Source organism: Methanosarcina sp. (assembly GCF_035390745.1).
Classification (GTDB): domain Archaea; phylum Halobacteriota; class Methanosarcinia; order Methanosarcinales; family Methanosarcinaceae; genus Methanosarcina.
The window spans coordinates 1-42,760 of sequence record NZ_DAOOUJ010000022.1 but is presented as its reverse complement, the minus strand read 5'-3'; the positions used below and the strand labels follow the sequence as shown (position 1 = coordinate 42,760).

At 41.9% G+C, this 42,760-nt stretch carries 36 protein-coding genes and 1 tRNA gene; 12 read left to right on the top strand and 25 right to left on the bottom strand.

Annotation, left to right across the window (positions count from 1 at the left end; all coding sequences use genetic code 11):
- The 3 genes from PLL47_RS07255 to PLL47_RS07245 form a co-directional block, all read right to left on the bottom strand.
- Positions 1–1,355, bottom strand: a 1,355-nt coding sequence (locus PLL47_RS07255) for an oligosaccharyl transferase, archaeosortase A system-associated (RefSeq protein ID WP_324445519.1), incomplete at its 3' end; no start/stop codon positions are given.
- 465 nt (positions 1,356–1,820) lie between these two features.
- Positions 1,821–4,346: an oligosaccharyl transferase, archaeosortase A system-associated gene (locus PLL47_RS07250; RefSeq protein WP_324445518.1), complete on the bottom strand. Its 2,526-nt coding sequence runs from the start codon at positions 4,344–4,346 to the stop codon at positions 1,821–1,823.
- 71 nt (positions 4,347–4,417) lie between these two features.
- Positions 4,418–5,572 (bottom strand): glycosyltransferase, encoded by a 1,155-nt coding sequence (locus tag PLL47_RS07245; RefSeq protein ID WP_324445517.1) that lies wholly within the window; start codon positions 5,570–5,572, stop codon positions 4,418–4,420.
- Between the two features lie 67 nt (positions 5,573–5,639).
- Here PLL47_RS07245 and PLL47_RS07240 point away from each other — a divergent pair, with 67 nt between their 5' ends.
- On the top strand, positions 5,640–6,713 hold the full coding sequence (locus PLL47_RS07240) for a glycosyltransferase family 4 protein (RefSeq protein WP_324445516.1): 1,074 nt from the start codon (positions 5,640–5,642) through the stop codon (positions 6,711–6,713).
- A gap of 87 nt (positions 6,714–6,800) precedes the next feature.
- Here PLL47_RS07240 and PLL47_RS07235 read toward each other — a convergent pair whose 3' ends face one another.
- From PLL47_RS07235 to PLL47_RS07185, 11 genes are all read right to left on the bottom strand, one after another.
- On the bottom strand, positions 6,801–7,685 hold the full coding sequence (locus PLL47_RS07235; RefSeq protein ID WP_324445515.1) for a glycosyltransferase family 2 protein: 885 nt from the start codon (positions 7,683–7,685) through the stop codon (positions 6,801–6,803).
- A gap of 36 nt (positions 7,686–7,721) precedes the next feature.
- Positions 7,722–8,621, bottom strand: a complete 900-nt coding sequence (locus PLL47_RS07230) for a glycosyltransferase family 2 protein (RefSeq protein ID WP_324445514.1) — start codon at positions 8,619–8,621, stop codon at positions 7,722–7,724.
- 2 nt (positions 8,622–8,623) lie between these two features.
- Entirely contained in the window at positions 8,624–9,739 is a 1,116-nt protein-coding gene (locus PLL47_RS07225) for a glycosyltransferase family 4 protein (RefSeq protein ID WP_324445513.1), read from the bottom strand.
- Between the two features lie 66 nt (positions 9,740–9,805).
- The gene (locus PLL47_RS07220; RefSeq protein ID WP_324445512.1) at positions 9,806–10,807 is read right to left on the bottom strand and encodes a glycosyltransferase family 2 protein; all 1,002 of its coding nucleotides are present in this window, start codon (positions 10,805–10,807) and stop codon (positions 9,806–9,808) included.
- 113 nt (positions 10,808–10,920) lie between these two features.
- Positions 10,921–12,348 carry a flippase gene (locus tag PLL47_RS07215; protein WP_324445511.1) on the bottom strand — a complete coding sequence of 476 codons (1,428 nt, stop codon included), beginning with the start codon at positions 12,346–12,348 and terminating at the stop codon, positions 10,921–10,923.
- A gap of 6 nt (positions 12,349–12,354) precedes the next feature.
- A complete protein-coding gene (locus PLL47_RS07210) occupies positions 12,355–13,077 on the bottom strand; it encodes a sugar phosphate nucleotidyltransferase (RefSeq protein ID WP_324445510.1) in 723 nt (240 codons plus the stop codon).
- On the bottom strand, positions 13,074–13,877 hold the full coding sequence (gene rfbD / locus PLL47_RS07205) for a dTDP-4-dehydrorhamnose reductase (RefSeq protein ID WP_324445509.1): 804 nt from the start codon (positions 13,875–13,877) through the stop codon (positions 13,074–13,076). The genes PLL47_RS07210 and rfbD overlap by 4 nt, the downstream gene beginning before the upstream one ends.
- Complete coding sequence (gene rfbB / locus PLL47_RS07200) at positions 13,856–14,812, bottom strand: dTDP-glucose 4,6-dehydratase (RefSeq protein ID WP_324445508.1); 957 nt, start codon at positions 14,810–14,812, stop codon at positions 13,856–13,858. The genes rfbD and rfbB overlap by 22 nt, the downstream gene beginning before the upstream one ends.
- Positions 14,813–14,881: 69 nt before the next feature.
- Positions 14,882–15,433 carry a dTDP-4-dehydrorhamnose 3,5-epimerase gene (gene rfbC / locus PLL47_RS07195; protein ID WP_324445507.1) on the bottom strand — a complete coding sequence of 184 codons (552 nt, stop codon included), beginning with the start codon at positions 15,431–15,433 and terminating at the stop codon, positions 14,882–14,884.
- A gap of 9 nt (positions 15,434–15,442) precedes the next feature.
- Positions 15,443–16,810, bottom strand: a complete 1,368-nt coding sequence (locus PLL47_RS07190) for a mannose-1-phosphate guanylyltransferase/mannose-6-phosphate isomerase (protein ID WP_324445523.1) — start codon at positions 16,808–16,810, stop codon at positions 15,443–15,445.
- A gap of 383 nt (positions 16,811–17,193) precedes the next feature.
- Complete coding sequence (locus tag PLL47_RS07185; protein WP_324445506.1) at positions 17,194–17,367, bottom strand: hypothetical protein; 174 nt, start codon at positions 17,365–17,367, stop codon at positions 17,194–17,196.
- Positions 17,368–17,994: 627 nt separating this feature from the next.
- Here PLL47_RS07185 and PLL47_RS07180 point away from each other — a divergent pair.
- Positions 17,995–18,840, top strand: a complete 846-nt coding sequence (locus PLL47_RS07180) for a sulfide/dihydroorotate dehydrogenase-like FAD/NAD-binding protein (RefSeq protein WP_324445505.1) — start codon at positions 17,995–17,997, stop codon at positions 18,838–18,840.
- A 17-nt stretch (positions 18,841–18,857) separates the two neighbouring features.
- Positions 18,858–20,267, top strand: coding sequence for an NADPH-dependent glutamate synthase (gene gltA / locus PLL47_RS07175; RefSeq protein ID WP_324445504.1), 1,410 nt, complete (start codon positions 18,858–18,860; stop codon positions 20,265–20,267).
- A 108-nt stretch (positions 20,268–20,375) separates the two neighbouring features.
- Here the strand turns inward: gltA and PLL47_RS07170 are convergent, their stop codons facing one another.
- The 7 genes from PLL47_RS07170 to PLL47_RS07140 form a co-directional block, all read right to left on the bottom strand.
- On the bottom strand, positions 20,376–21,242 hold the full coding sequence (locus tag PLL47_RS07170; RefSeq protein WP_324445503.1) for a hypothetical protein: 867 nt from the start codon (positions 21,240–21,242) through the stop codon (positions 20,376–20,378).
- A 613-nt stretch (positions 21,243–21,855) separates the two neighbouring features.
- A tRNA-Arg gene (locus PLL47_RS07165) sits at positions 21,856–21,927 on the bottom strand.
- A gap of 652 nt (positions 21,928–22,579) precedes the next feature.
- Positions 22,580–23,122 carry a nitroreductase family protein gene (locus PLL47_RS07160; RefSeq protein WP_324445502.1) on the bottom strand — a complete coding sequence of 181 codons (543 nt, stop codon included), beginning with the start codon at positions 23,120–23,122 and terminating at the stop codon, positions 22,580–22,582.
- Between the two features lie 257 nt (positions 23,123–23,379).
- Positions 23,380–24,387, bottom strand: a complete 1,008-nt coding sequence (ilvC, locus tag PLL47_RS07155) for a ketol-acid reductoisomerase (protein ID WP_324445501.1) — start codon at positions 24,385–24,387, stop codon at positions 23,380–23,382.
- Between the two features lie 347 nt (positions 24,388–24,734).
- The gene (gene ilvN / locus PLL47_RS07150) at positions 24,735–25,220 is read right to left on the bottom strand and encodes an acetolactate synthase small subunit (protein WP_324445500.1); all 486 of its coding nucleotides are present in this window, start codon (positions 25,218–25,220) and stop codon (positions 24,735–24,737) included.
- The gene (locus tag PLL47_RS07145; protein ID WP_324445499.1) at positions 25,220–26,911 is read right to left on the bottom strand and encodes an acetolactate synthase large subunit; all 1,692 of its coding nucleotides are present in this window, start codon (positions 26,909–26,911) and stop codon (positions 25,220–25,222) included. The genes ilvN and PLL47_RS07145 overlap by 1 nt, the downstream gene beginning before the upstream one ends.
- Before the next feature lie 306 nt (positions 26,912–27,217).
- Positions 27,218–28,690: a (R)-citramalate synthase gene (locus tag PLL47_RS07140; protein ID WP_502883682.1), complete on the bottom strand. Its 1,473-nt coding sequence runs from the start codon at positions 28,688–28,690 to the stop codon at positions 27,218–27,220.
- A gap of 336 nt (positions 28,691–29,026) precedes the next feature.
- On the opposite strand from PLL47_RS07140, the gene PLL47_RS07135 reads away from it, so the two are divergent.
- Entirely contained in the window at positions 29,027–29,179 is a 153-nt protein-coding gene (locus PLL47_RS07135) for a hypothetical protein (protein WP_324445498.1), read from the top strand.
- A gap of 11 nt (positions 29,180–29,190) precedes the next feature.
- On the opposite strand, the gene PLL47_RS07130 is transcribed toward PLL47_RS07135, so the two are convergent.
- Positions 29,191–30,285, bottom strand: a complete 1,095-nt coding sequence (locus PLL47_RS07130) for a M42 family metallopeptidase (RefSeq protein ID WP_324445497.1) — start codon at positions 30,283–30,285, stop codon at positions 29,191–29,193.
- A 432-nt stretch (positions 30,286–30,717) separates the two neighbouring features.
- On the opposite strand from PLL47_RS07130, the gene PLL47_RS07125 reads away from it, so the two are divergent.
- From PLL47_RS07125 to PLL47_RS07100, 6 genes are all read left to right on the top strand, one after another.
- Positions 30,718–31,071 (top strand): prefoldin subunit beta, encoded by a 354-nt coding sequence (locus PLL47_RS07125; RefSeq protein ID WP_324445521.1) that lies wholly within the window; start codon positions 30,718–30,720, stop codon positions 31,069–31,071.
- 115 nt (positions 31,072–31,186) lie between these two features.
- Complete coding sequence (locus tag PLL47_RS07120) at positions 31,187–32,194, top strand: DHH family phosphoesterase (protein ID WP_324445496.1); 1,008 nt, start codon at positions 31,187–31,189, stop codon at positions 32,192–32,194.
- Positions 32,195–32,586: 392 nt separating this feature from the next.
- Positions 32,587–33,891 (top strand): phenylacetate--CoA ligase family protein, encoded by a 1,305-nt coding sequence (locus PLL47_RS07115; RefSeq protein ID WP_324445495.1) that lies wholly within the window; start codon positions 32,587–32,589, stop codon positions 33,889–33,891.
- A gap of 349 nt (positions 33,892–34,240) precedes the next feature.
- The gene (locus PLL47_RS07110; RefSeq protein WP_324445520.1) at positions 34,241–34,678 is read left to right on the top strand and encodes an ACT domain-containing protein; all 438 of its coding nucleotides are present in this window, start codon (positions 34,241–34,243) and stop codon (positions 34,676–34,678) included.
- 303 nt (positions 34,679–34,981) lie between these two features.
- Positions 34,982–35,335 carry a DUF2103 domain-containing protein gene (locus tag PLL47_RS07105; protein ID WP_324445494.1) on the top strand — a complete coding sequence of 118 codons (354 nt, stop codon included), beginning with the start codon at positions 34,982–34,984 and terminating at the stop codon, positions 35,333–35,335.
- Between the two features lie 20 nt (positions 35,336–35,355).
- Positions 35,356–36,333 (top strand): methanogenesis marker 12 protein, encoded by a 978-nt coding sequence (locus PLL47_RS07100; protein ID WP_324445493.1) that lies wholly within the window; start codon positions 35,356–35,358, stop codon positions 36,331–36,333.
- A gap of 42 nt (positions 36,334–36,375) precedes the next feature.
- Here the strand turns inward: PLL47_RS07100 and PLL47_RS07095 are convergent, their stop codons facing one another.
- The 3 genes from PLL47_RS07095 to PLL47_RS07085 form a co-directional block, all read right to left on the bottom strand.
- Positions 36,376–36,954 (bottom strand): TIGR00288 family NYN domain-containing protein, encoded by a 579-nt coding sequence (locus PLL47_RS07095; RefSeq protein WP_324445492.1) that lies wholly within the window; start codon positions 36,952–36,954, stop codon positions 36,376–36,378.
- Positions 36,955–37,405: 451 nt separating this feature from the next.
- On the bottom strand, positions 37,406–37,837 hold the full coding sequence (locus tag PLL47_RS07090) for a hypothetical protein (protein WP_324445491.1): 432 nt from the start codon (positions 37,835–37,837) through the stop codon (positions 37,406–37,408).
- Complete coding sequence (locus PLL47_RS07085; RefSeq protein WP_324445490.1) at positions 37,831–38,514, bottom strand: rhomboid family intramembrane serine protease; 684 nt, start codon at positions 38,512–38,514, stop codon at positions 37,831–37,833. The genes PLL47_RS07090 and PLL47_RS07085 overlap by 7 nt, the downstream gene beginning before the upstream one ends.
- A gap of 1,270 nt (positions 38,515–39,784) precedes the next feature.
- On the opposite strand from PLL47_RS07085, the gene cdhA reads away from it, so the two are divergent.
- Both cdhA and cdhB read left to right on the top strand, forming a co-directional pair.
- Positions 39,785–42,196, top strand: a complete 2,412-nt coding sequence (cdhA, locus tag PLL47_RS07080; RefSeq protein WP_324445489.1) for a CO dehydrogenase/acetyl-CoA synthase complex subunit alpha — start codon at positions 39,785–39,787, stop codon at positions 42,194–42,196.
- Positions 42,197–42,198: 2 nt separating this feature from the next.
- Positions 42,199–42,711, top strand: a complete 513-nt coding sequence (gene cdhB / locus PLL47_RS07075; RefSeq protein ID WP_324445488.1) for a CO dehydrogenase/acetyl-CoA synthase complex subunit epsilon — start codon at positions 42,199–42,201, stop codon at positions 42,709–42,711.
- Positions 42,712–42,760 lie beyond the last annotated feature (49 nt).

The window sequence follows — 42,760 nt, the reverse complement described above, 5'->3', positions numbered from 1 at the left end:
GAAACATTTATAGAATAATAGTATGCAAAGCGGTTCTGGCCGTAAATTGCAAAAAGCATTAAAAGACTCCAGATAAGAACCAGCACTTCTGCGGGTTTTGCTTTCCGGAATATGCCCACCAGGAGAATAATCATTCCAAGAATTGAAGCAAAAAATCCGGAGGATGTGAAGCTTCCGGTCGCCCGCAATAGAGTGAAACTACCATCATAATAAAACATAGAGGAAACTTCACCAATTGTGGCTGCTCCGCCCGTCAGGACTCCAAAAACAGAATTAGGAGCGTTTATAATAAGGGAAAAAATGGATGGAGACACAATTTTTGTTGCAAGCAGTGCCAGTATTCCAAGCCCGAGTATTGTCACTGGATAGTAGTAATTTTTTAAATTTCTTTTTTTAAACTCCCTTTGAACAAAACTTAAAGCCGCAAATCCCGCCATTGCTCCGATAGCTGCGGCAACATGGAACCATGTATAATAATACATTGAAAAACCCATGTCAGGATGGATGAAAGGAAGTATGAGAATTGCACTTACAAGGAATGTGATTATACCCGTAAACCCGAGGTAATCACCTGACTCGCCATGGAAGTTATCAAGAACATACTGCACCACAGCATAAACCATAGCAACCAGTAAGAACAGGGGAGCTCCTGGCCATGAAAGCTGATACGCAGAATACATGACACCGGCAATAATGGAATAGATAAGCGGCTCTTTAATGACAGTGAAGTTTTTAGCGGCAACATGATTAAAATTCAGTCCTTTTTCTTTTGCAGTAATTATTGCCAGCATGAAAAACATTATGAAGAGAGTGCTGAACAAAGATTCTGCTACATGGTGATCAGTAAAACCAAGCAGCGAACGCTGCAAAAAATGACCCGGAGCAAAAGCGATCAGAATCGCAGCAAGTATACCGGTTTTATGCCCTCCCAGATACTTACCAATATAGTAAACAGGGATGACAGTAAGAGCTCCCAGCACTGCAGGGAAATAAGCTCCCACAGTATTAACAAGATCCTGACTCGGGCTGCCCAGTCCTAAAATAAGAGATGTTATGGCCATCATCTGATCAAAAAGAGGGCCAAAATGGATGTAACTGCCATTGGGATAGTTGGTCATAGGGTTGAAAAACATCCTGTGAGGATAGTTTTCAAGAAGAACATTTAACGTCCGCATATGGTACCAGGCGTCATTGGTTAAAAACCTTACAAACCCATTGGATAAGAAAACAGAATCATAAGTACGCATTCTTATCCAGAGGGATACAAAACCTATTATCGCAACTGCCAGAGTATAAGGCAAGCTGGACTTGATTTTAGATTTTAACGTTGTTGCAGGATGATCCTGAGAAATCATAATAATCCCCTTCAGGAGGTGTACATTTTCCGATAATATATACGTTGTATGAGAAGAGAACCAGCGAAAATTCAAACGTAATGTATGGTTTAACTTTTGACATAATTTCAATGTTCTCGCCGTAAGACTGATTCAGATGGCTTCTTGGATGGATTCACTGATATTACAGGAACAAAAAGGGTTCCTTTATGGTGGATTATAGTGGTCATCATTTTTTAAGCCGCCTTCTCAAAGACAGTAACATTTTTTCTAAAAGATACACAGCATGCACAGCTACACTTTGAGAAACCCTAGACCTCTAAAGTAACTTTTTTAATAGTATATCAAAGTAGCGGACAAGCAAAAGAGGCAGACGAATATTTTATAAAATGGAGACGGAACTCTTTAAAAAACTCCTGAGTAAAAAAATATAAAAAGAAAATATAAAAAGCTCAATAGATCATTAATTATGGTCTTTAGACTGTTTCAGACCTTTACTTCTTCTCCGTTCAGTACTGCTTCTTCACTGACTCTTACTTCTTTAGTCGTATCTCCGTAGCTTATAACATAAGCACCTGCCGGGGCAGTATCAAACTGGGTTTCTCCTGAGATAGGACCATCAGTTGAGTAAGGCACAGTAAACTCATACCTCCCTTCAGAGTCCGAAGTTGTGGACTGAGAATAATCAAAGGTTCTTCCCTGACCTGTTAAAATAGTCGTGTTTATGTTGACAGCTTCATCAGGAGATGCAGTTCCTGTGATTTTTGCACCTTTAACGTACTCAAAAATCTTGATATAGCCAGTATCAACTTCAGGGATATTGCTCCCGTAAAGCAAATTATAGATCTGTTTGTACAGCACTTCTCCCTGAGTCTGATATGCCCAGGTCTCATGGACAAGACGGTATTGTTTCAAACCATTTCCATCCAGAAGATGCAGCCTGATCATCATTGAGTTAAAGTAACGTGTTGAAGGAAGGGACTGGTAACCGCTACCTGTCCAGTAAGGCTGATAATATCCTTCAGTATCAAGAGTCCATTCGGGTATTGCCGAGAACTTATTTACAGCCATCAATTCATCAGTAATAACATAACGGGCTCCGGCTTTATCCGGATCTGGATCGATAGCTTCAAGAACTGATGTTGCTTCTTCTTCGGATTGGGCTGTGAGAAAGGGTGCAGCACCGGGCATGTTTGTTTCGTTAATACTACTTCCACGCCCTCCGATTCCAGCCTGGAAAGGATTGGCGTTTGGCATACGGTGACCGAGGGTTTCTATATAATGACCGTAATCCCACCGGGACATAACGCCGTATGCAGAATCGGGGTAATCGAAAGACTCTCCGTCTTCAGGAGCTTCATAAATGGCATTGTAATCCATGCCAGGGTCAGGGGTATAGGATTTGAGCCACAGGCAGGCTTCTATCCAGGGCTCGTTCGGGTCACCTGAAGCAGTTGACTGCTCCAGTGCAGCTCCAAATGCAGGGTAGACAAGAACAGCTGCTATAGCCAGGACTGCAAGAACCTGCTCTATTCTGACAAATTTCAAGAAACCAGGAAGGTCTGCAGGAGACTTTACAGTTTCTTTAAACTTTTCATCAAGCTGGCTCCATTTTACTTTCTCAAGAAGCAGGCCTCCAAGATAAGCACTGAGAACTGAAACATTTATAGAATAATAGTATGCAAAGCGGTTCTGGCCGTAAATTGCAAAAAGCATTAAAAGACTCCAGATAAGAACCAGAACTTTTTCGGGTTTTGCTTTCCGGAATATACCTGCCAGAAGGACAATCATTCCAAGAATTGAAGCAAAAAATCCGGAAGATGTGAAGTATCCAGTAGCTCTCGATAGAGTGAAACTACCATCATAATAAAACATAGAGGAAGCTTCACCAATTGTGGCTGCTCCGCCCTTCAGAACTCCAAACACAGAATTGGGAGCGTTTATAATAAGGGAATAAATAGATGGAGAAACAATTTTTGTTGCAAGGAGCCCAAGAATTCCGATTCCAATTATTGTCAGAGGATAATAGTAAGCTTTTAGATTTCTTTTTTTGAACTCCCCTTGAATAAAGCTCATAATTCCAAAACCTGCCATTGCTACAATAGCGGTTACAACATGGAACCATGTATAGTAATACATTGAAAAACCCATGTCAGGATGAATAAAAGGAAGTATGAGAATTACACTTACCAGGAATGTGGTTATACCCGTAAACCCGAGGTAATCGCCTGACTCGCCATGGAAGTTATCAAGGACATACTGCACCACAGAATAAACCATAGCAACCAGTAAGAACAGGGGAGCTCCCGGCCACGAAAGCTGATACGCAGAATACATGACACCGGCAATAATGGAATAGATAAGCGGCTCTTTAATGACAGTGAAGTTTTTAGCGGTAACATGATTAAAATTCAGTCCTTTTTGTTTTGCAGTAATTATTGCCAGCATGAAAAACATCATGAAGAAAGTGCTGAAAAGGGACTCAGCAACGTGATGATCTGTAACACCAAGCAGTGAGCGATGTAAAAACTGCCCCGGAGCAAAAGAGATTAAGATTGCAGCCAGTATTCCGGTTTTATGCCCTCCCAGATATTTTCCTATATAGTAAACAGGAATGACAGTAAGAGCTCCCAGCACTGCAGGGAAATAAGCTCCCACAGTATTAACAAGATCCTGACTCGGGCTACCCAGTCCTAAAATAAGAGATGTTATAGCCATCATCTGGTCATAAAGAGGACCAAAATGGATGTAACTGCCATTGGGATAGTTAGTCATAGGGTTGAAAAACATCCTGTTAGGGTAGTTTTCAAGAAGAACATTTAACGTACGCATGTGGTACCAGGCGTCATTGCTTGCGAACTTTACAAACCCATTGGATAAAAAAACAGAATCATAAGGGCGCATTCGTATCCAGAGGGACACAAAACATATTATCGCAACTGCCAGAGTATAAGGCAAGCTGGACTTGATTTTAGACTTTAAAGTTGATAAAGGACGGACCTGAGAATTCATAATAATCCCTTCAGGAAATACATGAATTAATGTAGAACTACAGAAGAAATGTAGAACCACAGAAAAAGAAATTAAATAGATTGTATTAATTCGATGTAACGGTTTATAATTTTATCCCACTTTTGATCCGGAGCCTCATAATACCTCCTCGTTCCGAGAAAGCTCAGGATCGCTTCTCTGATGGATTCAATATCTCCTGGAGGAACAAAAAAAGTACCTTCGTATCCAGCCATTGATTCTTTTAAACCGCCTACCTCGGAGACTACAACAGGTTTTCCAAAAGACATGGCAATATGGGCAATCCCACTCTGCGAAGCCCTCAGGTAGGGCAGGACCACCACGTCTGCAGCGCTGAAATAAAGACTTACCCTGTCGTCAGGAACGTACTCATCTATAAGCGTAATTTTATCATGTGCTGGAGAAGCATTAATCTGGTCGAGCAGTTCTTTTCGGTCTTCCCAGATTTCCCCAACAATCAGCAGCCTGCTTTTTTCAAGAATCTCTGAAGGGAGCTGTTCAAAAGCCCTGATTAGATAGGGAATCCCTTTGTATTTCCTGATTAAACCAAAAGAGAGAATAACAAATTCATCATTTATCGAGAGATTCTTTCTTGCTTCTTTTATGTCAAGCAATTTTCCATACTGGTCATAAAGCCCGTGCGGGATTACATGGATTTTATCAGGGGAAATTGCATATCTTTCTGCAACAAGTTGTTTATCGGATTCGGAATGGGTAATGTATGCATCAAGATTTTTGCGAAGCAGCTTGCCCATTATTTTTGAATATAAACGGATAGGAAGTATGGATTCTTCAAAAGGGTCCACGACTTCATGAAATTCTATTATAATTTTGGGTTTATGCAACAGACCTGAAAATATCTTCAGCAGGAGCTGCATATGGGCAATCGAGGATGTCCACCACTGTAAAATTACAACATCAGGCTTCTGTTTTTTAATAAAACTGTATGCTCTAACCCATGTGAGAGGGTTGTTATAGTCCATTCCATCAAAAACAGGGACTTCAGACGAAAAGTTAAGGTCTGAGATGTCTTTTCCGACATGGGATTTTCCGGGGAAAAGAAAGGTTGGCAAGAGCTGTCTAAAGCAAATCACCGAAACGTTTTTTTCCACAGCCATGGCATTTGCCAGACGGATAGTATAATAACTGATCCCACTTAAAAAACGCTTGGAAGGTCCGGCTATGCAAATACTTCTACGGGATGCCATCTATCCTAACTATCACATTATCTTTATATTAAGCTAATGCATTACTTCATAAAGAGAGGTTTCCCGATTGAAGATCGCACAGGTTTGCCCCAGGTATTACCCAGATATTGGGGGAGTTGAAACCGATGTCAAAGAAATTAGCGAAAGACTGGTTTCAAAAGGCCATGATGTAGAAGTAATAACTACGGACCCCAGCGGTAAACTGAAAAAAGAGGACTTAGTAAACGGGGTGAAGGTTACAAGATTCAAATCATTTGCCCCTGGAAGTGCGTATTATTTTGCTCCTCAAATATACAGCTATCTGAAGAGTCATAAATATGATGTAATCCATGCTCATAGTTATCATGCGCTTCCGGCTCTTTTTGCAGCCCTGAGCGAACGCAAAAAAAAGTTTGTGTTTTCTCCTTATTACCATCGTGGGGGACATACTCCATTCAGAAATCTGCTCCATAAGCCCTATAAATTCTTAGGAAAAATGATATTTTCCCGTGCAGATACTGTTATATGTATATCCGAATATGAAAAAAGGCTGGTAGAGTCTGATTTCAATGTTGCTGGAAAGATTATAAAAATTCCTAACGGGCTTAATCTCTCAGAATTTAAAAGCCTGAAACGCCGCAAAAATGAAAATAAAGAAAAGATGCTTCTCTATGTAGGGCGTTTGGAAGAATATAAAGGAGTTCAATACATTATTCAAAGTTTGCCTGAACTTCAGGATTTTAAGCTGAGGATTGTAGGGAAAGGGCCTTATGAAAACGAACTTCACAATATAACAGAGAAACTTGGAGTGGGAGACAGAATAGAGTGGCTGAAGAACCTCTCAAGAGAAGAACTCCTTGATTGTTACGCAGACGCGGACATATTTTTAATGCTTTCTTCCCACGAATCATATGGAATTACAGCTGCAGAAGCACTGGCTTCAGGGACTCCCTGTGTGGTTGCGAAGGGGAGCGCACTTGATGAGTTTGTTGATGGGATCCAGTGCCTGGGAATTGATGAGCCAATTACTAAAGAAAAGGTAATTAAGTCAGTAATTAAGCTAAAAGACATGAAACAAAATAATGGATTTGATAAGAAAAATCTTACCGTTTTTGACTGGGATTACGTAACGGGAAAAATTGAAAATGAGTACAATAAATAGTTTTAGTAAAAGTTGGAGTAATTAGCACAACTTTCGTCTTTTACTTAACATATTTTTTTACTTAACATTTATTCGTCTTATCTCTATTTATCGTAAAAACCGTTTTTCTGGCTTATATCTTAGTCCATCAATCATTGCAAACCAGTACCCCTTGGCAGAGTCAAAATTTCCCCGTGCAATTGAGTCAAAAATCCTTAAACCGGCTCCAGAAAGAATAATAAATATGAGATAAAGGTATTCAAGACCGCTTGTATTTTTATTAATAATAAACAGTTTATTCCGATATCCATAATAAATTTGAAACGACTTTTTAAAACTTTCAGATGTCGTTTTAGAACCAATATGCCAGAGTTCAGCATGTGGAGTGTAAATAAGATTAAATCCGGCTTTTCCAGCCCTTATGCACCAGTCAACATCTTCGTTATACATAAAAAAATCCTTATCCAGAAGGCCTACTTTTTCGAGTGCTTTTTTGTTGATCATCAGAGCACATCCGGTTATCCACTCGACCTGCTTATAATGTCCGTTCTCACCTGAAAAGTCGTCTACAAAATTATAATATTTTGTGATTTTTCCCCCATTATACCAAACTTTAGAAGGGACATCATAATAATAAATTTTAGGGCCTATGGCCGCAGCATCAGAATTATCCACTGCAGCCTCAGCCATTTTCAGAATAAAATCTTCTTTGAATACAGTATCGTTATTCAATAATAATATCCATTCTCCCCTAGCTACACGTATCCCTGCATTGTTTCCCTCAGCAAAACCAAGATTTTCTTTATTATTTACGAAACGCAGATTGTACTTACCTGTAAATTCTTCAAGTTTTGCGACAGAATCATCTTTAGAACCATTATCGACGACAATAATCTCAAAGTCTTCATAGTTAGTTTTGTTTTTCAGGAGATACTCTATGCAGTCAATCGTCATATCCGGCTGATTGTAATTTAAAAGGATCACGGATAACATAATTACCTACTAAGCTTCAGGTTTTTTTACCGCTTTTTATAAGCTAATCTTCAAAAATGATCTGGCCACAATAACAAGCTTTGCAGAACATACAATGGGGTGCCACAGCCATGCAAGATCCCTATCCTTTATGATGCCATAGAGAGATAAGAAAACAGGATATATGAACGCGTTTGATAAAAAAAACGGAATTGCACCTCTTCCTCCTCCACCATTACCGCAACTTTCCCTATTACTGTCGTTTTTTTCATTCAAACTTTCGTTTATGTCCCTCTCATATTTCTTCATATAACCGCGAAAAGTAGTTGCATGCAAGTGATATACTTCACAGTTTTGAACATGAACAAATGTGTAGCCGGCTTTTACTATCCTGCAGGTCATGTCAACGTCCTCTTTAGATTTGAGGTCAGGAAAACCTCCTGCCTTAAGAATTGCACTTCGTTTCAGAAGTGTATGACCGGTGCCAATTTCAATGTAATTATCAGCATTAACAAATTCAGGAATTTTTTTAAAGCGATATGGATGTTGCAGTATCGAATAACGGGCTATACCTGGATACTCCTTTTTATAGGTACCAAGAGTCCATGTCCCGCCTACCTTTTCAGATTTGAGAAAGGGCTCGACCATTTTTGAAGTCCAGTGACAGTCAGGGAGTTCACAGTCGGAATCTATAAATGCACAGATCTCCCCGGCAGAGATATCAACCCCTATCTGTCTCGATTTTCCAATGCCAGATCCCGGGTATTCGTGCAGGTGCACGTTTAAATTATTGTATTCATTAACAATTTCCTGTGTCCCGTCATTTGACCCGCCATCAATAACAAGAACCTCAAAAGAAGGATATTTTTGCGAAATAATCGACTCAATACAATTTCTAATAGTTTTGCGGTTATTTAAAGTTAAAATGACAAAAGAAACGCAGGGAAAATCAGTCATTGTTATTCACCCATGGCTTTTTCTATGGTCTTCAGATATGCTTCGGACACTTTTAAGACATCATATTTTTTAATTATTTGACTTACATTTATATTTATTTTGTCAAGAACCGCCTGATCTTTTAAACTTTCTAACTTAGACAGGAAATCTTCCATAGAACCGTCATAAACAAGCCCGCCGTTCGCAACAACCTCCGGCATTGAAGTCCTGTCAGGGACAACAGCCAGTTTACCGCTTGCAAGAGACTCGACAATTGGTACGCAAAAACCTTCGTGTAAACTGGCCGTAACAAATGCATTTGAAGAAGCGTAATATTTTGGCAGGTCCTCATCCGAGACTCTTCCGGCAAAAATTACCCGGTCCCTGACATTTAAAGAAACTGCCAGGTTTTCCAGGTTTTCTTTTTCTATTCCGCCCCCCACAATAACCAATATAAAATCTTCACTGAGGCTGGGCAGGGCTTTAATCAGGAAATCAACCTGCTTTGAAGGAACCAGGCGGCCTACATATAATAAAACAAAACGACCGTACAGGTTATGCTTTTTTCTGATTTCTTCGGCATCTATATTTTTAAAACGATCAAGATGTATTCCTAATGGGGTCACCTGTATATCAGGGCTTTTCCTCCCTTTTATATAGGGCTTGATTTCGTTTTTCACAGATTCGCTTCTGACCAGAATAAGATCACTTGTTTTCATTGATTTGAGGCTTACAAAACGTCTGGCAAAGGTCAATACCTTATCTTTAAAGTACATATAACGTACTGGAGTTATACCCTGAAAATCCCATATCAGTTTCAAATCGGGATTAAAAAATCTGGCGAGGTGAGCGCTGAACAAAACAGGTATATCGGGGCTGTATAAAATCAATAAGTCATATTTTCCTAACTTTTGAGCCAGTGGATAAATTTTTGTCATGGCAAGAAGGACAGATTTAATGTTGTGATCTTTTATGTGAGTATAATTGTATTGGCCAACTTTAGAAGGTATTTCTGTTTGAGTTATAAAAGTATAGAGATCAACATGATGCCTTTCCGAAAGCCTTTCAAGCATATCAATGGCATAATTGCTTATTGCATCATGTTTTGTTATTCTTATAGTAAGAAAAGCAATTTTCATAGACTTTTTCACCAGTTAATTAAATAATTGTTTGTTAACTCCAATAGAGTTTCTCACACTGCACATTTACCTAGCTTTCGTATTACTGCGAAGTAAATCCCCAACGGCACTAGAAATACCATTAGAATAGCAGTGATAATTCATATTAAATAATTCTTTTATAATAATTGGAATTCGTTTTGCTTTATTAACAGGGAAATTAGAACGTATACAAAAATGAGTTGCTCGAGACTTAAGAAGCTGGAGTTTGTCTTTTTTTATTGAGAATGAATGAGAATTAACTAAATGTTCATAAGCTAACATATACCTGGTACAGTCAGATTTAAAACCATAATAGTTGGTATCCAAGTTTACCAATTGATCTATTTTTTTAGATACCTTTTCACGTAAATTTAAAGGCTCATCACCAGCTCCTACCTGCTGCATACTGTGCTGACGATATTTAATGAGAGGCTTGGAGATAAGGTACAAATCTGAAGTAAAAGCAATTAATAGTGCTATCCACCCATCATGAACCCAAATATCAGGAATAGGAAAAAATAGTTCTTTAAATTCCGAACGAAACGCCATTGTTGAACCAGTTATAAAATTACGTTTAAGCAATACTTCTATGAATTTACCTTGAATAAAGTGGTTTTGCTTTTTTTCATTAAATCCAATGGATTGCCACAGTCTATATCCTAATGGTTTTAAGTTTTCATCAACTACTTCTGCATCTGTAAAAACTGCACCTACATTAGAAGAAGTTGAAAACACTTTTTCTATATACTCCAATTTTAATGGCTCCCATACATCATCTTGGTCAGATAAAAAAATAATATCGCCACTACATAACCCAATAGCTTTTTCAAAATTTTTTGTAGAACCAAGATTTTTTTCATTAAGACTTACAAGTACCGGAAACGGAGCTTTTGAGGAAAAATTGCTAATGATTTCGAAGGTATTATCCTGAGATCGATCATCACAAATAACAAGTTCATCTGGAAGACGCGTTTGATTAGCAATGCTATCAAGCTGTTCCTGTAAATATTGAGCACCATTATATGTGCATAAAGCTATAGAAATCAACAAATTTATTCTCCATATACAGCTATTTTTACCCTATATCCTTGATAAGAATTAAAGATAGTACTCCACTCAATTTCAAACAGAATAAAAAATGAAAAAGTGGATGAATCTTTTTACCGTCTCAATATCTGCATAAATAAATGTATATCATCTTCATCAAAACCATTTACAATATACAGAGAAATGAAGTATACAATTGCCGCAAAAAAAATTAGCAGTATCAAGGTATAATTATAGAAAAACAACAAAAATACTGCCATAATAGCACCCGCTACTAAAGATTTAAAAATAACATCCGTTAATAAAGAGGACAATTTTTCTATCTTGTGTATATTGGAGACCATCAGCAAGCCCACAACAAGCTCTGTAGAGACTGTTGCAACAGCCGCTCCACTGTAGCTGAATCGAGAAATAAGGATAACGTTTAGTATAATATTAAGAATCGCCCCTACAAAAGTAAACATCATAAGAGTCCTTTGTCTATTTACAGAATTAAAATAAGTTGCAGGTGTATAATTAATGAAACTCAATACGCTTGCCCAGATTAAAATTTGCAAAGCAATAACTGAATGAGAATATTCTACACCATATATAAGCAGAATGATTCTTTCTGCCAGAATTGTAGTGCCTATTCCAATTGGAATTGAAATTATTGTCAAAAGCTTAAGTGACTTTTTGAAAGCAAATTCCAGAGAATCTCTGGAACTAACATAAAATTTGGAAAATACAGGATACATAGTACTCATAAGGACTGCAGGTAATAAAGCAAGAGCGTCTATCAACCTGTAAGATGCCGCATACCATCCAACTACACTATCTCCCTTCATTAAAGAAAGCATTACCATATCTACTTTGAAATAAATTAGAACAAACACCGAATTTAACCAGAATGGAGCTGATTCTGAGATTATTTGCTTCCAGAAAATCCAATCGATTCTTAAAACCGGAACTGTAAATTTCCCTAAACAAATAAAAAAACTATACACGAGAATAATTACATTAACAACAAGATAAATGAATGCAAAATAAACTAAATCAAGTTTCTGTTCGACTGCAAAAAAAATACCCACTATCATAAGTGTACTATTCAGGATAATCCCTAAAGATTGAAACTCAAATCTCTCAAAAGCTTGAAAAATGGAGTAAAATACGTAAGTGAAATTTGTCGCAATACTGTATAATGTAATAATATATACTACTCTTATCGTTGGTTCGGAATAACCAAGAATATTTATAGCAACTGCAGCAGCTCCAAAGTTAACTATTGATAATAATATCTTTATAAGAAGTATACTTCCAAGATACTTAGGCGCCTGTGCCAGACTGCGCGAGACTTCTCTTATCATTAACGAACTTAATCCAAAGTCTCCTATAAGTCCAAGAATTGAGGCAAAAGAAATTGCAAAACTCAATATTCCTAAATCTTCAGCCCCAAGATATCGAGCCATATAAACAAAATAAAAAAAGCCAAAAACTATACTTACTACTTGACCGAAAAGTAAGAATAAACTGTTTCTGGCTATCTTTTTAACTGTAGTCAATGAGTTTTACTCCAGATTTTTGTTTTTACTATGTTTCTGGATCAGTACACCCGCTCTCAATAAGCTTTCAAAGGTTCCTGCATCACTCCAGAAACCATCAAGAATACGGTACTCCATAGTTCCATTGTTAACAAAATAATTGTTGACATCAGTAATTTCAAGTTCTCCTCGCGCAGAGGGTTTGAGAGTTTTAATGATCTTAAATACATTATTGCTATAGATATAAAGACCTGTAACTGCAAAACTGCTTTTAGGCTCCCTCGGTTTTTCTTCGATTCCGATCACTTTATCACCATTCAGCTCCGCAACTCCGAACCTGTGGGCATCCGGGACTTTTTTCAAGAAAATTTTGGCACCGCCTTTAAAGTTTTCGACATCCGCTTTAATATTATCCTGAAAAATATTGTCCCCAAGAATTACAGCCACATCCTCATCATCAGCAAAATTTTCAGCAAGCCCCAGTGCCTGTGCAATTCCCCCAGCTTCTTCCTGAATCTCATAAGTAAACTTAACTCCAAGATCTGCACCCGACCCCAGGAGCTCGAGAAAATGCCCTGCATGTCCTCTGCCGGATACGATCATGATCTCTTTAATCCCTGCATCGACAAGAGTCTGGATGGGATAGAATATCATCGGCTTATCATAAACTGGCAAAAGATGTTTATTTGTAACCTTGGTCAGGGGATAGAGTCTGCTGCCCGTTCCGCCTGCGAGTATTACGCCTTTCATTTGTTTCTCTCCTTCATATAAGCTTTTAGTGCTTCTTTCCAGTGTCTCATGGGCTCAGTTTTAGTGTTTACAAGGACTGAGTATTTTGGGCGTTTTGCTTTCCGTGGAAATTCCTCACTTGTACATGGAACAGCGTTATCTATAACAGCAGATGCAAACTCATACCAGGAGCATACACCATCATTTGTTAAATGATATATTCCTGTTTCAAGTTCAATAATATCCTTAATCTTATTTGCAAGGTCCACTGTATAGGTGGGTTTCCCAAACTGGTCGTTTACTACCTTAACTTTATCCATCTGAGAAGATAATTTCAACATTGTCTCCACGAAATTTCTTCCGTGGATGCCAAAAAGCCAGGAAATCCTGATGATCCTGTAGTCCGCAGTATTCTCTGCAATCTTCTGTTCTCCAAGAAGTTTCGACTTGCCATATACGTTAATAGGATCTGGAGTATCAGACTCAATGTACTCATTTCTTGACCCGTCGAATACGTAATCGGTACTGAAGTGAACAAGTGTTGCCCCTATTTTACTGCAGGCTTCGGCAATATATCCGGGACCGTACCCGTTAACCTGAAATGCCAGATCCCGGTTGTCTTCACATCCATCCACATCGGTATAAGCAGCTGCATTAATCACAATATCTGGTTTTATCCTTTGAATAGACTCCAGAACCTGTTCTCTATTTGTTATATCAAGCTCTCTGTGAGCCAGTTTAACAGCATCAGGAAACACTTTGCAGAGGTCAGTCCCGAGCATCCCGCCAGAACCGATAATCAGTGTTTTAATGGCTCCCACCACCACCGGTTTTCAACATACCATTTAACTGTCTGCTCAAGAGCGGTGTCAAAATCATACTTCGGTTTCCAGCCCATCTTCTCCAGTTTGCTGCCGTCAAGGGAATAGCGGAAGTCATGACCTTTTCTGTCCTGAACGTACTCGATTGAGGATTCGTCTTTGCCAAGCATTTTCAGGAGCCGATGAGTAATCTCGAGGTTTGTAAGCTCGTTACCTCCATCGATATTATAGATTTCTCCATTAATTCCGTTGTGAAGGACAAAATCTACTGCAGAGCAGTGGTCTTCAACATAGATCCAGTCCCGGATGTTCAGGCCTGTGCCGTATACTGGAACTTTCTTTCCTTCCATTAACCTGCTGATGAAAAAAGGAATCAGTTTTTCAGGATACTGGTAAGGACCAAAGTTATTAGTACATCTCGTAATGCAGACAGGCAGTCCGTAGGTTGTGTAATAAGACATTGCAAGGAGATCCGAACCTGCCTTGCTTGAAGAATAAGGGCTTGAAGGATTCAGTTTATCGTTTTCAGTAAAAGATCCCTCTTTTATACTGCCGTATACCTCATCAGTTGAAACATGAATGAATTTCTTGATGTTGTTTGCAAGAGCACTCTGGAGAAGAGTGTTTGTACCGAGCACATTTGTCCTTACAAAAACCGACCCGTCTTCAATTGAGCGGTCAACATGGCTCTCGGCTGCGAAATGAACTACATGATCCACTTTTTTCATTACTTCATTTACGATGACAGGATCACAGATGTCGCCTTTGACAAAAGAGTAGTTCGGGTTATTCTCTATATCTTTGAGGTTTGCTGGATTCCCGGCGTAAGTCAGTTTGTCAAGATTTATAATCTTATAATGCGGGTATTTTTCCAGCATATAACGGATGAAATTGCTGCCTATGAATCCGCAGCCTCCTGTTACCAGCAGTTTCAAATAAGTCACCTCTGCAAAAAATACATTACGATAATACATAAACTGTATTAAAACATAAAGATTTGTGCATTAAAAATTCATCCTTGCATTTTCAAATTTTGGGAGCAGCAGATCTTTAGAAGACACTTTTATGTCGGCATCCTTTACTTTCCAGTTGATATTCAATGAAGGATCATTGTAAATAATTCCTGCTTCAGCTTCAGGATGGTAGTATTCATCACACTTGTATGCAAAAACTGCTGTTTCACTCAGTACAGAGAAACCGTGGGCAAAACCTTTCGGAATAAGAAACTGCCTCTTGTTTTCGCCTGAAAGTTCAACCCCGACCCATTTGCCAAAAGTAGGGGAACTTTTCCTTAAATCCACGGCAACGTCATATACCTTTCCCTGGAGGACCCTGACAAGTTTCGTCTGACTGAAAGGAGCCAGCTGATAGTGCAGCCCGCGGATAACTCCATAAGAGGACTTTGACTCATTGTCCTGGACAAAAGTGTATTCACTTCCGATAAGAGGATCCAGTTTCATTTTATTGTAGCTCTCAAAAAAGTAGCCCCTCTCGTCTCCAAAGACATCAGGTTCGATAATGAAGAGGTCGTTTATTTCAGTATTTATTATTTTCATCCTTTTTCCTCATTTTCTGCCATATACATCATCAAACCTGACAATGTCCTCTTCATCCACAAGCTCTCCTAACTGCACCTCAATAATCTCAAGAGGGACTTTTCCGGGATTAGACAGCCTGTGTTTTTGTCCGGCTCTGATGAACGTGCTTTCTCCTGGCCTGAGGAAGAACTGCCTTCCGTCAACCTCCACGCATGCCATGCCTTTTACAACAACCCAGTGCTCACTCCTGTGGTAATGTAATTGAAGGCTCAGCTTATGGTCCGAGAGTACAGTGATATTCTTAATTTTGTGCCCTGGAGATGCGTCAAGCAGAGTATATGAACCCCAGGGCCTGTAGACTGTTTGCCCGACAAAAGCCCGTTCATCTTTTCTGCCTTTCAGCTCGGTGACTATTTCTTTTACTTTCTGGCTGCTGGATTTGGGACAGATTAACAGGGCATCGCTGGTGTCAACGACAACCATGTCCTTAACATCAATCAGGGAAACAATTTTACCGCATTTAGAATATACCAGATTCCCATCTGAGTTAAGAAGCACAGGGTCACATTCATGGATTACATTTCCTACAGAATCTTTTTCCAGTTCGTCATAAATTGCAGCAAAGTTTCCAAGGTCACTCCATTTCTGGTCGAGCCTTACAACCGCAACTTTATCGGATTTCTCCATTATGCCGTAGTCAATGGAGACGTTATCCACACAATCATAAATTTCGTTAATATCTCTACCTTTCTCAAAGCAGTCATAAACCGAAGGAGCATGTTTTTTTACTTCTTCAAAAAAGAGCCGGGTCTCAAAGAGGAACATTCCGCTGTTCCAGAGGCAGCCCTCTTCCATGTATTTCTGTGCGGTTTCAAAATCAGGCTTTTCTCTGAATTCCGATACCCTGTAACCAGGCCCGCAGGCTTCTGCGGCTTTAATATAGCCGTATCCCGTGTGAGGGAACGTAGGGACTACACCGAAGGTGACCAGATAATCCGAAGCCAGCTTTTCAGCTGAAGAAATCGTTTCCATTGCAGTTTTATCAAGTACATGGTCTGAGGAGAACACTCCTACAACAGAATTCCCGAATTTTTTTTCAATTTCTTTCATCCCAAAGAAAATTGCAGGAAGGGTGTTCTTGCCTTCAGGCTCAATCAGAACATTTTCAGGAGGGAGGGAGTATCCAATCTCTTTGATCTGCCCTATCACGAAAAATTTCTGGGCTTCGTTTGTTACAACAAAAATCTCTGAAATACCTGAAATCTCAAGACATCGAAGCACCGTCTCCTGAAAAAGTGAAGTGGCACCGAATTTTAAAAATTGTTTGGGATACATTTCCCGGCTGAGAGGCCAGAGTCTTGTTCCCGAGCCGCCGGCAAGAATTATCGACTTAATCCTGTCATCTCCTTTAAGTATTGATAAAATCCATCTAACGTATGTATACGCCACTCTCTATTAATAAATAGATTTTTCTGAAGTAGCAAAGTTTTTGAGATAATTTCTGGACCAAACATAATAAATCAGATACTGGAACCTTAAAACATGATTTTCAAGCAATATATAAAGAAGCCGTTAAATAAGCTTTTCCCGATGCTTATGAAATAAAAAGCATATGTTAAAAAGCATATGTTAAAAAACGCTCATGATATTCTTCGAATAACATGCTCAAAAAACGCACCTCATATTCTTCGAATAACATGCCCAAAGAATGAAAGTACTTTAGAGCACTTTCATGCCAAAGGAAAAAACAAAAAAATTAAAAAGTAAGAAACAACTGTTTACTTGCACGTGTCAAGAAGACCTTTCTTTTTTCCCCCTCTCTGTTCAGAGGGGTGTATTGGCTCAACTTTAGCTTCTTCAACGCTTTTCACTTCTTCCTTAAGAAGCTCCTTTTTCTCTTCCTCATCATACTTATCGCAACTTACAAGAGGCTTTTTCTTGTGTTCTGGCATATCTTCAACTCCCCTAATCAGCTTAACTTCAAAAAATATTATGCATATACATCAGGTTTTAATCCAACATTCCAGGATCCGGTTAACCTTTGAAGGACTCCCAATTTTCAGGCCTTGCAGGATTATATTTTCAACAATCCTTAATTTATGGGATTTTAAGACAGATTATCAGATCCCTTCACGGCGAGCAAACAGTCTCTTGAGTAGAATATCTTGATTTGCCTTTGAACCGTATGGTTCTATTTCATGCCCCTGCGTTCTCTTTTCTTTCATCCCTCCTTTCTACTATTCCCGGCTAAAAAGGATATGGGAAATTTGCCCCTAATTTTATTATACCCACCAGATTTATTAAATTTTTGTAGAAAGGACAGGAAATCAGAAAAAATCCTGCTCGTTTTCGGACATAAAGTCAAAAAAGCAGGCATTTTTAAGTTAACCAGAAAGATAATGCAATACAGGCAGAATAATTGAAACCATCTGGGAGAATATATATCCCATTAATCAGTATAAGGAGAACGTCCACGCGGAAAGGTAAAGGGACAAAAATTTTCACAAAGCTCAGTTACATTTAAATTTACCCTATCATTTGTTCAGAAGATATGCTTTTACTCAGGAAAATGTGATCTTATGGCATATAGAATACTGGAAAAGGAAGAAATTGCTCCATCGGTGCATAAAATGGTAATAGTTGCTCCTGATGTGGCAAAGGCTGCAAAAGCCGGACAGTTCATAATCCTCAGGATTGATGAAAGGGGGGAAAGAGTTCCTCTTACAATTGCTGATTTTGAGAGAGAGACAGGCACGGTTACTGTAATTTTTCAAGAAATGGGCAAAACCACAAAGCAGCTTGCAAAGCTTTCTGCAGGCGATTCCCTTGAAGATTTTGTCGGACCCCTGGGAACTCCTGCTGATGTTAGAAAGCTCGGTACTGTGATTCTTGTAGGAGGAGGAGTAGGTGTTGCCCCTATTTACCCTCAGGCAAAGGCTTATGTAAATGCGGGCAACAGGGTAATTTCAATTATCGGAGCCCGAAATAAAGATCTCCTGATCCTTGAAGAAGAGATGAAAAAAGCCAGTTCCGAACTGTACATAGCAACCGATGACGGGTCAAAAGGGCACCACGGATTTGTGACAGATATTATGAAAAAGATTCTGGACAGCGGCGAGAAGGTTGCAAGAGTTGTAATCATAGGTCCCCCGATTATGATGAAGGTAGGGGCAGGGGTTGCTTCCCCCTATGACGTGGAAATTCTTGTCAGCCTGAATTCCATAATGGTGGACGGAACAGGGATGTGCGGAGGCTGCAGGGTTACTGTCGGTGGAGAAACGAAGTTTACCTGCGTTGACGGCCCTGAGTTTGATGCGAGAAAAGTCGATTTCGTCCAGCTTATGAACAGGCTTGCAATGTACCGCGGCGAAGAAGCAAAAGCTGTGGAAAAGTACGAAGAGGAGTGCAGGTGCGGACTGCACTGAGAAGGAGGGGATGAAAAATGCAAGAATTACACGGAGAAAAACCGGGAAAAGCAAAGAAAGAAAGAACCCCTATGCCAGAGCAGCCTGCAGAGGAGCGCAGAAAGAACTTCAATGAAGTAGCCCTCGGCTACACAAAAGAAGATGCCCTTGCCGAAGCTTCCAGATGCCTTTCCTGCAAAGACCCAAAATGTGTTGAAGGCTGCCCTGTGAATGTTGATATCCCGGGCTTTATTAAACTGGTCTGTGAGGAGAACTTTGAAGGAGCTATCGAGAAAATCAAAGCCACAAACGCCCTTCCTGCAATCTGCGGTCGCGTCTGCCCCCAGGAGACACAGTGTGAAGCCCTCTGCGTACTCGGAAAGAAAGGACAGCCTGTTGCAATAGGGAGGCTTGAGCGTTTCTGCGCAGACTACGAGCGCGAAAAAGGCGTAAAGTCTCCTGAGGTCATGCCTCCCACAGGCAAGAAAGTAGCAGTTGTGGGGTCCGGTCCTGCAGGGCTTACTGCCGCAGCAGACCTGGCAAAACTCGGGCACAAAGTGACAATCTTTGAGTCTCTGCATAAAGCAGGAGGAGTTCTGAGTTACGGCATCCCCGAGTTCAGGCTGCCAAAAGAAATCGTTCGGCAGGAAGTGGAGTACATCAAAAAACTCGGTGTTGAGGTCAAGCCCAATTATATCATAGGCAGGATCAAGACCCTGGACGAACTCTGCGATGAGTTCGATGCCGTTTTCCTCGGCACCGGCGCAGGGCTTCCCAATTTCATGGGAATTGAAGGCGAAAACTTAAACGGTGTATATTCCGCAAACGAATTTCTTACCCGCGTGAACCTCATGAAAGCCTATGACCCTGAATATGATACAAAGGTCAGGCAGGGAAAGCATGTTGTGGTGGTAGGTGGCGGAAATGTGGCAATGGATTCTGCCCGCTCTGCTCTCCGCCTGGGCGCCGATGAAGTGAGCATAGTCTACCGCCGCGGAGAAGACGAGATGCCAGCCCGCCGTGAAGAGATCGAGCACGCCAAAGAAGAAGGCATCACCTTCAGACTTCTTACAAACCCTGTCCGCATCCTTGGTGACGAGAAGTTCAACGTTACAGGCGTCGAGTGCATAAAAATGGAGCTTGGTGAGCCAGATAAGTCAGGAAGGAGAAGCCCTGTCCCTGTAGAAGGCTCGGAATTCGTTGTGCCGGCAGACGTTGTGGTTATTGCGATAGGCACCTCTCCAAACCCGATAATTTTCAAAGGCTCGGAAGGACTTGAGCAGAACAAAAAAGGAACTGTCGTTGCCGACGAAGAGACCGGAGCAACCTCCAAGTGCGGGGTCTTTGCCGGCGGAGATGTTGTAACAGGCGCGGCAACCGTGATCAGTGCGATGGGCGCAGGCAAAAAGGCGGCAAAGGCAATTGATGAGTATTTGAAAGAAAAGTAAAAACAGTGAAAATAACAGGAAGGTAATGAGATAAAAGAAAACTGAAAAAAATATTCTGTTACTACTTTTATCTCATCCTTTATTTATGACTTTGTTTTAACTGTTTGCTCAAAAGCTAGGAATTTTATCAAACTCTTTTTCAGCCTGAGAATAACGGTCTTTTTCCATATACCTGCAACCGGCTTCAAGGTGTGGTAAGTCTTCTTCAAGCTGTGTCAAAACTCCACATATTTCGATGGCTCCCATGGAAACTTCTGAATACTCCGAATCTTTCAGTTTCTCCAAAATAGCATGAGATTCTGAAAACTGATCGGAATCTTTCCCAAATTCGTTAGCAGCTTTATTCCATTTCTCAGCCTCAGCATATTCTAGTCCATTTGAAAAATACTCAAGCCCGTCCATATATGGGTATATTCCGCTCATCATCTTTCTTAATTCGCTGTGCATAGTTTCGCTGGCTTCCAGATCTTTTCTCAACAGAATAATAGAACTCTTTTGCTCTATCGGTACTGACTCTGGATCGATCGTAAAGACTTTTTCTTTTGCCGAGATTGATGAAGCAGCAGACTCGTTTAAAGCTTCATTCACTAAATCAAGTTCTTTTCTGCTCAGGTTGAATTCTTTTGAAGATGCATATGCCATGGATTTATCTAAGTGTTCCATAGCTGTAATCAGACTCTCCAGAGAATGAACCCTATCCAGACCGCCTTCAGCTAGAGTTTTATACGTCTCAATGTACTGAATTTCCTCCTCATAATCCGAAGAGGCATTATTGAGAATCTTTAAGGCTTCCTCAAAATCAATCTCTGAGGCATTCAGATTCATTTTTGCATTAGTATAGGTGCCCGACTCTATGTCCTGTCTTACAGACATAATTCGAGTCTCAGCACTGTTGATAAGTGAAAAAGAAGTATTGATTTCGTCTGCAGCAGAAACTTTATTCTCTACCTCCGCAGCAGAAGCTTCGTTCTCCACGCATCCGGAAAAAAGTTATCAATAAAATTCCAAGAAGACCCAGACAGCTTTTACACATGATTATTTTCTTTCTTACCCCCATGTTTCTCAACCCCAGGTAATTTTGAATGCTCTCATTGGAAAATATTATTTAAGAATAGGATAAAATTGAGACACAACGGAGATAAACTTTTCCATTAAAAACTATACTTCACGATAAATAAAGAGGCTAGTTATTATAAAGTCTGGTAAAGTAAATTGAAATGAGTTATTGGGATCAAAGACTTTCCAGCACTACTTTCAAGAGTATAATTAAAGCAACTATCAGAAAAAGAGTCCAGACAAGTGGTAGAAGGATCCGGAGCAAGAAATACAGTATTATCGCTATCAAAATTAATTGAACTAAAGAAAGTTTCCTTCTTCCTACACGCATGAAGCGACGATTTAATCCGTGAGCCATGTTATAACCTTCTACACTTCTCTTTTGTATATGTTTACTTTTCTCTTATTATATTTTTTGTCCTTTTGAGAACATTTTCTGAAAATCTAATGACATCGACCTATATTAATTAAAAATAGAGTGATTTATCCGAAATATGGCAGGTAACAGGTCAGGATTAGGAAAATTCAGTAGCAGGTCTGCTGGGAATCGAACCCAGGTTCGGAGCTCCGGAGGCTCCAGTGATATCCTCTACACCACAGACCTATTATGAAAAGCTCTGATCAGTTAACTGATTCATAAGGCTGCAGTCAGTTAACTGGCTGTTTATAGTGCTAAATAGCTTATAAATTTAATCCTCAATCAGAGCACAAACATTTCAAAATTTCCACAAAAGTTTCAAAACAGTTACTGGCATCCCAAAATCAATTTGCTGAACTAAAAGATCTTTTTGCTGATGAGAATTACCAGAATTTACAGAATTAATATAACTTCCTGTCATACCTGCGAAATGCAGGTGTTATATTGAAAAATAATGAAAGATGTTTTTCTCGCCTCCCCTTGCACCTGAAACTCCACACCTGCCTGCACTACAGGTGGGGAATTCCAGCATTGCAAGTTCATGCAATAGATTTAGGAGGCGTTTTCTATTTTTGCGTCTGTTCGCAAGACATATTATATGTACGAGGAGCTTATATTTAATACTTTTCTTTGATTTCATAATATTTAATGTTATGAAAGTTATTTTTTGTATGATCAAATGAAAGAAAAGATATCATCCGGGGGAATGTATGAAGAAATACCAGTATGAGACATAACCAGCATCAATAACTGCAGTCAACTATAACGAAAGCCGATCAAAAGTGGATTTTTTCCGGAATGGTTAAAAAATCCCCGAATTTTTTGCTGGATTCTGAGCTTATTCTTCCCATTTCTGCCTATACTTTTCTTCAAATACAAGTTCAGACAGGGGTTTCCTTGCAGAACTGCGTTTTCCGGGAGCGGGTTCTCCGATAGCAAGCACTGCCATGAGTTCGAGTGCTGACGGGCAGCCCAGGATTGAATTAACCTTTTCACTCTGGTTAAGGATCTCGCCCAGCCAGACCGCGCCCAGGCCGAGTTCACAGCAGGAGAGGAGCATGTTCTGAATGGAAGCCCCTATTGACTGAACATCTTTTGTCCTGCTGTAAGAATGTTCGTTATCCAGAAAAACTGCAATAAGGAGGGGAGCTCCTGCCACGATGCCGGAATAATGGGTGCATTCCGAGAGCTTCTGGATAGTATCAGGATCTCTGACAACAACAAAGCGCCAGGGCTGGTTGTTCAAACCTGAAGGAGCCCAGCGGCCTGCATTGAGGATTGTGTTGATTTCGTCCTTGCTGACTGGTCTGTTTTTAAACTCACGGACACTCCGCCGAGTCAAAATGGTTTCAATGACTTTGTTTTCTCCTGATTCTGGCATAGTTTGTCTCCAAACTGAGTTTTCAATTTCAGATTTGTGAGTATTCGGTTAAAATATTACATTAAATTATGAAACTTTAACGCACACGGGAAAGTAAATCCAACCAGAAAACTGGAAAAATCGATGAATAATGGTCAAAAAGTGCATTAAGAAAAATATGTAGCCGGATAAGCCAGTAACCTGGGAAAAGTTATAAAAAAAGAGCCTGCCAGGCCTATATTAACTGACCTGGCTGAAAAAAAAGAATAATTTCACGCTCAGTCGTCATCAATTTTCTTGTTGAGCCAGGGGATGTTTGCGCGGATCTGTTTTCCAACAACCTCAAGCGGGTGTTCCTTTTCCTGGCGCTCCATGGCTTTAAGCACAGGGTGGTTGACCAGGCCTTCGAGAACGAACTCTTTTGCGAACTCGCCGTTCTGGATCCTCTCAAGGGCTTCGTACATGGCTTCACGGGACTCTTCATTGATGATTTTCGGGCCAACGGTCATGCCACCGTACTCAGCAGTGTTGGAAACGGAGTGCCACATTCTCTCAAGTCCGCCTTCGTAGATCAGGTCCACAATGAGTTTGACTTCGTGGCAGGTTTCGAAGTAAGCCATTTCGGGCTGGTATCCTGCTTCCACAAGTACCTCAAAAGCTGTTTTAATAAGTGAGGCAAGCCCTCCGCAGAGGTCAACCTGTTCTCCGAAAAGGTCGGTTTCGGTCTCTTCACGGAAAGTGGTCTCGTAAACCCCTGCTCTTGTTGCGCCTATGCCCTTGGCATAAGAGAGAGCAAGATCTCTGGCTTTTCCGGTTGCGTCCTGATAAACTGCAATCAGACCAGGAACTCCGATGCCTTCGGTGTAGGTCCTCCTGACAATATGTCCCGGACCTTTGGGGGCAACCATGAAGACGTCAACATCCTTTGGAGGCACTATCTGGTTGTAGTGGATATTGAAACCGTGGGCAAAAACAAGAGCATCCCCGGCTTTCAGGTTGGGCTCGATCTGGGAATAGTAAACAGATGCCTGCTTTTCATCAGGAAGAAGGATCATGATAACGTCTGCAGCTTTTGCAGCTTCTTCCACAGTCATGACCTTCAGACCGTCAGATTCAGCCTTTGCCCAGCTGGAGCTGCCTTTCCTGAGGCCGACAACAACATTGAGCCCGGATTCGTGAAGGTTTCTGGCGTGGGCATGGCCCTGGCTTCCGTAACCCATTATTGCGATGGTCTTATCCTTAAGTGCATCAAAAGTAGTTTCATCGTCATAAATTATCGTTGCCATTCTTGATTCTCCTTATTGATCTTCTAATAAATTCTCCTTTATTCCTTGAGAAGTAATAATTTAGCTGGTAATTTAATTTCAGGACTTAATTTTTGGATTCAATTTTTCTAATTGGATTCCCTGTGTTATTTGAGGGGGATTCAGATTTACAAACAATAAATCTCCCTGGAATTAAATGATTTTCGAAAAAATCACTGTCTTTGGGCCCGGGAGGTCTTTTAAAGCGAAAGAGAGGCCGGAAACCCGGAGCTTTTTTAAGAAGACCTTTAGAAATTGAAAAGGCTTCCGGCTGCCCCAATCTGTAAAAAATAATTGAGCAGCTACCTCTCTTTACCTATCCTTAATATTTAAACCTTCTTTGGTCCGCGCACCATTGCAATCTTGCCTGTTCTGACCATTTCCTTGATCCCGAACTGGCGGAGAAGTTTTTCGATTGCCTGAATCTTATTTTCGTCGCCGGTTACCTCGACTGTCATGGACTTGGGGGCAACATCCACAATCCTTGCCCTGAAGATGTTGGCAATCTGCATAATCTCTGACCTTGTGTCCACATCAGCTGCGACCTTAATAAGGGCAAGTTCCCGCTCAACTGCATCATCAGCCCCGATATCCGAGACCTTGATAACATCTATGAGCTTGTTGAGCTGCTTTGTTACCTGCTCGAGAACATGGTCGTCCCCATGCACAACAATTGTTATCCTCGAGATGTCAGGATCTTCGGTAACTCCCACTGCAAGACTGTCGATATTGTATCCGCGTCTTGAGAAAAGCGAAGCAACTCTCGAGAGCACACCTGACTTATTTTCCACAAGGACTGCAAGTGTATGTTTCATCAGTGTTCCTCCAGGTCAATGATCTCGTTAATTGCAGCCCCTGCCGGAACCATTGGATAGACATTTGCTTCGCACTCGACAATAACTTCAACAACTGCCGGTCTTCCGGACCTGACAGCCTCTTCAATTGCAGGCCTGACTTCAGACGGTCTTTCTGCACGCAGACCCAGGGCTCCGTATGCTTCGGCAAGCTTTACGAAGTCAACACTGCCCTTGATGAAGGTGTAGGAATACCTCCTGTCATAGAAGAGTTCCTGCCACTGCCTGACCATGCCCAGATAGCCGTTGTTCAGTATCACGTTAACAACCGGGATATCGTTCTGGACCACAGTTGCAAGCTCCTGGGAGTTCATCTGGAAAGAGCCGTCTCCTGCGATATTGATAACAGTTTTATCCGGCCTGCCGACCTTGGCTCCCATAGCTGCAGGGAATCCGTATCCCATTGTGCCCAGCCCGCCTGAAGTAAGGAAGGTTCTGGGTTTGCTGTATTTGAAGAACTGGGCAGCCCACATCTGGTGCTGTCCGACTTCGGTAACTATGATAGCGTCCCTGCAGGCTTCGGAGACCTGCTCAATAACAAACTGCGGCATTATAGTATCCTGGGACTTCCTGTAAGTGAGAGGATACTCTTTCTTCCACTGGTTTACTTTTTCAATCCATTCCTCTGACTTGCAGCGCTGGACATATTTATTCAGGGATTTGAGCACCTGCTTTGCGTCTCCGACAATGGGGACATGCACCTTTACATTCTTGGAAATCTCGGCAGGATCAACATCAATATGGATAATCCTGGCATTGGGGGCAAATGACTCGATTTTGCCGGTTACACGGTCGTCAAACCTTGCTCCCACAGCAATGATAAGGTCGGACTCCTGAATCGCATAGTTTGCGTACTTGCACCCGTGCATTCCCAGCATTCCGACATAAAGTGGGTGTTCGGTCGGGATAGAGCTTATGCCCATAAGTGTGGTTGTAACCGGAGCCATAATGGTTTCGGCAAGCTCAACGAGTTCTGCACTTGCGTTCGAGCTGATCACTCCTCCTCCTGCGTAGATAATAGGCCTGCAGGAGTTTGCGATCTCTTCGGCAGCGCGTTTGATCTGCTGGGTATTTCCTTTGTAAGTTGGCTTATAGCCTCTAAGCTCTACCCTGTCAGGATACTGTAAGTCGATCTCTGTATTCTGTACATCCTTTGGAAGGTCAATTAATACCGGGCCAGGCCTTCCGGTAGATGCTATGTGGAAGGCTTCTTTTACAATCCTCGGGATATCTTCTGCTTTCTGCACGAGATAGTTGTGCTTGGTAATCGGCTGAGTAATGCCCGTAATGTCTGCTTCCTGGAAAGCATCGTTTCCTATAAGGGAGGTTGGTACCTGGCCGGTTAAGGCTACAATTGGCACTGAGTCCATATATGCAGTGGCAATGCCTGTTACCAGGTTGGTTGCTCCGGGACCTGAAGTGGATACACAGACTCCGGTCTTTCCAGTAGCACGGGCGTACCCGTCCGCAGCATGAGCCGCTGCCTGTTCGTGGCGTACTAATATGTGGTGCAAGTCTGAATCATAGAGTTCATTGTAGAAAGGAATGATCTGCCCTCCGGGGTATCCGAAGAGAGTGTCAACTCCTTCTTTTTCGAGGCACTTTATAAGCGCCTTTGCACCATTGACTTTTTCTGTTGACCCGGTTGTCATTATTTATCTCCTTATTTATTTCCTGAGATCTGGTCTAACTGGACACTCACATTTCAGATGAGACCTATCCAGTCAGGGTGTGTTAATAAGAAATACTATATTATCTATCTTACCTTTCATATCCACACTTTTTTGACTGCGAATTTTGCAAATATATCATAATCAATCATGTTATATATGGATAAGGGTTTCTCCGACTTTTCAAAGCGCCATAGACCCCGATTTCAAAAATTTCTTCAAACAGAAAAAAGAGAGGACAGAAAAGTCCTCCTGAGAAACCTTTGAAGTTCCACGTCCTTTTATTAATTACTCTTCCCGGATAAGGCGGTTCAGCCCGTTCATTACAGCTTCTACGGAAGCCATGATAATGTCCGTTCTTGCCCCACTTGCGGTAATCGACTTGCCTTCCTTGGAAAGCTTTACCCTTACCTCTACAAGGGCATCGGTCCCGCCGGTAACCGCATCCACATGGTACTCTTCAAGAATGACGTCTTCAGCACAGGAACTTACAGCTCTACGGATAGCATTGATTACTGCATCCACAGGCCCGTTTCCGATCCCTGCCTGTACGATCTCCCTGTCTTTTACATTGAGTTTTATGGAAGCGGTTGGAGTCACACGGTTTCCGGATACGATGGTGAACTCTTCTAATTTTACCAGAGGTTCTTTGTAGATATCAAGCACAGTCTCTGCAATGGTCTGCAGGTCAGCATCTGTAACATGTTTTCCCTGGTCGCCCATCTGTTTGACCCTGTTGAAAATCTCTTCCGTCTGAGCCTCATCAGCCTCAAGCCCCATCTCCTTTAAAGCAAGGGCAACAGAGCTTCTTCCAGCGTGTTTTCCAAGCACGATCTGGCGCTGCCGCCCAATATATTCAGGGCTCATCGGCTCATAGGTAGCCTTGTCAGCCAGAAGCCCGTGCACATGAATCCCTGCTTCGTGAGTGAAGGCATTTCCTCCCACAAGGGCTTTATTGGGTGAGACTGGAACCCCGGTAAGGCGGCTTACAAGCCTTGAAGTTCGGTATATCTGCTCGTGCTTGATGCCGGTGTCATATTTGTACAGCCACTCAAGGCACATTACGACTTCTTCAAGAGAGGCGTTTCCGGCTCTTTCCCCTAAACCGTTAATTGTCACATGAGCCTGTTTTGCTCCTGCCGCCAGCGCAGCGACTGTGTTTGCAGTAGCTAAACCAAAGTCGTTGTGGCAGTGAATGCTGATAGGGGCTTTCAGGGAAGAAGACAGGTCCCGGAAGATTTCAGTGGTTTTTTCAGGAACCAGAAGACCTACGGTATCGCAAAAGCATAACCTGTCAGCTCCGGCATCGATCCCGTCGGAATAAATGGCTTTTAAGAAGTCAAGGTCTGCCCTCGAAGCATCCTCGCCGCTGAGTTCCACAATCAGCCCGTGGTCTTTAGCATACTCGGTTACATCGGCTGCAATTTGCCTTACTGCATCCCTGTCCTTTTTGATTTTCGTCCTGATGTGCAGGTCAGAAACCGGAGTTACAAGGTGGATTGAGTCGACATCGCACTCAAGAGCGTGGTCAACGTCCGTTTTTACAATCCTGCAGTAGCTGCAGATCTCGGCATTAAGCCCGGCATTCGCTACAGCCTTGATTGATTCCCTTTCACCTGCGGAAGTAATTGCAGAGCCTGCCTCGATTACATTGACCTTCATCTCATCAAGGGCCCGGGCAATTAAGAGCTTCTTCTCTCTGGTCAGGGCTACGCCAGGTGTTTGTTCACCGTCTCTCAAAGTAGTATCCAGAAAGCGGATGTTTTCGAATAATATAATCCCTCAGTTTTGGCTTTTTCTTGGGTAGATTGGTTCTACAAAACAGGGAAATATAGTATTGCTACTATTTTATATAATTGCACCCTATTTTGCAAACCACATTTTGCGGTATATATGTTACATATATTTATCTCAGAAGCGTGGTTCTATCCGGAATATTCCCGAACTTACCCCGAGTTTTCTGAAACTTCTCTCCAATAGGTAGACCATAGTATTTTTAGTTTCCAGTTAACAATAAATATAACTTTTTAAAAAAAAGAAAGTACAGAAGCCGGTTTAACCCCTGAATCCAGAAACTGAAAAAATAGCAAAACAGAGTTGAGAGGAGAACACACCAATCCGCAAGAGCAGCAGATGAAGGCTCTCCATACAGAATTACAGTTGATAGTCCCCCTTAAGGGCACTGCCATACAGGTTGAAAGCAGGAAAATCATCCTGCTATTCGCCCTGAAAATTCGCCTTAAAAAATAAAGAATGAAGGATTAGAAATATTTTTGAACTTTTTCTATTGCCTTTACGATCAGGGAAATGCATGCCTCTATATCTGCCGTATCCAGAACCTCTACAGGTGAGTGGATATAACGTGTGGCTATGCTGACCGTACCTGTAGGAATGCCCTCCTTTGTGAGGTGTATTGATGTGGCATCCGTGGTGCCGCCGGAACCTACGCCCAGCTGATAAGGAATCTTGTTTTCATCCGCGGTTTCTCTCAGCCATTTGAGAACCTGGGGATGAGCAATGAGACCTCTTCCAGATGCATCTGCTACAATGATTACGGGCCCCTTTCCCAGTTCAAGGGCTGAATCAGTTTTGCTGATACCTGGATGATCTCCCGGGATAGTGGTGTCAAGAGCTAGGGCGACATCAGGACAGATACAGAAAGCACAGGTTTTTGCTCCTTTAAGCCCCACTTCTTCCTGAACTGTGCCCACAGCATAGACATTTGCTTCGATTTTACGCTCATGAAGCCTTTTCATGACTTCAATAAGAATTACAACTCCTGCACGGTTATCAAAAGTTTTTGAAGTAACTTTCCCATTTGCAAGAGGCGCAAATACCTGGTCGATTGAAATCGGAGTGCCCATCTCGACTCCGAGGTTTCCAGCGTCCTCCCTGTCCTTTGCTCCGATGTCGATAAACATATCCTCAAGTTTCACGGGCTTTTTCCTGTCCTCATCTTTCATCACATGAGGAGGCTTGGAACCTATAACTCCATAAATTGGACCCTTTTTGCCGTGTACGATAACTCTCTGATTCAGAAGAGTCTGGTCAAACCATCCTCCGATCCCGACAAAGCGCAGGAATCCGTTTTCATCAATATATCTGACCATCAGCCCTATTTCATCCATATGAGCTGCCAGCATTATAGAAGGCCCTTTTCCCTCTTTAACAGCAATAAGGTTCCCCATAGTGTCCTCCCGCATGCTGTCAACGTAGGGCTCAAGCTCTTTTTCAAGCAGTTTCCGGACCTCTCCTTCAAAACCGGAAATTCCATGGGCATTTGTAAACTTTTCCAGAAGAGATTGAATTTCTTCAAGATTTCCACTTTTTTTAGTATTATTAGTATTATTATTCATTTTAGAAATCTCCTGAATCTTGCTATTCTGAATCTTGCTTTAATATGTAACTTCAGTTTGAAAAGCACAGGTTAATCCTGTGAATGCTTTTGAGTTTGGATTCCACTGAACCTGTTAGCTAATTAATCTGTTTAATGCGGAATATTATATGTCCATTTATGATTATCCTTTGCCAGAAGATTTTGGGATTTATAAACCCTGCTGGTATAGCAGGGATTTCTGGCTGTAGACAATCCTGTAGATATATTTAGTCAGTCAGTCTCTTTTAGATTGGTCTAATTTTTAGAATGTCATTATTTAAGTTGAACTTGTTGTTTAAGTTTTTGGCAGGCGCTTTTAATCTTTTTCTTAGTAGATGGAATTTTCAGAAGCTGTAAAGACAGAAACATTAAAATCCCTTCAGGTTTATTGAGGACTCAGGTGAAAACTACAATGACTGCAGAATTACCTCCTCAAATCCAGAACCAGATAGCACAGCTTCAGCAGGTACAGCAGCAGGTTCAGGCTCTGTCCATGCAAAAATCTCAGATTGAAGCTATGCAAAAAGAGTCCAAAATGGCTCTTGATGAATTGGAAAGACTGGCTGACGACGCGGTGATTTACCGGAATGTCGGCGAACTGGTAATAAAAACAACCAAAGAGGAGTCCGTTTCAAAACTTAAAGACAGGGAAGAAACCCTCTCTCTCAGGCTTCAGTCTATCTCCAGGCAGGAAGAAAGGCTCACTGCCCGCTTCAAGCAGCTTCAGGAGCAGATCCAGCAGGCACTTGGACCCAGAGCACAATAATTTTTATTTTTTACAATGTAATACAGCACAGAACTATAGCTGTAACGGAGATTGTGCCGAGATCCCGGGATTCGGGATTCTCGAAATCTATAAAAAACGGTAGCCAGAGTGGACAATGCGAGTTGATGAAGCGGAGTTTTTTAACCGGCTCCTTGACTATCGAAACATTTTATATTTGTGTCACAGGAATGCAGATCCGGATGCTGTTAGCAGTGCTTTTGCTCTTTCAGAGGCCCTGGGTGGAACAGTCGGGCTTGTAGACGGATGTAACCGTGTAGCAACCGTTCTGATCGACAGGCTTGGAATTGAAGTAGTGGATAAGCCAGACCCTGCAAATTACGGTTTTGTTGTCGTGGTTGATACCTCGACAAAAGCACAGCTAAACGATATAGAGCTGACCAGTTACTGCGTAATTGACCACCATACTACTACAGCCCTTACCGAGAATGCAGAATTTTTCCTGCACAGGAACACAACTTCGACTGTAGAGATAGTCTATGATATCCTGAAAGTCATGGGAGCGCCGATTAACCGCAGGATGGGAATTGGCATGCTTACAGGTATCGTTACAGATACAGGACATTTTAAGCATGCATCGGCTGATACGTTCAAAACGGTGGCAAAAATTATAGAGGCCAGCGGAGTTGAGTACGGGGAAGTTCTTGACCTGATGGCTGCCACCCCTCAGGATATCTCAATGCGCATAGCTATCCTGAAAGCAGCGAGCAGGGTTGAACTCGACCGGGTAGGAGATATGATTATAGCTTCTTCTCATGTGAGTTCTTTCGGAGGCTCTGCCTCTTCCATGCTTATCAACATAGGAGCTGATGTGGCTTTTGTCGGCACTACAAAAGGAGACAGTGTCAGAGTCAGTGCAAGGGCAAAACGCGACGCTGTAAATGCGGGAGTCAACCTCGGTCAGCTGATGGAAGACATAAGCAATGAATATAACGGCACCGGCGGCGGGCATTCAGGAGCTGCGGGAATAGATATAATTGCCAATATGGAAGAAGTATTGCATAAATGCAGGGAGATGACAAAGAAAATCCTTGAGAAATCCCTCGGAACAACTGCAAAAGAAATTTCTGAGGATGAGATTGAAAGCAATGAGGATGAACAATAAAGAAAACAAACTGGATAAAACAATAAAAGATGGATAAAAATATCAACAATAAAAGATGGTAAAAATACTTCAATTTTTCTTTCGGTTTAGAGTTACTATTTTTTTTCTCAGGTCTTCTCTGTTATATCCTCAATTTAAGCTGAATAAGGTCTTTTTTTCCATTCAACAGCAACAACTATTATTTATATGAGAATCCAGCTTAACCTTTCATTATTATATCTGCCGGAAGTTCGCATCCTATCGGAAGAGTCTCAACTTTCCGGGATGAAAAGAGATATCATCTTAGCATGACCTCAAGGGGCATGAAATGAAAAATATACATAAAAAAGGGCCAGGAGAGACGCGGCCTGAAACAAAAAAGTCTCTAAATAAAGAACAAAGAGCGTGAAAAAATGCCAGAATACTGGGATCCTGAAATCGAGACAATGCCTGTAGACGACTTGAGAAAGTTGCAGGAAGAAAAATTGAAAAAACTTGTACATTATGTGTATGAGAATTCTCCTTTTTACAGAAAAAGGTTTGATGAACATGGGGTTCGCCCGGAAGATATCCAGACTCTCGAAGATGTAAGGAAATTACCTTTTACATATAAGCAGGATCTCAGAGATACATATCCTACTGGAATGTTTTGTGTCCCCAACTCAAAGCTCGCCCGCTTCCATGCTTCTTCGGGTACTACGGGTAAACCGACTGTAGTCGGGTATACACGCAGGGACATTGACAACTGGGCAGAGTCCCTTGCCAGGGCTTTTACCTCCGTGGGCGTGGGAGAAGATGATATACTTCAGGTAAGTTACGGGTACGGGCTTTTTACAGGCGGGCTCGGCGCCCACTATGGAAGTGAAAAACTTGGAGCAACTGTACTCCCCACAAGTTCAGGGAACACCGAACGCCAGCTTGAGCTTATGGTAGATCTCGGCACGACAGCCATAGCCTGCACTCCATCTTACTTCTTATACATGATTGAAACTGCCAGGAAAGAGGGCATCAGTATAAGGAATGATACTAAATTAAAGGTGGGCTTTTTCGGGGCTGAACCCTGGTCTGAGGAACTCAAAAGGAGAATCGAAGAAGAGTCAGGGATTAAAGCCTATGATATATACGGGACTTCGGAACTCAGCGGCCCTCTCTTTACAGAATGTAATGAACAGTGCGGCATCCATATATGGGGTGACCTGTTCCTTGTAGAGATTCTGGATCCTGAGACAGGAGAGCCCATGCCTGATGGCGAAACGGGGGAGCTTGTAATAACTACCCTTGCAAAAGAAGCAAATCCACTTATCCGCTACAAAATCAAAGACCTTACTAAAAAACTGTCTGAACCCTGCAAATGCGGCAGGACTCATCCGAGGATCACGCGCATCAGCGGACGTTCGGACGATATGATTATCGTGCGCGGCATAAATGTCTTCCCGGGCCAGGTCGAATCGGTTTTGATGAACATTCCGGAAGTCGGGAACCACTTCATGATTATTGTGGACAGACTAGGACCTCTTGACTCAATGAAGGTCCAGATTGAGATGCACGAGTCAGCCTTCAGTGACAGGATGTCGGACATGATGGCACTTAAAAAGAAGATTGCAAGCGCTTTAAAGAGCGTGCTGAACCTTGCAGTTGAGGTAGAACTTGTCGAACACGGCACCCTGCCGCGCTCGGAGGGAAAATCAAAGAAAGTTATAGACAAGAGGAAGATCTGAAAGTTTTAATCTGAAGATCCAGGAAAGGTCAAGAGATTTGATTTTCCAGAAAAAAGAATAACGGAAAAAGATCTAAAATATTGTTTCTTTCCGTTGTTCTTTTTTCAGTTCCTTTTTCAATTTCCTCTTTAAAATCCAGACCGTGCCTCAATATCTAAAAACAACACACATGTAAGTTTAAAATACACACAGAAACTTATATTATATTCTGATGAAAACATGAGAAAAGGAATAAGAGGCTAAAATAAGGAACTGAAAAAGCAGGAAAAAAAGGAATAAAATTTTAATTGATTCTGTAGGAAAAGAATAAAACTGAAGAAATAAGGGATAAAAGGACATGGGTGCTGGAATGGAAGAAAAAGTGATAAAACAAATTTCCCTTTTTGCGGAAAACAAACCTGGCAGACTTGCAAGCGTGGCAAATAAATTGAAGAATGCAGGCATAAACATAAGAGCTTTTACCATTGCCGAATCAGGAGATTTCGGAATAATTCGCATGGTTGTGGACAAGTCGGATTATGCGCACCGTGTACTCCACGATGCCGGGTTCACAGTTTCTGAAACCAGCGTCCTGGGAGTGGAAATGGAAGACGTCCCTGGGAGCATGTCCCGGATTGCGGAAGTTTTCGGAGAAGCGAATATTAACCTTGACTATGCCTATGCTTTTGTCACCAGGGACCAGAAAGCCCTTCTTATTGTCCGGGTTAACGACACTCAGAAAGCCATAAAAACGCTGGAAGAGAACAATATAAAGCTAATAGGTATGGAAGAACTTGAAAAGATCTGATTTTTATTGAACGCCGGATTTACGGAATAGAAGCTTGAAAAGCCGGAAAAATGGTCCAGAATCCGGCACATTAATATTAATTGATATTAGTGTGCCTGAGTGTCTGGAGTTCTCTTTTTTGCTACAGTAGATACATACAGCCTGAAGAATTTCTAAAATATTTGCGCTCGTACTGCGTAAATAGATGTACATTATAAATATAAAAAGAACAAACGGAAAAGAACTTTTCTGAGTATAAAGAAAAGGCAGTCCATGTAAAGCGAACAGGGATTGCACCGATAAACGAGCAGGTCAGTTTGACTAATGACAGATAATAAAGACAGCTTACAGGAAAACGCTCAGCCCCCTTCAAAGAATAAACTTGGTGGAACTCACACTACAATAATTGGAGGAAGAGCTGGAAAAAAACTAGTAAAGCTTGTAAGCCAGCATCCTGAGATAAAAAAAGTAATTCCGTCCGTAATTTCCGTAAAAGGTGTTGCAGGGGGAAAGCTTGCTGGAAAAGTCCTGCGAGCTGACGCAAGGGGTAACCTGAGGCTATTGCTTTCAGAAGGCAGAAGCTTTCAGGAAATCAGGCTGGTGACGACAGTTGGTAGCGCTGAGGAGGGGGACAGAATCATGAACGAATTAAATGAAATCTTAAAAAATGCCCTCTGAGGCGTTACAGGAGAGATTACTTGGCATTCATAGGAGTTGACCACGGGACAACAGCAATGCGTTTTGCACTTATTGAAGGCGAAAAGGTTCTGACCTTTGAACTTGGAAGGGCTGAAGCTGCTGCAATGTCAGAAAAAGAAATTCTGGCATCTATCGAAAAAGAGTTTGGAATCAAATCTGAAGATATTGACCTGATCGCTCTGACTTATTCCATGGGAGATGGCTTTTCCGAGATTAAAGACGTGAGGAAGCTTGAAGGAAGAGGGCTTCAGAGTACGGAAGGAGCAGGAAAAAAGACCGGAGGAGGCACGCGGGTCTTTGATGCGATCAGAAACTCCGGCATTCCGGCAGTAGCTATTCCCGGCCTTCACGTGAAAAGCAAAGTAGACCCGAGAATGAAGGTATTTTCCCATCTCACAAGCCCTGAAAAGCTGGGTATTGCATACCACATCCGGTGCCTGGGCTATGAAGATTTTGTAGTTTCCGATATAAGCTCAAATACTGTGACTCTTGCAGTTGCTTCGGGAAAAGTAATTGGTGCAATAGACGCCTGTATTTTTGCTCCAGGAGTCCATCACGGACCTCTTGATCTGCAGGCAATCAGAAATGTTGATGACGGGCTTCAGACAGCAAATCAGGCGTTCATAGAAGCAGGAGCCCTGAAGATGACTCCCTATAAAGACAGGGAAGAACTGCTCAATGCAGCCGAAAAAGGGGAAGAACCTGCCCTGCTTGCCCTTGATACCATAGCCCTCTTTGCAGCTATGGAAATTGCTTCAATGCAGCTTCTCCTGAAAGAGTACGAAGTTACCGGAACTGTCTTCCTTGCAGGTTCGGTAGGAGAAGTAAAATATATGCAGGAAAAAATCAGCAGACACCTGGGCCAGGAATGCCTTAGTTTAGGCAAATGGCATGCTGCAATCGGCTGTGCCGAGATAGCAAGGGATGTGTCTGCCGGAGAAAGACATATTCTCGGCGTAGATGTGGATTATCCTTAAAAAATAAGAGAACGCCCTTAAAAAGAAGAATTGGACCGAGAATCAGGTCTTTTCTATAGATTCTTCGTTCTCTTCTTCGGGATATTCTTCATAGTCCGAGGCATCAAGCTTCCCTTCTTCGTCCTCATCATAACCGCTCATGCGGTTTTTGTCCATGAGGATTACATAATCCGCAGAGTTCTTGAGTGCTGTGGAAAATCCGGGCTCAACCCCGAAGATAATGGTCTCTTTCCCGTGTTCGTTTGCTTTGTTCAGCAGCGGTTTGAAATCCGCATCACGGGTTACGATTGCAAGAGTGTCTATATTGGGATTGTAGACCAGTTCCATGCCCTCTACTGCGAGGCGCACATCCACATCACTGGAACAGATGATGGGTTCAAGTCCATGGTTTTCAATAGCCTCAACAAGCTTGTCCGAGGCATACTGGTTCAGGAAAACGCGTCCGATCTTGATATTCCCGTAGTCCTTCAGGACATCCCTTATTTCCTCAAGGTTTACATCAAACTCTTTTCTGAGGATATTAGGTCCGTCCACCAGAAGGCCTATTTTCCTCCTGCCGACTTCTTTCTTAGTACGGAGGTATTTAGAAATGGAATCAAGTCCGCTCTTTACAGGCTTCATTATCAATGTCCTCTGTGATCCTTACAGTTTTACTCAACCTGCATCTTTTTTCTGTTAATTTCCGGTTATTCACGGAGAATTAACCTGTGAGGGCAGTAGAGTTCCCCGCAGCCATCTCACGTCTGAAGATATGGGTTTTCTATTATTACTTTCTGAAAGTCGCAGCTTCGTTCTTCATATATTGTGAATTCACAGCTGGCGGTTTTCAGGTCCAAACCCTGATACACGGCAATTCGGGTAATAATCTGATTATATCTAAATATTTGCTTTTCTGTAGTAAAACATTTGCATACTTTGGCAATAACAGGTCTTAATTTTACCCGGTCAGGGAGTTTTGACTGAAAACTCTGTCCTGTCCAGGAGAAGATAAATCCTGTGATATTAGTAAGCCCCTCCAAAGTGAACGTTTTTAGCTATAGAACACTAGATATATTTGAGATATATTTAAGAATTATAATTTATCTGAAAACGGGCCTTTTTTAACTTCGCGGATAATAAAAGAAGATTCCCGGAGTTCAAAGACGTTTTCAGTTTTTCGCCCCTTTTTCTGCCTTCTGTACTGGATTTCCCCTAATTTCTGCAGAAAAGCTTCATAGACCTCCATAAACTGTTCGAACTCTGCATTTGTAAGTTCTATTATTCCTTCCCTTCCCGCAAGCCAGTCATAGACATAAAGAAGGACTGCTTCTCTTACCCTTTTAAGCCCATTTTCCTCAGACTCTTCAGGGGCTTTTTCAAAAAAAAGGGTGGCTTTCATCTTTGGAGACCAGGCTGCAAAGACACGGCTGAAATTTAAGATCTGGACTGGAATTTTTTCCCCGGGACCGGGTCTGGGATGATAGTACCTGTCCTGAGAAAAAATCTCTCCTTCCAGCCTTACCACCTGCCAGCGTACCTCATTACCCTGTATTTATCATGCATTTTCTTCATACGAAAACCTATATAAAGCCCGACAAAGAGCCCGCTCAGGTGGGCAGTATGGGCTATCATATCCGACGAATTAACCATTAAAAAATCGAGAATGGCAAAGAGCAATAGAGCATGTTTTAAACGCATGGGGACAAAATAAACATATACCCTGAGGTTCGGCTCAAGTACGGTAAGAGCTGCAAAGACCCCGTAAATGGCTCCGCTGGCGCCAATCATGGAACCAGGCGAGATGCCAAAAATGGGCCGACTTAAGAAAGTGTACCCTATTGCAGAAAGGATTCCTGCAGTAAAGAAGACCCCGAGAAGCTGTTTATTCCCTACCCTTCGCTCGAGTGCGGTTCCGAAAAAGTACATGACAATCATATTAAAAAGAAGGTGTAGCAATCCGGTGTGCAGGAAAATATATGTGACAAGCGTCCAGGGTCTTGTCAGAAGTGAATTGGGATCAAACTGGAAAGTGCTCATATAGAGATACCCCAGGTTCGGAGCCACACTCATAAGGACTACTTCCAGAAGGAAAGAAATTACACACAGGAAAATGATCGCCATCGACGGACTCGCAGAGACAGAGCTTTTTATCCTGTCAGCAGTTCCGCTTCGGGACTCATATGGTGTATCGCGGTTAAACATGTTCTAATTACTCTCTATTTTATTCCAGTATAAAGTTGGTGAGTAAAAGTACCTGGTTAAATAAGGCAATTTATAAAATGGAATTTATAATGCCTTAAAACACATCAGAATATTATTCAAATATAAGAATGACGTCTAAACACAAGAATATTATCCAAACATAAGCTCAGGAACAAATGCCAGTAAATAAACTGCACAATAAAAGGTTCATATCCTGAAAAAGCTGTCATAATCGTTCCATTCCTCAATTAAATGTTAGAAACCCGCAGATAACGCCAGAATTCCCCACATGTTAAATATTATTCTCAAGTCATAATTTAAGCTTATCAGTATTAAGTATAAAGTGCATATAAATTTAAGGGCATATTTTATCAGGAGAATTATTATTTAGATCAAAGAATACATCAATTAATATTTAAGTGAGAAAATTATAGTTGATAATGCCAGGTGAAAAAACATGAAAACGGTTTACAGCGTTTACTTTGCAAATTAGTTTTAACACAGTCCCGATATAAATAAGTTTTGATATTTTCATTAGAAAAATAAATATAATAAATTTAAAGATTATAATGGATAATATATTCAAAAATAGATAAGAATAGATTGAATTTTAGTTCTGCAAAATATGCAGTCCAAATAAGAAGAATCTTTAAAATTATTTGTCATCATTACGAAAAAATGATATTATAAATAACAAATATTAAAATCAAAAGAAAAAACTATCGAGGCTCAAGAATACTTCTTTTGAAAAACAGCATGCTGCGACATTGAGCATTTTTTTGAAACAAAGAATCTTTGAGGTTTTTTTTAAGAAGAATAAGCCTCCACATTCCATTTTTACCCATCTCGAATATGGTATTACAAATTAGAAAATGTTATATAGATTTGGTACATTTAGTCACTTAATTAGTGTTTATTATCCATCGGTAGCGACCTCTGCTCAATATTAAGGTCTCAATCGTTGGCAAAAACGGTTTTTTTGAGAAACAGGGCGTAAAAAAGGGTTTGGAAGAGGATTAATGCCCTAAAAACGACTTTTACAAGAAAATATTCCCTATAAAAACGCTTTTATTTGAAAAAATAATGGCAAAGTGTTTAAAGTTCAAATAGAGAGCTTAAAATGATTTGCCAGAGGACGTCATTAAACGATTGCAGGTTTAAAGCAGACGGCAAAAAATATAATGTATAATCATTAAGAACTTGCTGTACATCATGACTGCAGTCGTCATGGCGAAGCTTACTTTAAACAAATTTAGGAGGTAAAGCTCAGATGAGCAAACTAACTACCGGGAGTTTTTCTATAGAAGATCTGGAATCCGTTCAGATCACTATTAACAACATTGTAGGGGCAGCAAAGGAGGCTGCTGAAGAAAAAGTAAAAGAGCTAGGCCCGATGGGTCCGACCCCCTACCCCTCAATTGCTACATTAAGGGACTGGAGTTTTACACTGTTCGACCGCTATGAGCCTGTCTACACCCCAATGTGTGACCAGTGCTGCTACTGTACATTCGGACCGTGTAACCTGGAAGGAAACAAGAGAGGTGCCTGCGGTATTGACATGAAAGGTCAGACTGCAAGAGAGTTCTTCCTGCGCTGCATTACAGGATGTGCCTGCCACAGCGCCCACGGACGCCACCTGCTGGATCACATTATTGAGCTCTTTGGGGAGGACATGCCGATTAACATGGGTGCCTCAAATGTGATTGCCCCCAACATTCAGCTTGTCACAGGTGAACAGCCAAAGACCCTTGGCGACCTCAAACCCATTATGGAGTATGTCGAGGAAGAGCTTGGCCAGCTTCTTGCAACCATACACGCAGGTCAGGAAGGAGCTGCAATTGACTACGACAACAAGTCAATGCTTGCTGGAGTTCTGGACCATGTAGGAATGGAAGTTTCCGATATTGCTCAGGTCACTGCACTTGGATTCCCGAAATCTGACCCCGAAGCCCCGCTTGTAGAAGTAGGTATGGGAACAATTGACAAGTCAAAGCCGACTATCATTGCCATAGGGCACAACGTTGCCGGTGTCACCTACATCATGGACTACATGGAAGAACATGGCCTGACTGACAAGATGGAAATCGGAGGGCTCTGCTGTACCGCATTCGACATGACCAGGTACAAGAGAGAAGACAGGAAAGCCCCCTATGCAAAGATTGTCGGTACAATTTCAAAGGAATTGAAGGTTGTACGCTCCGGAATTCCTGATGTAATTGTCCTTGACGAACAGTGTGTAAGGGCCGACCTCGTAGCTGAAGGCCAGAAACTCAAGATACCCATCATCGCATCAAATGAAAAGATCATGTACGGCCTGCCAGACAGGACCAATGATGATGTTGATGCAATCATAGAAGACCTCAAGACCGGAAAGATGCCGGGCTGCGTAATGCTGGACTACGACAAGCTGGGAGAGCTTGTGCCCAGACTTGCTATGGAAATGGCTCCTCTCCGTGAAGGAATCTCAGCCATCCCCACTGACGAGGAAATGGTAGCTCTTGTCTCCAAGTGTGTGGAATGTGGAGAATGCGCACTTGCATGCCCAGAAGAACTGGCAATCCCAGCAGCAATCGCAGTAGCAAAGGGAGGAGACTACTCTGCTCTTGAAGAGCTTCACGACCTCTGTATAGGCTGCCGCAGGTGTGAACAGGTCTGTAACAAGGAAATACCCATCCTTAGCCTGATCGAGAAAGCATCCCTGAAGGCTATTGCCGAAGAGAAAGGTCTGGTAAGAGCCGGAAGAGGTCAGGTAAGCGACCCCGAGATCAGAGCAGAAGGTCTGAACCTTGTTATGGGTACAACTCCTGGTGTTATCGCAATCATCGGATGTTCCAACTACCCCGCAGGATCCAGGGACGTATACAACATTGCTGAAGAATTCCTTAACAGGAACTACCTGGTTGCTGTTTCCGGATGTTCTGCAATGGACATTGGTATGTACAAGGATGCTGACGGCAAGACCCTCTACGAGAGGTTCCCGGGCAGATTCGAGAAAGGTAACATCCTCAACACCGGATCATGCGTCTCCAACTCTCACATTTCAGGTACAGCCCACAAGGTCGCTGCAATCTTTGCAGGCAGAAACCTCTCAGGCAACCTCGCTGAAATCGCTGACTATACACTCAACCGTGTGGGCGCAGTAGGTCTTGCATGGGGTGCTTACTCCCAGAAGGCAGCAGCTATCGGTACAGGATGCAACATGTATGGTATTCCTGCAGTGCTCGGACCTCACAGTGGAAAGTACAGGAGAGCTCTGATAGCCAAGACCTATGATGACAGCAAGTGGAAGGTTTACGAGGGCAGAAACGGTTCTGAAATGGATATCCCGCCAGCTCCAGAGTTCCTCATCACAACTGCCGAGACCTGGCAGGAAGCCTGTGTAATGATGGCAAAGAACTGCATCCGTCCATCCGACAACAACATGGGCAGATCCATCAAGCTCACCCACTGGATAGAACTCAGCGAGAAGTATCTTGGCGTTATGCCGGAAGACTGGTGGAAGTTTGTCAGGCACGAAGCCGACCTGCCACTCTCCAAGCGTGAAGCACTCCTGAAGATACTTGAAGCAGAACATGGATTTGAGATTGACTGGAAGAAGAAGAAGATCATTTCCGGCCCGAAGATTAAATTCGATGTCTCTTCACAGCCAACTAACCTCAAGAGACTTTGCAAGGAGGCCTGAAGATGGTTGACACTACCAAGAACACAAAGCTGTTCACCAGCTATGGTGTAAAGACCTCAAAAGCTATCACCACTGAAGTTGCCGCCAAACTCATTTCAAAGGCAAAGAGACCTCTTTTAGTGGTAGGTACTTTAGCCCTCAGCCCAGAAGTTCTGGACCGCGCAGTGAAGATCGCACAGGCAAAAAACATCCCGATTGCAGCAACCGGCTCTTCGATGCATGGCTTTGTAGGCAAGGATGTTAACGCCAAATACATTAACGCACACGCGCTTGGTTTCTACCTGACAGACCCCAACTGGCCAGGGCTTGATGGCAATGGAAACTATGACACAATCATTATCCTGGGATTCAAGAAATACTACATTAACCAGGTGTTGTCTGCAGTTAAAAACTTCAGTGACGTAAAATCAATCTCAATAGGCAAAGATTACATCCAGAATGCAACAATGTCTTTCGGAAACCTTAGCAAAGAAGACCACATTGCAGCACTGGACGAGATAATTACCCTTTTATAATTTGGATTTAGGAGGCGAAAAATAATGGCAGAATTCCCATTTGAGATTT

Bases quoted from the DNA above. Each gene is read 5' to 3' on its own strand.
- PLL47_RS07250 (WP_324445518.1), bottom strand. From the start codon at position 4,346: ATGAATTCTCAGGTCCGTCCTTTATCAACTTTAAAGTCTAAAATCAAG.
- PLL47_RS07245 (WP_324445517.1), bottom strand. From the start codon at position 5,572: ATGGCATCCCGTAGAAGTATTTGCATAGCCGGACCTTCCAAGCGTTTT.
- PLL47_RS07235 (WP_324445515.1), bottom strand. From the start codon at position 7,685: ATGTTATCCGTGATCCTTTTAAATTACAATCAGCCGGATATGACGATT.
- PLL47_RS07230 (WP_324445514.1), bottom strand. From the start codon at position 8,621: ATGACTGATTTTCCCTGCGTTTCTTTTGTCATTTTAACTTTAAATAAC.
- PLL47_RS07225 (WP_324445513.1), bottom strand. From the start codon at position 9,739: ATGAAAATTGCTTTTCTTACTATAAGAATAACAAAACATGATGCAATA.
- PLL47_RS07210 (WP_324445510.1), bottom strand. From the start codon at position 13,077: ATGAAAGGCGTAATACTCGCAGGCGGAACGGGCAGCAGACTCTATCCC.
- rfbC (WP_324445507.1), bottom strand. From the start codon at position 15,433: ATGAAAATAATAAATACTGAAATAAACGACCTCTTCATTATCGAACCT.
- PLL47_RS07185 (WP_324445506.1), bottom strand. From the start codon at position 17,367: ATGCCAGAACACAAGAAAAAGCCTCTTGTAAGTTGCGATAAGTATGAT.
- PLL47_RS07180 (WP_324445505.1), top strand. From the start codon at position 17,995: ATGGCATATAGAATACTGGAAAAGGAAGAAATTGCTCCATCGGTGCAT.
- gltA (WP_324445504.1), top strand. From the start codon at position 18,858: ATGCAAGAATTACACGGAGAAAAACCGGGAAAAGCAAAGAAAGAAAGA.
- PLL47_RS07160 (WP_324445502.1), bottom strand. From the start codon at position 23,122: ATGCCAGAATCAGGAGAAAACAAAGTCATTGAAACCATTTTGACTCGG.
- ilvC (WP_324445501.1), bottom strand. From the start codon at position 24,387: ATGGCAACGATAATTTATGACGATGAAACTACTTTTGATGCACTTAAG.
- ilvN (WP_324445500.1), bottom strand. From the start codon at position 25,220: ATGAAACATACACTTGCAGTCCTTGTGGAAAATAAGTCAGGTGTGCTC.
- PLL47_RS07145 (WP_324445499.1), bottom strand. From the start codon at position 26,911: ATGACAACCGGGTCAACAGAAAAAGTCAATGGTGCAAAGGCGCTTATA.
- PLL47_RS07130 (WP_324445497.1), bottom strand. From the start codon at position 30,285: ATGAATAATAATACTAATAATACTAAAAAAAGTGGAAATCTTGAAGAA.
- PLL47_RS07125 (WP_324445521.1), top strand. From the start codon at position 30,718: ATGACTGCAGAATTACCTCCTCAAATCCAGAACCAGATAGCACAGCTT.
- PLL47_RS07120 (WP_324445496.1), top strand. From the start codon at position 31,187: ATGCGAGTTGATGAAGCGGAGTTTTTTAACCGGCTCCTTGACTATCGA.
- PLL47_RS07115 (WP_324445495.1), top strand. From the start codon at position 32,587: ATGCCAGAATACTGGGATCCTGAAATCGAGACAATGCCTGTAGACGAC.
- PLL47_RS07110 (WP_324445520.1), top strand. From the start codon at position 34,241: ATGGAAGAAAAAGTGATAAAACAAATTTCCCTTTTTGCGGAAAACAAA.
- PLL47_RS07105 (WP_324445494.1), top strand. From the start codon at position 34,982: ATGACAGATAATAAAGACAGCTTACAGGAAAACGCTCAGCCCCCTTCA.
- PLL47_RS07095 (WP_324445492.1), bottom strand. From the start codon at position 36,954: ATGAAGCCTGTAAAGAGCGGACTTGATTCCATTTCTAAATACCTCCGT.
- PLL47_RS07085 (WP_324445490.1), bottom strand. From the start codon at position 38,514: ATGTTTAACCGCGATACACCATATGAGTCCCGAAGCGGAACTGCTGAC.
- cdhA (WP_324445489.1), top strand. From the start codon at position 39,785: ATGAGCAAACTAACTACCGGGAGTTTTTCTATAGAAGATCTGGAATCC.
- cdhB (WP_324445488.1), top strand. From the start codon at position 42,199: ATGGTTGACACTACCAAGAACACAAAGCTGTTCACCAGCTATGGTGTA.